The sequence below is a fragment of the Gordonia sp. YY1 genome, from assembly GCF_009872315.1.
GTDB lineage: Bacteria > Actinomycetota > Actinomycetes > Mycobacteriales > Mycobacteriaceae > Gordonia > Gordonia amicalis.
Map to the genome: position 1 here is coordinate 571,345 of NZ_WXYI01000001.1, position 56,778 is coordinate 628,122.

53 protein-coding genes and 1 pseudogene (1 of these 54 only partly in view) are annotated in these 56,778 nt (G+C 66.2%); 25 read left to right on the top strand and 29 right to left on the bottom strand.

Annotated elements, in window-relative coordinates; translation table 11 throughout:
- Positions 1–18 precede the first annotated feature (18 nt).
- On the top strand, positions 19–1,320 hold the full coding sequence (locus tag BPODLACK_RS02595) for a TrpB-like pyridoxal phosphate-dependent enzyme (protein WP_159404653.1): 1,302 nt from the start codon (positions 19–21) through the stop codon (positions 1,318–1,320).
- Between the two features lie 2 nt (positions 1,321–1,322).
- Positions 1,323–2,072, top strand: a complete 750-nt coding sequence (locus tag BPODLACK_RS02600) for a DUF429 domain-containing protein (RefSeq protein WP_035760549.1) — start codon at positions 1,323–1,325, stop codon at positions 2,070–2,072.
- A gap of 701 nt (positions 2,073–2,773) precedes the next feature.
- Here BPODLACK_RS02600 and BPODLACK_RS02605 read toward each other — a convergent pair.
- Both BPODLACK_RS02605 and BPODLACK_RS02610 read right to left on the bottom strand, forming a co-directional pair.
- The gene (locus tag BPODLACK_RS02605; protein ID WP_024499079.1) at positions 2,774–3,358 is read right to left on the bottom strand and encodes a GNAT family N-acetyltransferase; all 585 of its coding nucleotides are present in this window, start codon (positions 3,356–3,358) and stop codon (positions 2,774–2,776) included.
- Between the two features lie 57 nt (positions 3,359–3,415).
- On the bottom strand, positions 3,416–4,030 hold the full coding sequence (locus BPODLACK_RS02610) for a TetR/AcrR family transcriptional regulator (protein ID WP_024499080.1): 615 nt from the start codon (positions 4,028–4,030) through the stop codon (positions 3,416–3,418).
- A 208-nt stretch (positions 4,031–4,238) separates the two neighbouring features.
- Between BPODLACK_RS02610 and BPODLACK_RS02615 the strand changes: the two genes are divergently transcribed.
- Positions 4,239–5,348, top strand: a complete 1,110-nt coding sequence (locus BPODLACK_RS02615; RefSeq protein WP_024499081.1) for a homogentisate 1,2-dioxygenase — start codon at positions 4,239–4,241, stop codon at positions 5,346–5,348.
- On the top strand, positions 5,345–6,532 hold the full coding sequence (locus BPODLACK_RS02620) for an alpha/beta fold hydrolase (RefSeq protein ID WP_024499082.1): 1,188 nt from the start codon (positions 5,345–5,347) through the stop codon (positions 6,530–6,532). Before BPODLACK_RS02615 ends, BPODLACK_RS02620 begins: the two co-directional genes overlap by 4 nt.
- Before the next feature lie 115 nt (positions 6,533–6,647).
- On the opposite strand, the gene BPODLACK_RS02625 is transcribed toward BPODLACK_RS02620, so the two are convergent.
- From BPODLACK_RS02625 to BPODLACK_RS02645, 5 genes are all read right to left on the bottom strand, one after another.
- The gene (locus BPODLACK_RS02625; protein ID WP_159404654.1) at positions 6,648–7,502 is read right to left on the bottom strand and encodes a type IV toxin-antitoxin system AbiEi family antitoxin domain-containing protein; all 855 of its coding nucleotides are present in this window, start codon (positions 7,500–7,502) and stop codon (positions 6,648–6,650) included.
- A gap of 203 nt (positions 7,503–7,705) precedes the next feature.
- Positions 7,706–9,097 (bottom strand): acyl-CoA synthetase, encoded by a 1,392-nt coding sequence (locus tag BPODLACK_RS02630; protein WP_159404655.1) that lies wholly within the window; start codon positions 9,095–9,097, stop codon positions 7,706–7,708.
- A 56-nt stretch (positions 9,098–9,153) separates the two neighbouring features.
- Positions 9,154–9,777 (bottom strand): SRPBCC family protein, encoded by a 624-nt coding sequence (locus BPODLACK_RS02635; protein WP_159404656.1) that lies wholly within the window; start codon positions 9,775–9,777, stop codon positions 9,154–9,156.
- On the bottom strand, positions 9,774–10,292 hold the full coding sequence (locus BPODLACK_RS02640; protein WP_328720272.1) for a hypothetical protein: 519 nt from the start codon (positions 10,290–10,292) through the stop codon (positions 9,774–9,776). Before BPODLACK_RS02640 ends, BPODLACK_RS02635 begins: the two co-directional genes overlap by 4 nt.
- Positions 10,293–10,357: 65 nt before the next feature.
- Positions 10,358–11,041: a helix-turn-helix transcriptional regulator gene (locus BPODLACK_RS02645; protein ID WP_024499087.1), complete on the bottom strand. Its 684-nt coding sequence runs from the start codon at positions 11,039–11,041 to the stop codon at positions 10,358–10,360.
- Between the two features lie 272 nt (positions 11,042–11,313).
- Here BPODLACK_RS02645 and BPODLACK_RS02650 point away from each other — a divergent pair, with 272 nt between their 5' ends.
- Positions 11,314–12,057: a response regulator gene (locus tag BPODLACK_RS02650; protein ID WP_024499088.1), complete on the top strand. Its 744-nt coding sequence runs from the start codon at positions 11,314–11,316 to the stop codon at positions 12,055–12,057.
- Here the strand turns inward: BPODLACK_RS02650 and BPODLACK_RS02655 are convergent.
- Genes BPODLACK_RS02655 through BPODLACK_RS02675 form a run of 5 tightly spaced genes read right to left on the bottom strand, consistent with a single transcriptional unit; the run spans position 12,002 to position 17,658 of the window.
- Complete coding sequence (locus BPODLACK_RS02655; protein ID WP_024499089.1) at positions 12,002–12,874, bottom strand: hypothetical protein; 873 nt, start codon at positions 12,872–12,874, stop codon at positions 12,002–12,004. The genes BPODLACK_RS02650 and BPODLACK_RS02655 overlap by 56 nt on opposite strands.
- Positions 12,871–14,001, bottom strand: a complete 1,131-nt coding sequence (locus tag BPODLACK_RS02660) for a cysteine protease StiP family protein (protein ID WP_159404657.1) — start codon at positions 13,999–14,001, stop codon at positions 12,871–12,873. Before BPODLACK_RS02660 ends, BPODLACK_RS02655 begins: the two co-directional genes overlap by 4 nt.
- The gene (locus BPODLACK_RS02665; protein WP_159404658.1) at positions 13,998–15,302 is read right to left on the bottom strand and encodes a phosphoribosyltransferase family protein; all 1,305 of its coding nucleotides are present in this window, start codon (positions 15,300–15,302) and stop codon (positions 13,998–14,000) included. Before BPODLACK_RS02665 ends, BPODLACK_RS02660 begins: the two co-directional genes overlap by 4 nt.
- Positions 15,299–16,549: an HpcH/HpaI aldolase/citrate lyase family protein gene (locus BPODLACK_RS02670; protein WP_159404659.1), complete on the bottom strand. Its 1,251-nt coding sequence runs from the start codon at positions 16,547–16,549 to the stop codon at positions 15,299–15,301. Before BPODLACK_RS02670 ends, BPODLACK_RS02665 begins: the two co-directional genes overlap by 4 nt.
- Positions 16,546–17,658 (bottom strand): hypothetical protein, encoded by a 1,113-nt coding sequence (locus BPODLACK_RS02675; RefSeq protein ID WP_024499093.1) that lies wholly within the window; start codon positions 17,656–17,658, stop codon positions 16,546–16,548. Before BPODLACK_RS02675 ends, BPODLACK_RS02670 begins: the two co-directional genes overlap by 4 nt.
- A 268-nt stretch (positions 17,659–17,926) precedes the next feature.
- On the opposite strand from BPODLACK_RS02675, the gene BPODLACK_RS02680 reads away from it, so the two are divergent.
- From BPODLACK_RS02680 to BPODLACK_RS02690, 3 genes are read left to right on the top strand one after another with little or no spacing between them, the layout of a single operon-like run.
- A complete protein-coding gene (locus BPODLACK_RS02680; protein WP_006438591.1) occupies positions 17,927–18,547 on the top strand; it encodes an AIM24 family protein in 621 nt (206 codons plus the stop codon).
- A gap of 14 nt (positions 18,548–18,561) precedes the next feature.
- A complete protein-coding gene (locus tag BPODLACK_RS02685; protein WP_159404660.1) occupies positions 18,562–19,284 on the top strand; it encodes an AIM24 family protein in 723 nt (240 codons plus the stop codon).
- Positions 19,281–20,045: an AIM24 family protein gene (locus BPODLACK_RS02690; RefSeq protein ID WP_024499095.1), complete on the top strand. Its 765-nt coding sequence runs from the start codon at positions 19,281–19,283 to the stop codon at positions 20,043–20,045. The genes BPODLACK_RS02685 and BPODLACK_RS02690 overlap by 4 nt, the downstream gene beginning before the upstream one ends.
- 233 nt (positions 20,046–20,278) lie before the next feature.
- On the opposite strand, the gene BPODLACK_RS02695 is transcribed toward BPODLACK_RS02690, so the two are convergent.
- Positions 20,279–21,427, bottom strand: a complete 1,149-nt coding sequence (locus BPODLACK_RS02695) for a DUF475 domain-containing protein (RefSeq protein ID WP_024499096.1) — start codon at positions 21,425–21,427, stop codon at positions 20,279–20,281.
- A gap of 144 nt (positions 21,428–21,571) precedes the next feature.
- A complete protein-coding gene (locus BPODLACK_RS02700) occupies positions 21,572–22,147 on the bottom strand; it encodes a TerD family protein (protein ID WP_024499097.1) in 576 nt (191 codons plus the stop codon).
- A gap of 337 nt (positions 22,148–22,484) precedes the next feature.
- Between BPODLACK_RS02700 and BPODLACK_RS02705 the strand changes: the two genes are divergently transcribed.
- Positions 22,485–24,494 (top strand): aconitate hydratase, encoded by a 2,010-nt coding sequence (locus BPODLACK_RS02705; protein WP_159404661.1) that lies wholly within the window; start codon positions 22,485–22,487, stop codon positions 24,492–24,494.
- 3 nt (positions 24,495–24,497) lie between these two features.
- On the opposite strand, the gene BPODLACK_RS02710 is transcribed toward BPODLACK_RS02705, so the two are convergent.
- The 3 genes from BPODLACK_RS02710 to BPODLACK_RS02720 form a co-directional block, all read right to left on the bottom strand.
- Positions 24,498–24,923, bottom strand: coding sequence for a hypothetical protein (locus BPODLACK_RS02710; RefSeq protein WP_024499099.1), 426 nt, complete (start codon positions 24,921–24,923; stop codon positions 24,498–24,500).
- A gap of 188 nt (positions 24,924–25,111) precedes the next feature.
- Positions 25,112–26,203 carry an inositol-3-phosphate synthase gene (locus tag BPODLACK_RS02715; protein WP_006438598.1) on the bottom strand — a complete coding sequence of 364 codons (1,092 nt, stop codon included), beginning with the start codon at positions 26,201–26,203 and terminating at the stop codon, positions 25,112–25,114.
- A gap of 57 nt (positions 26,204–26,260) precedes the next feature.
- Positions 26,261–26,995: a PadR family transcriptional regulator gene (locus BPODLACK_RS02720; protein WP_006438599.1), complete on the bottom strand. Its 735-nt coding sequence runs from the start codon at positions 26,993–26,995 to the stop codon at positions 26,261–26,263.
- A gap of 219 nt (positions 26,996–27,214) precedes the next feature.
- On the opposite strand from BPODLACK_RS02720, the gene BPODLACK_RS02725 reads away from it, so the two are divergent.
- From BPODLACK_RS02725 to BPODLACK_RS02745, 5 genes are all read left to right on the top strand, one after another.
- The gene (locus BPODLACK_RS02725; protein ID WP_006438600.1) at positions 27,215–27,607 is read left to right on the top strand and encodes a DUF5318 family protein; all 393 of its coding nucleotides are present in this window, start codon (positions 27,215–27,217) and stop codon (positions 27,605–27,607) included.
- Between the two features lie 127 nt (positions 27,608–27,734).
- Positions 27,735–30,077: a transglycosylase domain-containing protein gene (locus BPODLACK_RS02730; RefSeq protein WP_024499100.1), complete on the top strand. Its 2,343-nt coding sequence runs from the start codon at positions 27,735–27,737 to the stop codon at positions 30,075–30,077.
- A 61-nt stretch (positions 30,078–30,138) separates the two neighbouring features.
- Complete coding sequence (locus tag BPODLACK_RS02735) at positions 30,139–31,698, top strand: glycosyltransferase family 87 protein (protein WP_159404662.1); 1,560 nt, start codon at positions 30,139–30,141, stop codon at positions 31,696–31,698.
- 72 nt (positions 31,699–31,770) lie between these two features.
- Positions 31,771–32,712, top strand: a complete 942-nt coding sequence (locus BPODLACK_RS02740) for an 8-oxoguanine DNA glycosylase OGG fold protein (protein WP_159404663.1) — start codon at positions 31,771–31,773, stop codon at positions 32,710–32,712.
- A 36-nt stretch (positions 32,713–32,748) separates the two neighbouring features.
- On the top strand, positions 32,749–33,156 hold the full coding sequence (locus tag BPODLACK_RS02745; RefSeq protein WP_159404664.1) for a hypothetical protein: 408 nt from the start codon (positions 32,749–32,751) through the stop codon (positions 33,154–33,156).
- 11 nt (positions 33,157–33,167) lie between these two features.
- Here BPODLACK_RS02745 and BPODLACK_RS02750 read toward each other — a convergent pair whose 3' ends face one another.
- Positions 33,168–33,746, bottom strand: a complete 579-nt coding sequence (locus BPODLACK_RS02750) for a GNAT family N-acetyltransferase (protein ID WP_159404665.1) — start codon at positions 33,744–33,746, stop codon at positions 33,168–33,170.
- 1 nt (position 33,747) lies between these two features.
- The gene (locus BPODLACK_RS02755) at positions 33,748–35,202 is read right to left on the bottom strand and encodes a hypothetical protein (RefSeq protein WP_159404666.1); all 1,455 of its coding nucleotides are present in this window, start codon (positions 35,200–35,202) and stop codon (positions 33,748–33,750) included.
- A gap of 207 nt (positions 35,203–35,409) precedes the next feature.
- Between BPODLACK_RS02755 and rpsF the strand changes: the two genes are divergently transcribed.
- The 4 genes from rpsF (at position 35,410) to rplI (ending at position 37,122) form a co-directional block, all read left to right on the top strand.
- The gene (gene rpsF, locus BPODLACK_RS02760; protein ID WP_004020660.1) at positions 35,410–35,691 is read left to right on the top strand and encodes a 30S ribosomal protein S6; all 282 of its coding nucleotides are present in this window, start codon (positions 35,410–35,412) and stop codon (positions 35,689–35,691) included.
- A gap of 116 nt (positions 35,692–35,807) precedes the next feature.
- Positions 35,808–36,329, top strand: a complete 522-nt coding sequence (locus tag BPODLACK_RS02765; RefSeq protein WP_006868586.1) for a single-stranded DNA-binding protein — start codon at positions 35,808–35,810, stop codon at positions 36,327–36,329.
- A 60-nt stretch (positions 36,330–36,389) separates the two neighbouring features.
- Positions 36,390–36,647 (top strand): 30S ribosomal protein S18, encoded by a 258-nt coding sequence (gene rpsR / locus BPODLACK_RS02770; protein WP_004020662.1) that lies wholly within the window; start codon positions 36,390–36,392, stop codon positions 36,645–36,647.
- 19 nt (positions 36,648–36,666) lie between these two features.
- Entirely contained in the window at positions 36,667–37,122 is a 456-nt protein-coding gene (rplI, locus tag BPODLACK_RS02775) for a 50S ribosomal protein L9 (protein ID WP_006438608.1), read from the top strand.
- Positions 37,123–37,333: 211 nt separating this feature from the next.
- Here rplI and BPODLACK_RS02780 read toward each other — a convergent pair whose 3' ends face one another.
- Complete coding sequence (locus BPODLACK_RS02780) at positions 37,334–37,999, bottom strand: hypothetical protein (protein WP_035760553.1); 666 nt, start codon at positions 37,997–37,999, stop codon at positions 37,334–37,336.
- A gap of 579 nt (positions 38,000–38,578) precedes the next feature.
- Between BPODLACK_RS02780 and dnaB the strand changes: the two genes are divergently transcribed.
- The 5 genes from dnaB to BPODLACK_RS02805 all read left to right on the top strand — a co-directional run bounded on the left by dnaB (position 38,579) and on the right by BPODLACK_RS02805 (position 45,550).
- Positions 38,579–40,822 (top strand): replicative DNA helicase, encoded by a 2,244-nt coding sequence (dnaB, locus tag BPODLACK_RS02785; protein WP_024499107.1) that lies wholly within the window; start codon positions 38,579–38,581, stop codon positions 40,820–40,822.
- A 231-nt stretch (positions 40,823–41,053) separates the two neighbouring features.
- Complete coding sequence (locus BPODLACK_RS02790; protein ID WP_024499108.1) at positions 41,054–42,439, top strand: AAA family ATPase; 1,386 nt, start codon at positions 41,054–41,056, stop codon at positions 42,437–42,439.
- Entirely contained in the window at positions 42,436–42,945 is a 510-nt protein-coding gene (locus BPODLACK_RS02795) for a hypothetical protein (RefSeq protein WP_024499109.1), read from the top strand. Before BPODLACK_RS02790 ends, BPODLACK_RS02795 begins: the two co-directional genes overlap by 4 nt.
- Before the next feature lie 56 nt (positions 42,946–43,001).
- Complete coding sequence (locus BPODLACK_RS02800) at positions 43,002–43,616, top strand: RNA ligase family protein (protein ID WP_198362481.1); 615 nt, start codon at positions 43,002–43,004, stop codon at positions 43,614–43,616.
- A gap of 623 nt (positions 43,617–44,239) precedes the next feature.
- Positions 44,240–45,550 carry an MFS transporter gene (locus BPODLACK_RS02805; protein WP_159404667.1) on the top strand — a complete coding sequence of 437 codons (1,311 nt, stop codon included), beginning with the start codon at positions 44,240–44,242 and terminating at the stop codon, positions 45,548–45,550.
- Positions 45,551–45,825: 275 nt separating this feature from the next.
- On the opposite strand, the gene BPODLACK_RS02810 is transcribed toward BPODLACK_RS02805, so the two are convergent.
- The 4 genes and pseudogenes from BPODLACK_RS02810 to BPODLACK_RS02825 all read right to left on the bottom strand — a co-directional run bounded on the left by BPODLACK_RS02810 (position 45,826) and on the right by BPODLACK_RS02825 (position 48,145).
- The gene (locus tag BPODLACK_RS02810; RefSeq protein ID WP_159404668.1) at positions 45,826–46,014 is read right to left on the bottom strand and encodes a hypothetical protein; all 189 of its coding nucleotides are present in this window, start codon (positions 46,012–46,014) and stop codon (positions 45,826–45,828) included.
- Positions 46,015–46,123: 109 nt separating this feature from the next.
- Positions 46,124–46,326: pseudogene (locus BPODLACK_RS02815) on the bottom strand (wax ester/triacylglycerol synthase domain-containing protein); the annotation flags it as partial.
- Between the two features lie 81 nt (positions 46,327–46,407).
- Entirely contained in the window at positions 46,408–47,373 is a 966-nt protein-coding gene (locus tag BPODLACK_RS02820) for a spirocyclase AveC family protein (RefSeq protein ID WP_159404669.1), read from the bottom strand.
- Between the two features lie 214 nt (positions 47,374–47,587).
- Positions 47,588–48,145: a TetR/AcrR family transcriptional regulator gene (locus BPODLACK_RS02825; RefSeq protein WP_159404670.1), complete on the bottom strand. Its 558-nt coding sequence runs from the start codon at positions 48,143–48,145 to the stop codon at positions 47,588–47,590.
- Between the two features lie 157 nt (positions 48,146–48,302).
- Here BPODLACK_RS02825 and BPODLACK_RS02830 point away from each other — a divergent pair, with 157 nt between their 5' ends.
- A complete protein-coding gene (locus tag BPODLACK_RS02830; protein WP_159404671.1) occupies positions 48,303–49,631 on the top strand; it encodes a DoxX family protein in 1,329 nt (442 codons plus the stop codon).
- Between the two features lie 9 nt (positions 49,632–49,640).
- Here BPODLACK_RS02830 and BPODLACK_RS02835 read toward each other — a convergent pair whose 3' ends face one another.
- From BPODLACK_RS02835 to BPODLACK_RS02850, 4 genes are all read right to left on the bottom strand, one after another.
- Entirely contained in the window at positions 49,641–49,841 is a 201-nt protein-coding gene (locus BPODLACK_RS02835; RefSeq protein WP_159404709.1) for a hypothetical protein, read from the bottom strand.
- A gap of 97 nt (positions 49,842–49,938) precedes the next feature.
- On the bottom strand, positions 49,939–51,393 hold the full coding sequence (locus BPODLACK_RS02840) for a wax ester/triacylglycerol synthase domain-containing protein (RefSeq protein WP_159404672.1): 1,455 nt from the start codon (positions 51,391–51,393) through the stop codon (positions 49,939–49,941).
- Positions 51,390–52,880, bottom strand: coding sequence for an HAD-IB family hydrolase (locus tag BPODLACK_RS02845; RefSeq protein ID WP_024499118.1), 1,491 nt, complete (start codon positions 52,878–52,880; stop codon positions 51,390–51,392). The genes BPODLACK_RS02840 and BPODLACK_RS02845 overlap by 4 nt, the downstream gene beginning before the upstream one ends.
- Positions 52,880–55,180 carry a glycerol-3-phosphate 1-O-acyltransferase gene (locus BPODLACK_RS02850; protein ID WP_159404710.1) on the bottom strand — a complete coding sequence of 767 codons (2,301 nt, stop codon included), beginning with the start codon at positions 55,178–55,180 and terminating at the stop codon, positions 52,880–52,882. The genes BPODLACK_RS02845 and BPODLACK_RS02850 overlap by 1 nt, the downstream gene beginning before the upstream one ends.
- A gap of 243 nt (positions 55,181–55,423) precedes the next feature.
- On the opposite strand from BPODLACK_RS02850, the gene BPODLACK_RS02855 reads away from it, so the two are divergent.
- Complete coding sequence (locus tag BPODLACK_RS02855; RefSeq protein WP_024499120.1) at positions 55,424–56,065, top strand: trypsin-like serine protease; 642 nt, start codon at positions 55,424–55,426, stop codon at positions 56,063–56,065.
- Positions 56,066–56,090: 25 nt separating this feature from the next.
- Here the strand turns inward: BPODLACK_RS02855 and BPODLACK_RS02860 are convergent, their stop codons facing one another.
- Positions 56,091–56,778, bottom strand: the 3' portion of a protein-coding gene (locus BPODLACK_RS02860) for an oxygenase MpaB family protein (protein ID WP_024499121.1). 80 nt of this gene lie beyond the right edge of the window; the window shows 688 of its 768 coding nt (coding positions 81–768); its start codon lies beyond the right edge, outside the window; its stop codon occupies positions 56,091–56,093.

Sequence of the window (56,778 nt, forward strand, 5' to 3'; positions counted from 1 at the left end):
GCACTAGAGTGGACGACCATGACCACGCAAGTAGACGCCACCAATCCCGACCTGGTGACGGTCGGTGTGCCGACGCACTGGTACAACCTCGCCGCCGAGCTCGAGACACCGATTCCCCCGCATCTGCATCCCGGCACCAAGGAGCCGGTGGGTCCCGAGGATCTCGCCGCGTTGTTCCCCAGCGGACTCATCGCGCAGGAGGTCTCCTCTGAGGCCTACATCGAGATCCCCGAACCGGTCCGCGAGATCTACCAGATGTGGCGCCCGTCGCCGCTGATCCGCGCACGTCGCTTCGAGCAGGCGCTCAACACCAAGGCGCGCATCTACGTCAAGTACGAGGGCGTCAGCCCGGTCGGCAGCCACAAAACCAATTCCGCTGTCGCGCAGGCCTATTACAACAGCCTCGACGGCGTCACCAAGCTGACGACCGAGACCGGTGCCGGGCAGTGGGGTAGCGCGCTCGCCTTCGCGGGTGCGCAGTTCGGCATCGACGTCGAGGTCTGGCAGGTGCGCGCCTCGTACAGCTCGAAGCCGTATCGTGGCTTCCTGATCCGCACCTACGGCGGCACGATCCACCCGAGCCCCTCGGACCTGACCGAGTCGGGACGGGCGATGCTCGCCAAGGACCCGAACACCACGGGCAGCCTCGGCATGGCGGTCAGTGAGGCGGTCGAGGTCGCCGCTTCCGATCCGGACACCCGCTACGCACTCGGCAGCGTGCTCAACCACGTCGTGCTGCACCAGAGCGTCATCGGCGTGGAGGCCGTCGATCAGCTCAACGCCGTCGAACCCGGCGGAGCGGACATCGTCTTCGGTTGTGCCGGTGGCGGTTCCAATCTCGCGGGACTCTCCTTCCCGTTCCTGCGGGAGAAGCTGCACGGACGGTCGAACCCGCGCGTGGTCGCGGCCGAGCCGGCCGCCTGCCCGTCCATCACCCAGGGTGAGTACCGCTACGACCACGGCGATGTCGCCGGTCTCACGCCGCTGCTCAAGATGCACACGCTCGGAATGGATTTCGTTCCGGATCCGATCCATGCTGGTGGTCTGCGCTACCACGGTATGGCACCGGCGCTGAGCCACACGGTCGAGCTCGGACTCGTTCAGGGCGTTGCGATCACCCAGCACGATGCGTTCAGCGCGGGCGTGCAGTTCGCGCGGACGCAGGGTATCGTCCCGGCCCCGGAGTCGACGCATGCCATCGCCGCGTGTGCCGCCCACGTCGCCGACAGTGACAAGGAAGAGGTCGTGGTCATCGGCCTGTCGGGCCACGGCCAGCTCGATCTTCCCGCCTACGCGGAATTCCTCGACGGCAAATTCTGAGCATGCCCCCGGCGATGCGGACGGTCGGTGTCGACCTGTCCGCATCGCCGGCCAAGACCGCGGTCGCGGTCCTCGACTGGTTCGACGACCGGGCCGAACTGACCGAGCTGGTCGTCGGAGCCGACGACGCCGAGATCCGACGCCTCGTCGACGGTGCGACCCGCATCGGAATCGATTCACCCTTCGGCTGGCCGGATGACTTCGTGGAATTCGTTGTCGCACATCATCACCAAGAGTCGAAACCGGGCCGTCGGCTCGACGATATCGCGAATCGACGTCCGCTGGCGCTGCGTCGTACCGACCTCTGGATCGCCGAGTCGGGGCTGGGTCGACCCCTCAGCGTGTCCGCCGACCAGATCGCCCATGTCGCCTTCCGCTGTGCGGGCCTCCTCGCCGATCTCGGTGTCCGGGACCGCGTCGACGGCTGGGCGGTCGAGGCCTACCCGGCCGGAGCACTCAAACGCTGGGGACTCATCTCACGGGGTTACAAACGCGCCGCCAACCGGACCGTGTTGACCGAGCTCGTCGATGCGCTACGGACGGCGGCGCCGTGGCTGGAACCGGGCGCTCACACAGACCTCATGGTTCGTGACGACGACGCCTTCGACGCCGTCATCACCGCGCTGATCGCCCGCGCCGCAGCGTTGGGGCGGACATCGCTGCCATCAGCGGAAGACCGTGCGGTTGCGTCGCGGGAGGGCTGGATTCATGTCCCGAACGGCGATCTGGGCGGACTCATCCCCGCTGGTTGAGTAGGCGAGGAGCCTGCGACGAGCCGTGCCCCGCTGGTTGAGTAGGCGACGAGCCGTGCCCCGCCGGTTGAGCCGACACCGAGCGCAGCGAGGCGTCGCGTCGAAACCCATCCGCCACCACACCTCACCAAGCAACTCCACGCCGGTTGAGCCGACACCGAGCGAAGCGAGGCGTCGCGTCGATACCCCGCCCGCCACCACACTTCACCAGGCAACTCCACGCCGGTTGAGCCGACACCGAGCGCAGCGAGGCGTCGCGTCGAAACCCCGCCCGCCACGACACTTCACCAGGCAACTCCACGCCGGTTGAGCCGACACCGAGCGCAGCGAGGAGTCGCGTCGAAACCCGCCCGCCACGACACCTCACCAAGCAACTCCACGCCGGTTGAGCCGACACCGAGCGCAGCGAGGCGTCGCGTCGAAACCCGCCCGCCACACCCCACCCGGCCAGCTCAACCAGCAGGACCGCGAGGTTTCGACGCGGTGGCTCGCTGCGCTCGCTACCGGCTCAACCAGCAAGACCGCGAGGTTTCGACGCGGTGGCTCGCTGCGCTCGCTACCGGCTCAACCAGCAAGACCGCGAGGTTTCGACGCGGTGGCTCGCTGCGCTCGCTACCGGCTCAACCTGCAGGGACGCGAGGTTTCGACGCGGTGGCTCGCTGCGCTCGCTACCGGCTCAACCACCAGTATCGAAACCACCCTCACCGCAACGACTTCCGCATCACCACCCGCGGAAACCCGTCCAGCACAGAGGTGGTGTCGGCCGCCCACTCGAACCCGGCTTTCTCGAACAACCCGCGGGTGCCGACGTAAGCCATCGTGAGATCCACCTTCTTACCGCGATTGTCGAGCGGGTACCCCTCGATGGCCGGCGCCCCGTTCGACCGGGCGAACTCGACAGCGCCCTGGAGGAGCGCGCGCGAGATCCCCTTCTTGCGGTGGCCGGGTCGGACGCGGAGGCACCACGCGGACCACACGGGGAGGTCGTCGACGTGCGGGATCTTACGGTTGCGGGCGAAGGTCGTGTCGGCACGCGGTGAGACCGCCGCCCAACCCACCACTTCTTCGGTGTCGTCGATCGTCTCGTACGCCAGGACTCCGAGTGGAATCCCGCTGTCGCACAACTCCTTCACGAACTCACCGCGCTGTTCGCGGAGCAGGGCCCGATTCTCCGTGCTGGGGATGCGGTAACTCAGGCACCAGCACACGTTGGAGGTCGGTTTCTTGGGCCCGACCATCGTCGCGATGTCGGCGAAGGTCGTTGCGGGCCGGACGTCGATCGTCATGCGTCCCAGCATCACAACCGGCGACGATGTGCCGCAAGAGCCAGATCCTGTACGGATTCAGCGCTGGATGTGTGGAACCGACCGGTACACCGTCCGGTACCAGATGGTGGTGAGGATGTCGATGGCCGTGTCGTCGTCGGGGATGGACCCGACCACACCTCCGCGGACGGCGAGCCAAGACCAGCACGAGGATTCGAGCGTGTTCACGAGCGCCGACGCGAGCGGTTCGAGGGGCAGGCCGATGTGGTACCCGGCCCGTTCCGCGCTGTGCAGTCCCGCCAGCACCTGCTTGATGCCCGACGCACGGTTGGCGTGCCAGCGATCCCGGAACTCGTCGTCGAGCATGGACATCTGGAACAGTCCGATGATCTCGGGCAGGTACTTCTTGTATGTCGTCCAGTAGGCGGTGACGGCCGCACGCACCCCCGCTTCGGGATCCGAGTGTCTCGTGGCGAGAGAACCCTCGACGACTTCGCTGCTGAACTGGTCCAGCAGCGCCTCGAGGAGCTGATCCTTGTTGTCGTAATAGTTGTAGAACGAGCCGGTGGAGCGGCCCGCGGCGGCCGCGATGTCGGAGATCTTGGTGTTCAGGTAGCCCTTGTCGGCGAAACAACGACGCGCTGCGTCGAGAAACGCGGCCTCGGTCTGGCGTCCCTTGTTCGTCGGCGGCACCGAACACTCCTTCCGAGGACTGATTCGTTCATCGAAGCATGTATTTCGCTCCGGTCGGGCAAGGTCGGGATGAACGATGTGGTCCTTGTCATATTCTGAACCTGAATCTAGCATCAGAAAAGTCTGCGCGGGAACCACCGGGAGTTGCTCCCCGGCCAGGCCGCGCCCCGTCTGTCCGCTCTCGATCGCTCACACCAGGAGTCAGCCAGTGGAATCGTTCATCCAGCACCGGAAGGGTCGCACGCCGCGACAGGTCCACCGTGACCTCGAGGACCTCAAAGACGACGAGCTCGGCCGCTACGGATTCACCGGCCGGACGGCGCATCTCTACCGGCGCAACGATCCGACGCAGTTCCGCGCGGTCGGTACCCACACCGGCGTCGACCGCTTCGTCACCGAACTCACCCCGACCGATCAGATCGACCCGTCGGGTGAGCCGCTGCTGATGTTCTACAACGACGACTGCCGGATCTCGCTCAGCCGCCGCAGCCAGGCCGCGCCATTCTGGTTCCGCCCGGTCGACGGCGACGAACTGATCTTCGTCCACGAGGGCACCGGCCACTTCGAGACGGAGTTCGGCCGGCTGTCCTACCGGCCGGGCGACTACGTCTACATCCCCAAGGGATGCACGTACCGGCAAATCCCCGACGACCAGTCGCTGCTGCTCATCATCGAGGCTGTCGACGAATACCGGGTCCCGGAGCCGGGCGTGCTCGGACGGTTTTTCCCCTTCGATTCGTCGCTGGTCGCCGTCCCCGAGGCCGAGGTCTTCGAGGGCGACGGGCGCGAGGAGTACGAGGTTCGGTTCCGCCAGCGCGAGGGGCAGACGACGCTGTTCTATCCGTTCCATCCGCTCGACGTCGAGGGGTGGCGCGGCGATCTGTTCCCGTTCACCTTCAACCTCGAGGACTACGACGTCATCACCTCGGAGTCGGTGCACCTCCCGCCGACCGTGCATCTGTTCATGCAGGCTACGGGCGTGTACGTGATGAACTTCCTGCCGCGTCCCGCCGAGGCCCGCAAGGGCGCCGAACGGCTGCCCTGGTTCCACCGCAACACCGACTTTGACGAGATCGCGTTCTTCCACGGCGGCAGCATGTTCGGCATCGGCATGCCTCCCGGCCTGATCTCGCATGCGCCGCAGGGTATTCACCACGGCATCCCGGAGAAGGCCCGCGAACGGTCGCGCCGGAAGTTCGACGAGTTCGACCGTGTCGAGTGGAAGGTCATCGCGATCGACACGCGTCGTCGTCTCATCGCGACCCCGGTCATGACCGGGTCGGCATCGGCCGAGGTCCAGGAGGAGGCACAGGTATGAGTTCGGCGAACACGTTGCCGCGCCACGAGTACGAGCGCATTCCCTACCTCGTCGTCTTCGACGACACGTCGGCCTACCAGGACACCTACGGCGGCGTCACCGAGAGCGTCGTCCTGGAGAGCTACCTCCTGAAACCGGTGGGCGTGCCGTCGAAGAACGTCATCGTCTTCATGCACCCGATCGGTGGCGGCGCCTATCTGCCGATGACCAATGCGCTGGCCCGCGCGGGTCATCACGTCATCTACTGCAACAGCCGGTATCGCGGCGTCGACAGCGCCCTGATCATGGAGAAGGTCGTCCAGGACCTCGGGGCCTGCGTGAAGGACGCCAAGGAACGGCTCGGCTACGAGAAGGTGATCCTGGCCGGTTGGAGTGGTGGAGGTGCGCTGTCGCTGTACTACCAGCAGCAGGCCCAGCATGCGACGGTCACGGAGACTCCCGCCGGAGAGCCGCCGGATCTCACCCGGCTCGATCTGCCTGCGGCCGACGGCATGATGCTCCTGGCCGCACACGTGTCCCGCCACGGAACGCTGACGGAGTGGATGGATCCGTCGATCCTCGACGAAAACGATCCGGAGAAGCGTGATCCCGAGCTGGATCTCTACAACCCGGCGAACCCGAACCAGCCGCCCTACACCGCGGAGTTCCTGGAGCGGTACCGGGCCGCGCAGATCGATCGCAACCGCCGGATCACCGCGTGGGTCAAGGAGCAACTCGCCGACCTCCGCGGCCGCGGTGAGCCGTTGATGGAACGCGGGTTCATCGTCCACGGCACCATGGCCGACCCGCGGTGGCTCGACCTGTCCGTCGACCCGAGCGACCGTGAACTCGGCTGCTACCTGGGGGATCCACGCATCGTGAACATGGGACCGGTCGGCCTGGCACGGTTCACGACGCTGCGAAGTTGGTTGTCGCAGTGGAGTTATGACGACGCACACGGCGACGGTCCGCGCTGTGCCGCGGATCTCGAGGTCCCGACGCTGGTCATCGGTAACTCGGCCGACAACGCGTGCACACCCAGCCACACCCACCGGCTTTTCGACGCCGTCGGCCACCCCGACAAGACTCTGCACACGATAACCGGTGCGACACACTACTATTCGGGCCGCGATCAGATCCCGCACCTCAAAGAGGCGGTCGGTATCATCACGGGTTGGATGGGTGAGCGGGGCTGGGCCAACTGAGCGCCGGGCACTAAAACCGCCCCCGAAAAGCGCCCCTGATACCGGCCCTCGAAATGCGCCCTCGGGAGCGGCGTCGGCGACACAGTGTCGTCGGGCCTCCTCTGGAGGGCGGGTCTCAGGGGCGGTTCTCGTATTCGGCGGCCCGGCTGCGGTGATAGCCCTTCCGGACCGTGGCCACGATGTCGGCGTAGGTGGTCTCCCAGTCACCGAACACCTGCGCGTAGGTGAGCCGCATCGGTAGGTAGCCCAGCGGGATGAGCTTGCGGGACCTGATCCGGTCGCGTTCGTAGTCCTCTTCACCGGTGTGGTGCGTCCGGCTGTCGAGTTCGATGGCCAGCCGGTTGCCGACGAGGAGATCGATCCAGCCGACTGTGGGCACCTCATGCTGCACCTTGACCTCGAGGCCGGCGCTGATCAGCCGCAGACGAGCGGCGGTTTCCGTTCCGGACGCGGCGAGTCGATTGCACTTCTCGACGGCCTTCCGGAGGTAGAACGGCGCGAGCCGGAATTCGGCGCGGAGGTCGTCGACACTCAGCTTGCCGTGGTGAAGTGCGGAGTCGCACAGAATGATGAAGCCCTCCTCGTCGAAGCAGCGCGCGGCGTACTGCAGAGCGGTTGCCACGTCGTCGACGGCGGCACCAGCCGGTGTCGGGCGGCCGTGGCGTCGGCAACGGTCGGGGGCTCGGCGACGCTCGTACCGCGTCACGCGGGTGTGCGATGCGATCGGATGCTCGGGGATCCACAGCCCGTGACGTCGAAGCGCGCTCGCGCACGACACCACGGTGTTGTCGGCGACTGCGGCAACGATTTCGGGGTCGGCGTCGGGTACCTGATACCACCCGTGCCGGACCCGCTGGATCGCACCGCATTCGACGGCGCGTCGGATCTGCTCGGCGGTCTCTCCGGTTCCCAGCAGCTGATTCGTCGAGAAGACACCTCCGAAGCGCGCGACGAGTTGCTCGTAGTCCATGAGGGACAGTGTCGGGTGACCTGGCGTGGTCGGGCCGCCGCAGACAGGTCTTGTGGATAACTGCGTCGAGAACCGCCCCTGAAATCAACCCTCCAGAGGCCGCACGACGACGATATGTCGCCGAACTCCCTGCTGAGGGCGCTTTTCGGGGGCAGATCCCAGGGGCGCTTTTCCGGGGCGGATTTCGGGGCCAGCGATCAGGCTCAGCCGAGCAGCTTCTTCTGCACCTTGCCCATCGCGTTGCGGGGTAGGGAGTCGACGAAGCGGACCTCGCGCGGCCGTTTGTGATTGGAGAGCTCACCGGCGACGAACTCGATGAGTTCGGTGTCGGCGACCTCGTCGGCCACCACATACGCGACGATGCGCTGGCCCAGATAGTCGTCGGGTACGCCGATCACCGCGACTTCGCGCACGGCCGGATGAGCCAGCAGGACGGTTTCGATCTCGCCGGCGCCGATGCGGAAGCCGCCGGACTTGATGAGGTCGGTGGCCCGGCGGCCGACGATGCGATGCATGCCGTCCGGATCGATGACGGCGACATCCCCGGTGGCGAAGAACCCGTCCTCGAGCCACGATTCGGCCGTCGCCTCGGGGCGGTTGAGGTAGCCCGACGACATCATCGGTCCGCGTACGTGGAGATCGCCGACCGATTCGCCGTCATGGGCCACCTCGGCGTCGCCCTCCCGGAGACGGGTCTCGACCCCGGCCAGGGGCAGCCCCACCCAGCCCGGGCGACGTTCGCCGTCGACTCGGGTGCTGAGGGTGATCATGGTCTCGGTCATGCCGTAGCGTTCGACGATCTCGTGGCCGGTGAGCTCGCGGACCCGGTCGAAGACGGGAACAGGTAGCGGTGCACTGCCCGACACGAGAATACGTGCACCGGAGAGGGTACGGGCCGCCTCGGGCTCCGCACCGACGCGACTCCACACGGTCGGGACCCCGAAGAACATGTTCGCGCCGGCTTCGGCGGCCTGCGCGTAACCCGCGGCCGTCGGCTTCTCGGTGTGGATCAGACGGCCACCTCGACGAAGCGGCCCGAGGACACCGAGGATCAGTCCGTGCACGTGGAAAAGCGGAAGACCGTGGGCGAGAGTGTCATCGGCGGTCCACAGCCAGGCGTCGGCGAGTGCGTCGAGTCCCTCGGCGATCGCCTGCCGGGTGATCGGTACGCCCTTGGGTAGCCCGGTGGTGCCGGAGGTGTAGAGGATCAGCGCCGTCGAATCGGCGTGCGGTTCGGGATGACGGTGCCACGACTTCGCGTAGCGCCGGACCGGGACCACGGGCAACGCCGTGTCGGCGGGTGCCTGCCCCAGCCAGGCCTGGGCGCCCGAATCGGCCAGGATGTGCGCGAACTCGCGCGGACCCGAGTCGGGCGGTACCGGAACCACCGGCACTCCGGCGATCAGGCCGCCGACCAATGCGAGGACGGTTTCGACCGTCGGCTGCGCCAGCACCGCGACGGTGCGTGCGCCGGCGATCCGCTCCGCCACGGCAGTGGCCGCTCCGACGAGATCCTCACGTGAGAGCCGATCCTCGCCGATCCGGATCACGTCGGGATCGTCCGGGGCAGTGGGGGTCAACGTCGGCAGCAGCACCCTCCCACTGTGCCACGACGATCATGCCGTCCCGTGGACCCCCGCGACCTGCGAGGTCACCCGGCGTGCGCGAGAGCCTCGGCCCGCTCCTTGATCCCGCGGAGCATCTTGCGCTCCATGATCAGCGACCCGGGTTCCATCGGGATCATCGCCAGCTTCTTGCCCACACCGGGCAGCCGGAAACGGTTCCGGCTGATCAGCCGCGTCGACTCCCCGGCGGGGACCAGCGTGAACGACCACACCCAGTCGCCGTCGGCAGTACGGGTGACGAACGCCCGGCCGGGATCGGCGATCTCGACGCGGGATGCCTCGGGCCCGACGCCGATCGTGTCGCCCACCGCGGGGTGCTGGAACTCCTCGAGCACCTGATCGGTGCTGTGCATGTCGAGTCCCAGCAGATTCTCGATCCAGTCGTACGTGTAGGCGCCACCGCGAGGCGAGGGACCCATCTGAGCGAGCCATGGGTAGATCGCCTCCGGCGGTGCGTCGATGGTGATCGCGCGGGTGGCCACGCCGTCGGCGGCCGGCAGCAACTCGTCGCCCGGGAGTTCTGCTGCCACTTCGTCGTCGGTCGCGCCCCAGGTCATCACCCATGGTCGGATCCGCGTGCAGTAGGTGATGGTCGCCGCGCCCATGGCCGCGGCGAGCCCGATGCCGACGAGGAACGGACGTGTCGTCATTTCGCCCCGCGCTCGGCAGCGGCGGACAGCGGACGAGTGGGATATGAGTCTGCGGGTGCCGGTCTACCGCGGTGGGCGAGCGTGCGACCCCAGACAACAGCCAGGCCGAGCTCGATCACCCCGATGACCGCGATCACCGGTTGCAGGAAGAAGAAGATCTGCAGCACCGCGATCTGGACGACGATCCAGGTGACCAGCGATACGCCGGCCAGCACGCCACCGAGTATCCCGAGTCGGGGATCGACGGGCAGGAAGACGATCGCGATCGCGGCAAGGGCATGGGGCACGCCGATCGCCGCGACGAGCACCAACCCCGGGCCGGTCCAGGTGTCGAAAGGCGTGTTGTGCAACCACTCCCGGGGCAGCTGCCACCGGTCGTCGGCGAGTGCGAGTCCACCGTCGACGGCTTGATATGCGACGAGGATCTCGATGAGCGCAAGAATCCCGGCGGCCCAGGTACGTCGATATCCGGCCGCGACGGTGAACGGGCGTCGGAGGCCCCGCATAGACCTCATGACCCCAGTCTGCGCCGCTGACCGCGTTCCCGTCGTGGGCACTAGGTCACCTTCGACGGTGCCGATCAGGGTCGGACCCAGCCGTCGGCCATGAACTCGAGGAGCAGCTGGGCCTTGTTACCGATGGGACGCCCGGCCTCTTCATAACGACGCACGACGCGACGGTAGTGCTCACGCACCGTGCTCTCGGCGATCTGGTGCGTCTGTGATGTCTCGCGGAGAGTGGAACCGAGGGTGTAGGTCTGCAGGATCTCGCGTTCCCGTTCGGTCACGCGCACCCGGTTCTGGGCTGCCGGCGGAGTAGACGGTCCGGGTGGGCCCATGGTCGCGGTGAGCGCCTGGCGGAGTGCGGACTCGGCACCGGGTGAGCGGGGCGCGATGCGGATGTGGTCGCGGCCCGCGACCCCGTCCCCGAGGAAGACGACGCGCACGTTGCGCAGCATCGGCGCCCGCCGGACCAGCGCCAGCATCCCGGTCGAACGCACGAGGAGGACGGCTGGGTTGCGGAGGGCGCGGATCTGCGCGGGCTCGACGAGTGTTGCGCCGTAGCCGGCGCCTTCGACGAGGGCCACGAGTGCGGCGTCGAACAGATCGCCTTCGGCGATGACAACGGCGAGGCGTCTGTGGTGAGGGTGAGGATGAGGGGCGGTGGCCTGCGAAACGGTTCGGCCGACGGAGGCCATCCGGGACACGTTGGGCTGGGGGGTGGCTTCCTGCGGGCGGCGGAGCTCGTCCAGAGTGGCTGACATCGGTACCGTCCTTCTGTCGACAGAATCACTACCGGCTCCCGACATCGCCGAGGTCGACGGACCGGCGTCCCCGGAAGCCGTGATCGACCTTGCTTGCGATCGGTTGGGCGAAGAGATGAACTGCTCTCAACGTCTACTTTTCTAGAGTCACGAACTTGCACCGGTAAGTCACTGCCTGGGTGGCCTGATTGACAACGATTCGGGCCATAATGCGCTCGAATGAGTCCAATTAATGCGTGATCGCGCATGCGTCACAGGTATCGGGCAAAATTATGCACGTGCCGAACCGTTTGCGTGTGCTGGTCGCGTCACCGCTCGGTCACGTGGTGGCCGGGCCTCTGCAGAGTTTCCTCGAGCAGGCTGTCGTCACCGTGGCCACCACCGAGGACGAGTTCACCCGCTCTGTTGCCGGCCATGTCCGCTTCGACGTCGTGGTCGCCGATCTCATCTGGAACCGTCCGGATCTGGAATGGCGTTTCGACGGTCTCGACGCCATCGATGCCCTGGACAAACACGCGCGGCAGGCACCGGTCATCCTCGCGACCCATGGGCACGGACTCGAAGACGACCACGTCGACGAGGCCCGGTTGCGGAACGAGGTTGCCGCTGTCATCGAGAAGTCCGAGGGTTTCGCGACGCTGATGAGCGCTGTGCGCGCGGTCGCGGTGGGTCAGGGAGTGGCCGAGCAGCCGGGACCTCCGCGTCGAACCCCGCTGTATGAGTTGTTCGCCGGGCAGCGCGGTCACACCGCGGGCCGGCTGGCAGGCGCGATCGCCTCGGGTAACGCGTCCGATGGCGCGAGCCTGGCACGCGCGGCCAAGGTCTCACCCAACACCGCGAACAAGGTGACGAGCCACTACCTCGGCCCGATCATCGAGGAGCGGGGTGAGCAGCCGGTATCGTCTCCCCTGACGCAAGCCGCGGTGTACCGCTGGTGCGGCCTTCATGCGCGATATCTGATCAGCTGGTGCCGACGGCACGGGCATTCGGACGTCCTGGGTCCGATGCCGTCCTGACCGAACACCGGTCGAGGAACCATTCGAGGATCTCGACGCCGGCGAGGGCTCCCGTCCCCGTGGTGACGGTGAGCCCCGGTGCCGACCAGCCGAGCAACTCGAGTTCGCCGTGGCGGGGTCGGATCGCGTGGTCGGCGGCCGACAGGAGATCGGTGTCCAGCCATCCGTCGCCGGCGGCGCACAGCTCGGCGTCGGTCGTGATCGTCCCGTCGTCGACGAGCCGGCGACGGACTTCGGCGATCGCCGCGGACTTGGTGACCGACCCGGGAGTCGCGTAGATCTTGCGGCCCTGCTGCGAGGCGGTCCACCCGCGCGCCGCGCACCAGTCCTGCCAGGCCGGCAAGAACTCATCTGGCTGGCCCGCCGGGTCGACGACGAGGTAGCAGAACAGGTCGTCGGCGATCCGCAGCGACCGCACCCAGGACTCGTCGATGCGGCTGCGGAGTTCGGTGAGCACCTCGTCGAGCCCCGCGCCGGATTCGGACACCGCACGTTCGACCGCACGGCGCCAGTCCGGGTCGTCGGCTCCGTCGACCAGGATGCGCCCACCATTGCTCGCCACGGCGTATCGGAACGGATTGCCGGGCAGTGCGATTCGCTCGTACTGGGCCGGCGTCCGAGTCGTGGTCGGGATCACCGGTACCTCGGCGGCGAGGCGCGCGAGAAGTTCGACGGCGGTGGTCGTCATGTACGACAGGGGGGCGTCGCGGTAGATCTCGACGCAGACGGCGTCGACGGTGGCGAACTGTGCCTCGCCCATGGCGGCCTGCGAATAGATCATCGTCCGGTCGAGGTCGGTGGCGACCAGCACGTTCACGCGTCCTCCTTGATCAGCCCGACACACGAGTAGGCGAGATCGGATGAGACCTCCACCGGCACTCCGCGTTCGGCGGCCAGTAGCCGGATGTGGCGGTGTTCGGGCAGGTCGTCGTCGCGGACCAGGACGCGCCACGGCACCCGCCGCAGCAGCACGCGTGTCGTCTCACCGACGCCGGGCTTGACCAGGTTGATCGACGACAGTCCGTAGTCGAGCTGGATCCGTTCGACGGAGCGCCAGCCCGACCACGTCGGTGTCCGCTCCTGCGGTGTCATGGCGGCCAGGGTGGCGCCGACCCGTTCGGTGACAGCGGGGAACTCGGCGCTCACCGCGTCGAGCAGTTCGCCGGAGACGTCGAACTCCGCCAGATTCCGGTAGAACTTGGCGCCGTGGAACTCTCCCGGACCGATGTGGTCGGCGTTGAGGACCGTGCGCGACACGAGACCCGACACGGTCGAATTCAGACATGCCGAGGCGATGAGGAAATCATCCCGGGTGCCGTACAGCGTGGTGCAGGAGCCGGGGTCGGCGAGCACGGCCAGCTCGTCGTGCAGGTGCGGACGGCCGGGAAGCTGCGCGTATTCGGACAGGGCCGCGGTGAGTTCGCGCTGGATCGCGCCCTTCCCGGTCCACCCGTCGACGAAGACGACCGACTCGGCGGGGTGGCGCCGCGCGATGTGATCCAGTGCGACCGTGTCGATCCCGCGGTCGCGCACGATCGAGATGGTGTAGTGCTGCGGCTCGATCCCGTGGACCGTCTGCATCCATCGGCGGATCAGGATGCCGACGGGCGTGCCGGCGCGCGCGAGCGACACCAGCGTCGGAGACGAATGGCGTTCGGCGAGAATCAGTTCGGCAACCACACCGACAGCTTCGGCGAGTCGTTGCGCCGATGACCGCAAGGTCGACCGGAAGAGATCCTGGTACTCGCGACCGGGCTGGTACTCGATCGGCAGGGACTCGGCGTAATGCGCCTTACCCGACTGGATACGACGCTCCCGCTCGTGCAGGTCACCTTCGAGCGCGACATCGGAGAGATCCTTGAGCAACCACGTCACCTCGTCCGGCGCGTAGGAACCGAAGTGCGGACCGCGCAAGGGGGGAGTCGACGTCACAGGTTCGGTCATCGGCGCGCCTCCTCCCGGGATGCCCCGAGCTGTGCCTGCCCGGTCGCCGGGAGCACCGCCAGCGTCACCGGATGGCCGGCGGCGGTGAGGACGTCGAGCAGGCCACCCGGGGCGCGGAGCTCGGGAGTGTCGGCCGGGGTGTCGACCACGACCACGACCTGGGGATCGGCAAATGCGTTCGACGAGACGTTGTAGACGTAGCGCGGCGTGTCCGGATCGGATTCTGGTGCGACGAAACGGAATCCGCGACGCAGCGGGTAACCGGACACGTCATGGACCTGTGCGGGCGACCGCGTGGTGGTCTGATAGCCGGTCACGAAGCCGCGCAGCTCGAGGCACTCGGCGATGCACAGCGGTGCGTACATCAGCTCCTCATGACCGATCACGACGACGGGCCGTTGTGGGTCGAGGTGGTGTGCGATCCTCTCCGCGGCCGCCTCGGTCGCCTGATGGAACGGGTCCGAATCCGATCGCTCGAAACCGTGACGGCCACCGTCCGGTGTTCCCGCCGGCCATTCGAGCGTGAGCGTGGCGGCGTCGGCGCGTTCCGGTGCCACGGGATTCAGATCGTCCGACGTCAGCTCCCACACGTCGTCGAGCAGCGTGGGCGGTAACGTGACCGAGCCGTGCGCCAGGGCGACGTAGGAGACCTCCACACCGAGATCTGCAGCGGCCTTGGCGCATTCGGCGCGCTGATCGGGTGTGCGCATGTCCACGAGCGAGGCCACGACGAACCGCGTGCGTGGACGGGTTGCGACGATCGTCTCGATCGCGCCCAGGGCCGTGGTGCCGGTGGAGATCTCGTCGTCGACGAGGATGAGTGTCTCCTCGGGCGTCGCAGCGTCGAGAAATGCCGGATCGCTCGGCTGCAGCAGGTGGGTGGTGGCGTGCGAATGCCCTTCCTCGAAGGTCCCCGACACGACCACACCGGCAAGATGCCGGCGCGTCGAATGTAGGTAGCGAGAGGCGGAGATCCGCTGGGCGACACAGTGTCCCAGTCCCGTGGCGGTCTCGGCGAAGCCGAAGACCACGGAATCCCGTGCGGCATCGGCGCCGATCTGGCCGGTGATCGCCGCACCGAGGGCGTCGGCCGCGCCGCGCACGACACTGGGGGGTGTGGGGATGTGCTTGCCGAGCACGGTCGAGACCAGCAGATGTGCGCGCCTGCGGTTGTGGCGCAGACCGAGGACGACCAGGTCGCGCAGTTCGTGTCCCGCACACCCGGTGCCGTCGGCCGCCACCTGGACGCCGAAACGGGTGGTGACCCAATCGGGTTCACGGTCGATCCGGTGGCTGCTCACTGCGTCGCCGTTCGTCGGCCGGCCGGTCCCGGGTCGGCGAGCGCGGTGAGTAGATCGACGAAGCTCACACCCTGACGGGTCACGCCGAACGCGGCCGCCCGGTCGATCACGCGCAGAGCCCAATTCCGGTGGGGCTTCAGTTCGTTCATCTTGTTCCGATAGGAGGACGCCCGCACACCGCCGGTATCACCGGCGAGGATGTCGAGGGCGTCGTGGTACTCCTCGTGGGTCACCGCGGACAGGGCGTGCACGGCGGCGACGTGGGCGGGATGGATCACCGTCTTGCCGTGGAGCCCGTTGGCGCGGTCGAGCGTGATCTCGCGCAGCAGTCCGTCCATGTCCCGACTGACCAGTTGTTGCCGGAAGTACACCGCGTCACTCTCGCGAAAAGGTGTGTGGCGCAACGTCGGCTGGAACATGCGTTCGTGGTCGGCGAAGTACTCCCACACCGGTCCGGTCACGATGAAACCGGATTCGTCGCTGCGGCCGAGGTGGTTGACGATGCCGGCGATCACGTCGGCGGCGACCCGGACGTCGTAGATCGTGAGGTCACGGTCGCGCCGGATGCCGAAATAGCCGCAGATGTCGGTGGCACCGATGCGGACGGCGAGCACGTTGGCGCGGTGTTCGCTCAGGTTGGCGGTCAGGGCGGTCAACTCGTCGTCGCGCGTCTCGCGGTGCACGACCGCCGCGGACTCGAGGACAGGCATCACCCACAGGTGCCGGCCCAGGAGTTCGCTCGCCCGGGCAACCTCACCCAGCGCCTCATCGGCGTTGGCCGAGTTGAACTTCGGGATCACGAAGCCGGTCAGCGCCGGAGGAGTGTTCGGGGCCGACGGAGTGTCGAGCGCGGCAGCGATCCGCGGGATGCGGTCGGCCGACCGCGGACGGACGAACAGGAGCATCGGATCGCCGGGCTTTTCGGCGATGTCGCGGAGAGCGGCGACCGTGTGCTCGATGGCGTCGTCTTCTTCGTGGTCGGCGATCGCGTCCTCGAGGTCGATGACCATCGAGATCACGCCCTCCGCCCGCCGCTTGCGGATCACGTCGGCGAGATCCGGGCGGGTGGCGGGCACGTAGAGCGTGGCGCCGAGAGCGATCGCCAGTCGCTGTGCGGGCCAGGTGTCATCGATCGGCTCCGGTTGCCGGAAGAAGAGCTGTTCGCGCAGCGCGAAGCCCAGATGATCGAAGTGCCGGATCGTTCCGGGCTCGAGCCCGGTGTCGTCGTGGCGTGCCGTGGTGGTCATCGCGCGGCCACCTGTCCTCTCATCCGGGAAACTATCTCGCTGATCCGGTCGTCCACAGCCCGCAACTGGGTCAGATATCCCCAATAGTCAGGGTGGACGCGATCGAGCTCCCCCCTCGCACGCTCGATCCGGTCGGCCTGAGCATCGAGTACCGAGCCCCATTCGTCAACCAGAGAGTGATTCACCGCGAAGAGCTGAGCGTCGCGGAGTCGGAATCGGACGCGCCGCTCGGCTCCCTGCGGATCGGCACGCACTTCGCGCAGCAGACGCAGCCGATCCAGGACGGCGTCCACGGCGGCCTCGGCGACGGACAGGTCGTCTCGGGCGGCATCGGCCTGATCGATTGCCTGGTCGGGCGCGTCGGCCAGCATCGTGCGCGCCGCCGAGATCGCCGTATCCGCATGGGCCAGACGCTCGTCGACGACGACCTCGGTGCGCTGCAGGTCGGTCGAACAGTCCGCGCTGAATTCGCGGCGCAAGGCAGACAGGGTGTCGGGAACCTGCGCTCTGCGGGTGGCGATGGCGCTGCGACGGGTTTCCACCGATCGGATGACCTGGCGCGCGCGGTCGGCGAACGCGGGCGCCTCGCGGAGAAGGTTCTCCAGCCGCTGTGCCGATGTGATGATCGTCGCAGCGGCTGACTGGCGTTCACGCAGGCCCGAAGCCTGCTCGAAAACTCTCAAGGCACGGTCGAGTTCGTCGGTGGCCTTGGTGACCGACTGCAGCCGGCCGACCGCGGGACCGGCGTTCTCGAGAGCCGTCATCGCCCGGTGCGAGGCGACGCGTGCCCCATGGTCCTGGGCTTCTGCTGCCTGCATGGTGGCCCGGGCTCGCTGCAGTGCACCTGAGTTCGCCTCCGCGAAGCCGCGCATCGTCGCCGTGACCGTGCGAAGCGCCTCGGTGGTCCGCTCGAGGTCCTGGCGGGCCACGCGTGTGCCCGCGGGCGGGGAGACCAACCGGAGGTAGTCGGCGGTCACCTGAGCGTGCCGTTCGCGGAGCGCAGACCATTCGCCGCGCAGCTGTGAACGCGGGTCGGTGGCGGCCACCACACCGACGGCCGGATCGATCTCGGCGAGGACGGTTTCGGACTCGAGGAAGGCCGCTGTCATTTGTTCCGATGATGCAGGTGAGGCGGAATTCGTGCGTGAATCGTTGCCGAACCAACGACGTACGAAGTTTCCGGGCACCACACGATGCTATCGGCTATTTTCAACTCGGTATGTGGCCGGAGCGACCGACCCGCGACGGAGTCGAATCGGCCGCCTCGCGGCGCCGGATGTCGATCGCGGGCCGGTGCCGGGAAGCGGAGATGGCGTCGGGGAACACACGAGGGCGGTCGAGCGGCGACCTCCCGGCGGCTCGAGAGAGGCACGTCGAATGCAGTTGGTACAACGCTCCAAACGCGTGGTCGAGGCCAGGCTGAACAACACCGCGGTCCGCGCGATCAGCGGATCGATGGTGGCTTATGAGGGCCAGGTCGCGTTCAAATCGGCCGGCTTCGGTGGTGGCGACGGCGTCCTGGCCGGCCTCAAACAGCGGGCTACCGGTGAAGCCCTGTCCCTCATGGAGGCCTCGGGAAACGGCATCGTCTACTTCGCCCACAACGCGGCCGAGACGACGATCATCGAACTCAACAACGAGACACTGCAGGTCGAGTCCCAGCAGCTCATGGTGCTGAACGGGAACCTGCAGACCAACGTGGCGTTCGCAGGTGTGCGCGGCGCCTCGTCGGGCCAGGGACTGTTCACGACGACAGTCAGTGGGTACGGCCAGATAGCTCTGCTGTCCAATGGTGGTCCGCTGATCCATCTGGAGGTGTCGCCGCAGTATCCGCTGGTCGTCGATCCGGATGCATTCGTCTGTGCGCGTGGGCAATTGAACCAGTCGTTCGTCACCGACGTCTCGTGGCGCTCCGTCATGGGGCAGGGCGGCGGCGAAGCCTTCTCCCTACGGTGGGACGGCAGCGGCGTCGTATCGATCCAGCCGGCCGAGCGGTGAGGGTGGGGTAGCGAATGTTCACCAAGGTCAACAGCAAGATCGTCTCCGTCGACATCGGTCGAAGCGGGCCCGTCGTCGCCCGCAAGGGCGCGATGATCTTCTACAAGGGCAACGTCTTCTTCCAGCCGCATCAGATCGCGGGCGCCGGAATGGGCGGCGGCATGCCGGGATTGGGTGCGATGGGCGGCATGGCCGGCCGCATGCTCGCCGGCGAGCACGAGTCGACGATGATCGCGCAGGGGCAGGGCGAGGTGCACTACGGATTCCTCGGCATCGAGGTGCACGTCGTCGATCTGGGCGCGGTCGGCGGAACCATCCGCATCGAGGCCTCCCGACTGCTCGCCTACGGCGCGAACCTGCAGGCGTCGGTGGTCTCGGTGGCCTCCCAGGGCGGGAGTGGCGGAGGCGGGGGAGGAGGTGGTGGCCTCTTCGGTGCCCTGCGATCCGCGGCGGCCGGCGCCGTCACCGGTCAGGGCATGTTCACGACGCAGCTCTCCGGCCCGGGGTCCGCGGTGATCCTCGGCCACGGCGGGGTCTTCGAACTCGAGGTGACGCCGAACAAGCCGCCGGTGACCGTCGACCCGCAGGCCTTCGTCGGCTCCACGGGACAGGTCAACACCAACCTCCGCTCGACCGTCAGCTGGCGCAACGTCGGCCGTACCGGTGGCGAGGCAATGCAATTGGAGTGTTCCGGACAGGGCATCGTCTACGTGCAGGCATCGGAGGAGAAGCTGTGAGCCAACTCAACACCGTGTGGAGTCCGATGAACCTGCCATCGGACGACAACGTTCCGGACAACAACTATTCGTTCTGCATCGACCTGAACCAGCCCTGGTTCATGTCCAAGGGCGCGATGATCGCCTACTACGGTCAGATGCAGTTCACCTCCCTCCAGCAGGGCCTGCAGGGCCAGCTGCTGCAGATGGTGGCGCAACAGTTCTCGGCGCCGCTCTACCTCGGTGACTATGTGGTGGCCGAAGGCCAGGGCAAGCTGATCATCGGCGACCGCGGGTACGACATCAACGCCTACGACCTCGAAGACGGCAATCTCACGATCCGTGCCTCGAATCTGCTGGCCTTCCAGCCGAATCTGTCACTGAACCAGTCGATCGTGCCCGGCTTCCTCACCCTGATCGGCACCGGTAAGTTCCTCGCATCGTCGAACGGGCCGGTGATGTTCGTGGAACCGCCGGTGCGCGTCGACCCGGAAGCGCTTGTCGGATGGTCGGATTGCCCGTCACCGAGCCACCACTACGACCAGGCGTGGGTCAACAGCTTCATCGCGGCCGCCGGACAGCGGTTCGGCATCAACTCCGGCGAAGAGCGGCAGTTCGACTTCACCGGTGCCGGAACGGTTCTGGTGCAGTCCAGCGAGAAGGTGCGCGACGATTCGTCGGTCCTGCGCACCATCCAGGGCCAGCTTCCCGGCCTCTCGGTGCCGGGCCTGCAGCAGATCAACCAGCAGATCAGTCAGCAGCTCACGCAGCATCAGGGCTGAGACAGACGGATACGACAACTGCGCCGCAGATCCGAATGGATCTGCGGCGCAGTCGTTTGCATACTGAGTGTGTGGAGCGACCAGCCACCGCTGCCTGATTCGAAAGAAGCGACACGACCCCTCGCTCCCTGAGGTGCGAGGAGCGATAGCGACGAGCCTCGAAGGGCCTGGTGAGCCGACGTCGCCACGGCCTTCGAGGCTCGCTTCGCTCGCACCTCAGGCGGCGGGAGAGGCTACACCTCGACCTTCTCCTCCTCGCCTCTCGCCGCGAGGCGATTTCGGCGAATGATGCTGGAGACCAGCGCTGCGATGATCAGCGCGACACCGATCAGGCCGGTGATGATCTCCGGCACGTGGGTGCCGATCGAGTACAGCAGGATGAACGCCAGTGCGCCGATGGCCCAGTGCGCGCCGTGCTCGAGGTAGACGTACTCGGAGAGCGTGCCCTTGCGGACCAGGTACACGGTGAGCGAACGGACGAACATCGCGCCGATGAGGCCGAGGCCCAGGGCGATGATGATCGGGTCGGCGGTGATGGCGAACGCGCCGATGACGCCGTCGAAGGAGAACGACGCGTCGAGCACCTCGAGGTAGAGGAACAGGAAGAAGCCGGCCTTGCCGGTCGCCTTGGCCAGGTCGCTGGGACCCGATCGGCCATTGGACTTCTCGGCGGTCGACTCCGATCCGGCTGCCTTGTCGTGCTCTTCCTCTTCTTCCTCGACCTCGACGTTGAAGTACTCGCCGAGACCGTTGACCAGGATGTAGGTGATCATGCCGAGTGCGCCGGCGATCATCACCGTCGATCGTTCGTCTGCCGGGGCGATGTACGTGGCGGTGAGCACGAGGAGAGTGATCGCGATGACGACCTCGAGCATCTCCAGCTTGCCGATCTTCTCGAGCGGCCGTTCGATCCACGTCAGCCAGGTGAGTTCCTTCTGCTCGAAGACGAAGCCCAGGAACAGCATCAGCAGGAACATGCCGCCGAACGCCGCGATCTGCGGGTGGGCGTCGGTGATGATCGTCTCGTAGCTCGGGTCACCGTTGGCGAAGTATGCCGCGTCGTTCGGTGGCGGGTTGAGTGCGAGGTCGAGCGCTTCGACCGGGTTCAGACCCGATGCGAGCCACACGATGACCAGCGGGAACACCAGGCGCATACCGAAGACGGCGATCAGGATGCCGACGGTGAGGAAGATCTTCTGCCAGAACTCGCTCATCCGGCGGAGGATCGTGGCGTTGATGACGGCGTTGTCGAAAGAGAGCGAGATCTCGAAGACGCCCAGGATGGCCGTCAGGATCAGCGCTTCGACGCCGCCGTAGAGGAAGGCGATGATCAGTGACACGATCGTCACGACCACCGACAGGCCGAAAATTCTTACTACCACTGGTTGGTGGCCTTTCTGAGGTGTTCAAGGGACCGCTGCCGACGGCGACGTCGGAGGGTGGAGACACGAGGATGCCGCACCCACTCTAGGAGAGGTGCGGCATCCACGGGAATCCGCTGCGGGAACAGCCGGCGAAAACCGGGGTCAGACGTTCACGCCGAAGTCGCGAGCGATGCCCGCGAGCCCCGACGCGTAGCCCTGACCGACCGCGCGGAACTTCCACTCCGCGCCGTTGCGGTACAGCTCACCGAAGACCATCGCGGTCTCGGTGGAGGCGTCCTCGCTGAGGTCGTAACGTGCGATCTCGGTGCCACCGGCCTGGTTGACGACGCGGATGAACGCGTTGCGGACCTGTCCGAACGACTGCGAACGTGCGTCGGCGTCGTAGATCGAGACCGGGAAGACGATGGAGTCGACCTCCGGCGGAACACCGGCGAGGTCGACCTTGATGACCTCGTCGTCGCCTTCGCCCTCGCCGGTCAGGTTGTCACCGGTGTGCTCGATCGAGCCGTCGGGCGAACGCAGGTTGTTGAAGAAGATGAAGTGCTGATCGGACAGCACCTTCTTGTTCGCGCCGAGCGCGATGGCGCTGGCGTCCAGGTCGAAGTCGGTGCCGGTGGTGGTGCGGATGTCCCAGCCGAGGCCGACGGACACTGCGGTCAGTCCCGGGGCCTCCTTGGTCAGCGAGACATTTCCACCCTTGCTCAGGCTCACGCCCATGAGATTGTGCCTTTCTGTTGGTACGTGGTCTGGTGATGTCCGATTCGTCCGGGGTTCAGACTCTCGGAGCAACCGACAACACTCTATGTGAAGGGTGGGGGTCGGTCACTGAGTTGGTTGGATGACCTGCGGATTCCTGGTTCGCGACCCCACCCGTCTCGACACGTTGGGCTGAGCGGGTAGTGCCCCTGGTGTGTGGGGTCCATCACTGCGACCATGGAGACCAGTCCGAGCGTGAGCGCCAGGCGTGTCGCGGTGTCGACCTCGGCGGACAGGTTCTGGCGCGGTTCAGTCCCGAGCCGATGTGGCTCGGGCGTGAGTCGATCAGGAGTGTGCGATGCCCGCCCAGAACGTTGCCCGGAAGCTCATCGGATCCCATCTGGAGGCCGGGGACATGACCCCGGGCGAAGAGATCGCGATCCACATCGACCAGACCCTCACCCAGGACGCGACCGGGACGCTGGTGATGCAGGAACTGGAGTCGCTGGGTCTCGACCGTGCCCGCACCGAGGTGAGCGTTCAGTACGTCGACCACAATCTCCTGCAGACCGACGAGAAGAACGCCGAGGACCACGAATATCTGCGTACGGCGTGTGAACGGTTCGGATTGTGGTTCTCGAAGCCCGGCAACGGGGTCTCCCATCCCACCCACATGCAGCGGTTCGGCATTCCCGGGAAGACGATGGTCGGGTCCGACTCGCACACACCGGCGGCGGGATCGCTCGGCATGCTCGCGATCGGCGTCGGCGGGCTCGAGGTGGCGCTGGCCATCACAGGTCGCCCGTTGAACATCCGGATGCCGGAGATCTGGGGTGTCCGGCTGGAAGGTGAGCTGCCACCGTGGTGTTCGGCCAAGGACGTGATCCTCGAGATGCTCCGGCGCCACGACGTCAAGGGCGCGGTGAACAGGATCATCGAGTACCACGGCCCCGGCCTCGCGAGTCTGACGGCGATGGACCGCCACGTGATCGCGAACATGGGCGCGGAACTGGGTGCGACGACGACGGTGTTCCCCAGCGACGACGCGGTGCGCGAGTTCCTCCGTGCCGAGGGCCGCGAAGACGACTGGATCGAGCTCGTCGCCGACGACGGCGCGACCTACGACGCCGAGGAGACCATCGATCTCACCGAGATCGTCCCGCTGATCGCAAAACCCTCCTCTCCCGGGGACGTCGTGCCTGTCAGCGAGGTCGCCGGGGAGGAGATCTCGCAGGTGGTGATCGGGTCGAGCGCCAACCCCGGCCTCCGCGACTTCGCGATCGCCGCAGCGATGGTGGAGGGGAGGCAGACGTCGGCCGGCGTCAGCTTCGACATCAACCCGACCTCGCGAGAGATCCTCACCGACCTCACCAAGATGGGCGCCACGACCAGCCTCGTCATCGGTGGCGCCCGCATCCACCAGGCCGGATGTATGGGGTGCATCGGCATGGGACAGGCACCCGCGACCGGGCAGAACTCACTCCGAACGATGCCGCGCAACTTCCCCGGACGGTCGGGGACCAAGGACGACAAGGTGTGGCTGTGCTCGCCGGAGACCGCAGCGGCCTCGGCACTCACCGGTGTGATCACCGACCCCCGCGACTGGGCGGCTGACAACGAGGTCGCGTACCCCGAGCTCGACCTTCCCCGCGAACATTCGGTCAACACCGCGATGCTCGTGCCGCCGCTGCCGCCGGACGAAGCAGCGGAGATCCAGCCGGTGAAGGGCCCCAACATCTCCGACCTGCCGGACCTGGATCCGCTGCCGGATGTCGTCGAGGCCCCGGTGTTGCTGAAGGTCGGCGACAACATCTCCACCGATGACATCTCGCCCGCCGGCGCACGAGCTCTGCCCTACCGGTCGAACATCCCGAAGCTCGCCGAGTTCTGCTTCACGCGGATCGACGACAGTTACACGGAACGTGCACGTTCCGCGGACACCGGCCACATCATCATCGGCGGTGACAACTATGGACAGGGCTCGTCACGCGAACATGCGGCCATCGCGCCGCGCCATCTCGGCCTGCGGGTGGTGATCGCCAAGTCGTTCGCGCGCATCCACTGGCAGAACCTCGCGAACTTCGGTGTGCTGGCAGTGGAATTCGTCGACCCCGCCGACTACGACGCCGTCGAGCAGGGCGATACCCTGCGGCTGGAGAAGCTGCGGGATGCCCTGGGTGACGGGGACGTCCTCACCGTTCGCAACGTGACCCAGGACCGCGAATTCGAAGTCCGGCACCGGCTCTCGAAGCGTCAGGTGTCCGACGTCCTCGCCGGCGGTCTCATCCCACGCCTCGCCGCCGAGGAACACCCGGACGAACATCGGGCCGAGGAGACCGTCTTGCAGGACAGCGGCGAGATCAGCTGAGCGTCAGCGCACGTGCCCGGTCAACTGGTAGGTCTCCGGCGGGCCCGCGATCGACGAGTACAGCGAGACCTGAGTGAACGCGCCATTCTTCGGCGCGAACAGCCAGATGCCGACCGGATACTTCGCGATGCTCCCGGACGCACAGTCCGGCTTGCACAGCTTGCGGTTCTCGGTCCCGAAGCCGGCGGCGAAGCCATCGGTCCACGCGAGCCAGGTGATGTCCGAGACGATGACCCCCACGTCGGCGCAGAAGATCGACGAGAGTGTCCGTGGCTGAACAAGTTTCGCGCCGTCACAGCCACCGACGACGGTCACGGCCGGGGTGGGAGACGGTGCGGCAACCGCAGTCCCGGTGCCCGCGACACCGAACAGTCCCAACGTGGCCGCGATCGCCGCGGTCACACACACCCGGATGATTCTCGAACCCATCGTGGTCTCCTCCTCGTGACCTGCCGCGGCAGTCGGCGGTATGAGGAATCATTGTCGACCACAGCGCGAGTGACCACGCGTGGATTCACCGAACCCGTGTCGCCGAAAACGACGACGTCCCCGCCGGAACCGTGAGGGTGTGCCTCACGAATCCCGAACGGGGACGTCGACAGTCGTTACGGCGAGGATCAGGCCTCGACGATGAACGCCTCGAGCTGCGCACGCGCGACGTCGTCGGCGAGCTGCTTCGGCGGGGACTTCATCAGGTAGGCCGAGGCCGGGAGGATCGGTCCGCCGATGCCACGGTCCTTGGCGATCTTGGCGGCGCGCACGGCGTCGATGATGATGCCGGCCGAGTTGGGGGAGTCCCAGACCTCGAGCTTGTACTCGAGGTTCAGCGGCACGTCACCGAAGGCGCGGCCTTCGAGGCGGACGTAGGCCCACTTGCGGTCGTCGAGCCATGCGACGTGGTCCGACGGGCCGATGTGGACGTTCTTGTCCTCGACCTTGCCGGCGAGCGAGCCGGTCAGGTTGGAGGTCACGGCCTGGGTCTTCGAGACCTTCTTGGACTCCAGACGCTCACGCTCGAGCATGTTCTTGAAGTCCATGTTGCCGCCGACGTTCAGCTGGTAGGTGCGGTCGAGGGTGACGCCGCGATCCTCGAACAGCTTCGCCATCACGCGGTGGGTGATGGTGGCGCCGACCTGGCTCTTGATGTCGTCGCCGACGATCGGGACACCGGCGTCGGTGAACTTCTTGGCCCACTCGGGGTCCGAGGCGATGAAGACCGGGAGTGCGTTGACGAACGCCACATTGGCGTCGATGCAGCACTGTGCGTAGAACTTGTCGGCCTGCTCCGAGCCGACCGGCAGGTAGCTGACGAGGACGTCGACCTCGGCGTCCTTGAGGGCCTGGACGATGTCGACACCCGAACCGTCTGCCTCGGTGATGGTCTCGAGATAGTACTTGCCGAGGCCGTCGAGGGTGTGGCCACGCTGAACGGTGACACCGGTCGGCGGCACGTCGGCGATCTTGATGGTGTTGTTCTCGCTCGCGAAGATCGCGTCGGACAGGTCGAAGCCGACCTTCTTGGCGTCCACGTCGAACGCGGCGACGAACTCGACGTCGCGGACGTGGTACGGGCCGAACTTCACATGCATCAGACCCGGCACGCTGGCGTTCTCGTCGGCGTCCTTGTAGTACTGCACGCCTTGCACCAAGGATGAAGCGCAGTTTCCTACGCCCACAATGGCAACGCGCACCTTATTGGGCTCACCCATGGTCGGGCTCTCCTTCTTGTTGCGGCGTCGCAGACGTTCGCTGCGCCACCGGTGTTTTCACTTGCTCGGGTGCCCGAGCTGTTCGTCCCGGCTCGGCGTCGAGTCCGGTTCTTCGATATTCGCCATCGGTTCGTCCCGGTCCCGGTTGCCCGGCCCCGGATCGACAGGTGACTGTTCGGTTCCGGCGGTGTCCCGAACGGCGTCGTCGGGATCGAATGCGTCGGTGTCGAACGGATTTGGTGGGTCGAACGGACTGGGAGTCCCGTCTTGCTGCTGGGAGCTCTCGGCGGCGATCAGCTCGTTGAGCCAGCGGACCTCCCGTTCACTGGACTCGAGGCTGAGCTGATGCAGCTGACGGGTGTAGCGATCGACCGCCCGGTTGGACCGTCCGACGATCTCCCGCAACCCTTCTCGGCGTTCCTCGACCTGCCGGCGACGTCCCTCGAGGATGCGCATGCGCGCCACCGCGGGAGTCCGGCTGAAGAACGCCAGATGAACACCGAAACCGTCGTCGGTGTAGTTCTGCGGACCGGTGTCGGCCACGAGCTCGGCGAACCGAGCACGACCTGCATCGGTGAGTTGGTACACCCGACGACCACGACGAACCTTCACACCCATGGGCGCGTCGGCTTCGTCGATGAATCCGTCGGCCTGCATCCGGCGCAGGGTCGGATACAGCGAACCGTAGGAGAAAGCACGGAAGGCGCCGAGAAGCCCGGTCAGCCGCTTGCGCAGCTCGTAGCCGTGCATGGGGGATTCGAGGAGCAAGCCGAGAATCGCCAATTCGAGCACTTCGTCACCCCCTCCTTCCTCGATGTGTCGGAGCGTGCTGACAGCGCAACACCTCGCTCCGATGTGTTTGTCAATGTATCGCACCGATATAACTGTGTCCACGATGAGGTCGATCGAGGAAGCTACCCCGCGTGTCGTGGGTTGGCGACCGAACCCGCCCCGTCGGCGGCCGGACCCGTCGCGCCGACGGTGGAGGTGTGACCACGTACGCTTGGAACCGTGCAACGCCAGATCGTCGACTACGCCCTGCAGCGGCGCGCTCGGCTGTCCTCGGTCCACGCGGGCCGGACCGCCGTGGCCGATGTGTGCGATGCGAGTCCATATCTTCTGCGCGCGGCGAAGTTCCACGGTCGGCCCAGTGACACGATGTGCCCGATCTGCCGAAAAGAGCAGGTCACGCTGGTTTCCTGGGTGTTCGGCGAACGCCTTGGCCAAGTGAGTGGCTCAGCGCGGAGCACTGAGGAGATCGCCCGGCTGGCGACCACCGACGAGGAGTTCTCGGTGCATGTCGTCGAGGTGTGCCGGACGTGTAGCTGGAACCATTTGGTGCAGTCCTACGTTGCCGGGCTGCCCCCGCGGACCACGCGTCGCACCCGACGCGTGGCCAAGTAGCGCGCTGGCCTGCGGTTTTTTGCCGAGGCCCCGCACGTGCTGTCAAAGTGGAGTGGCACGAGGCTCGAGAAAGTGACCGAGGTCAGCGGTGTGTGACGCGCCGCACGCCCGGTAGGAAAGGTGGACGATGAGCGAGGCGTACGGTTCTTCGCCCACACCGCGCGGTACCGGAACCCGTCCCGGTCGCAACGGTGGCAGTGGCAACCGGCGAAACAGCAGGCAGGCAGCGGAGGAACGGCACAAGCGGTTCGCGTGGGCGCTCGGCGCAGTGGGCGCCGTCGTCCCGGCCATCGTGCTGGTGCTGATCTTCGCGTTCGCCTTCACCTACTTCACCGCGGAGATCCCGGAACCAGAGGTCAGTCAGAAGGCGACCATCGTCGACACCTCCGGCCGCACCCTCGCCGACATCACCCAGCCCGACGGCAACCGCACGGTGGTGCCGCTCGACGAGATCCCCGACACGATGATCCAGGCGATCGTCGCCGCCGAGGACCGCGAGTTCTGGACCAACAACGGCTTCTCGCCGCGCGGCCTGTCCCGCGCGATGATCGGTCAGATCACCGGCAACCAGTCCGCCGGCGGTGGATCGACGATCACCCAGCAGTACGTCAAGAATGCGATCGTCGGTGACGAACGCAGCTTCGACCGCAAGTTCAAGGAACTCGCGATCGCCGCGAAGATGAACGAACGGCACGGCTGGTCCAAGGAGAAGATCCTCGAGGCCTACCTCAACACCATTTACTTCGGCCGAGGCGCCTACGGCGTCGCCGTCGCCACCCAGAAGTACTTCAACAAGTCGATCACCGACAAGGCGCGGGCCGCGAAGAACCCGTTGACCTTCGAGGAAGCGGCACTGCTGGCCGGGGTCATTCGCGCGCCGTCGTACTACGACCCGGAGAACAACCGGGAGGCGACCGAGGCCCGCTGGCGCTACGTGCTGAGCGGCATGGTCGCCACCGGCGCCATCACCAAGCAGCAGGCCGACAACGCGGTCTTCCCGAAGACCATCAAGCCGCGGGTCAGCGGTACCGACGAGACACCGGGCCCCAATGGCCTGATCAAACGTCGGGTGCTGGAAGAACTCAACAGCGTCGGCATCACCGAGAAGCAGCTGCAGACCGGTGGTCTCAAGATCAGCACCACCATCGATCCACAGGTGCAGAACGGCGTCGTCCAGGCGGCCTGCCGCAAGAACAAGATCTACAAATGCCCGGACGGCCAGCTCAACGGCGAACCCGACGACCTCCTGGCATCGGCGGTGTCCATCGACCCGCAGACCGGCGCCGTCCGCGGTTACTACGGCGGTGACAACGCCGGCGGGTGGGACCTCGCACAGGCGGGCCTGCAGACCGGATCGTCGTTCAAGGTGTTCGCGCTCGTCGCGGCGCTCGAACAGGACATCCCGCTGTCGAAGGTCTACAGCTCCGCACCCTTCGAGGCCAGCGGTGGACTCACGGTCGAGAACTCCGAGGGTCAGAGCTGCGGCTCGTGCAACCTCGCAACAGCGATGAAGATGTCGCTGAACACCGTCTACTACCGACTCATGATGGACCTCAAGCGAGGCGCCGAGGACGTCGCCGACGCAGCGCATCGAGCCGGCGTGGCCGAATCCTTCGGCAACATCGACAAGACCCTCCAGGAGGCGAACGGCTCCCCGGAGGGCGGCGTCGTCCTGGGTCAGTACCAGTCCCGCGTCATCGACATGGCCTCGGCATATGCCACCCTCGCGGCGTCCGGTGTCTACCACGAGCCGTACTTCGTGCAGAAGGTCGTCGACTCCGAGGGACAGGTGCTCTTCGAACGCAAGTCCGAGGGCAAGCGGGTGTTCCCCGCCAAAGTCGCCGACAACGTGACCGCGGCGCTGGAGCCGATCGCGGCATACTCCAACGGCAACTCGCTCTACGACTCGTCGCTCGGCTCGCGTCCGTCGGCCGCCAAGACCGGCACGGTGCAGCTCGGCGACACCGGAAAGAACAAGGATGCGTGGATGGTCGGGTACACCCCGCAGCTGTCCACCGCGGTCTGGGTCGGTACGAACGACGGTACGGCGCTGACCAACTACAGCGGCGCGTCGATCTACGGCAGTGGTCTGCCCGCGCAGATCTGGAAGGCGGCGATGAACGCCGCGCTCGAGGGCAAGGAGATCAAGGAGTTCCCCGAGCCCGAGGCGATCGGCGGCGTGGCCGGCATCCCCTACGAGGCCCCGGCGACCACCTACGCTCCGTCCACACGCTCGCGGGGACCATCCCTTCCGACCTTCGACATCCCCGACCAGGGCGGCGACGGCAACCTGACACTCGCACCCGGCGTCACCATCCCACTCCCGGGCGCTCCCCGAGGCGGGGGCGACTCCGGTGGCGGCAACTCGCCCGGCGGTGGGGACTCCGGTGGCGGGAACACGCCGGACGGCGGAGGCAACGTGCCCGGCGGTGCGGACGGCGGAGGAGTCCCTGAACCGCCGGTCGGCTGACCAGGACGTATCGGCTGACTCCGACGATGTAGCCGACCCTGCCTGGGACAGCCCTGCGCCGATGGCGCGAGACGGTCGCGTCGACACCGAACGCGTCCTCCCGACGCGCACCGACAACTCGGTCCGCGAAGCGAGTTCACTCATCGGCGGACCGGCGGGCGCGCATGCCGTCATCGGCCGAAGCCGCCACCTGACCCCGCTACGCGTGCTGTTCGCGCTCGCGCTGTGCGGATTGGCCATCGGCTGGTTCGGCAAGGCGGGCTGCCTGCAACAGGCCCCGGCCGACGGCGGTTCGTCCGGACGCCCCGGCGCCGAGATGCGACTCGACTGGGACGACCAGCGACAGTTCACCAACCTCTGCTACAGCGACGTCATCAGCCTGTACGGCGCGGAACGACTCAACATCGGGGCGCTGCCGTACCGCGACTTCTGGTTCCAGGAGGACTCCCAGGGCCAGACCATCAAGCGGTACATGGAGTATCCCGTGCTCACCGGGATGTTCATGTACGGTGCCGCGCAGTTGACGCGCGGCTGGGTGTGGGCCGAGGAGAACTGGGGTGTCCCCGGCGCGCTCGACGTGGTGCTGTTCTTCACCATCGTCGCGTTGGGCCTGGCACTGTTCTGGCTGGTCACCATCTGGGCGACGGCTCTCACTGCGCGGACCCGGATGTGGACGGTGTGGCTGGCGGCGCTGTCGCCGCTGGTGTTCGTCCATGCCTTCACCAACTTCGACACCATCGCGACCGCGGCCGTCGCGGTCGCGCTGCTCGCGTGGTCGCGGGACCGGCCGTGGATTGCGGGCGTGGCGATCGGCGTCGGCGCCGCGGCGAAACTCTATCCGGCGTTGTTGCTGGTGGTACTGGGAGCGCTGTGTCTGCGGACCGGCCGAGTCCGCGAGTTCGGGGCCGCGGCCGCCGCAGCCCTCGCCGCGTGGCTGCTGGTCAACCTCCCGATCCTGATCCCGTATCCGACCGGGTGGTGGGAGTTCTTCCGGTTCAACGCAGACCGGTCCGCCGACGCCGACACCATCTACCGCATCCTCGCCGACACGCTTGGTTTCACATGGAACATCGACCATCTGAACGCGCTGTCGGTCGGGCTGACGGTCCTCGTCATGGTGGCTGTCGCCCTCATCGGCCTGAGTGCGCCGTTCCGACCCCGTGTCGCGCAGCTGGCGTTCCTCGCGGTCGCCGGCTTCCTGCTCGTCAACAAGGTGTGGAGCCCGCAGTACTCGCTGTGGCTGGTGCCGCTGGCAGTGCTCGCGATCCCACACACCAGGCTGCTGCTGACGTGGATGACGATCGACGCGCTGATCTGGATTCCGCGGATGAGCCTCTTCCTGGATGCGGAACGCCGTTGGCTGCCCGACCAGTGGTTCACGGCCGCGGTGGTGCTCCGGGGAGTGATGGTCATCGTGCTGTGTGCGGTCGTGATCTGGCAGATCTGGCATCCGCAGGAGGACCTCGTCCGGCGCGGGAACGACGGTCGCTGGTACGACGATCCGGCCGGTGGTGTGCTCGACGGCGCACCGGACCGCATCCGGTTACGCCTCCCGTCGCGGCTCGTGCGGCGGCGCGCCGAAGTCGAAGTGGCCGAGCCCGTTTCGGCCGGGAGTACGTGAGCTGACCGCGCCGGCCGAGCTGGCGTATCGGAAGGAGGGAACCGAACTCCGCGTCGGCGCGTCCAATCCAGCATGAATCCCTCACAACTCGCTGTTCCCGACGACCTCATCGACTGGCTCGCCGACGGCGATCGCGCGACCGAACTCCTGACCGATTCCGTCCTGGTCGACCAGCAGTGGTGGATCGACCATCTCGCCGAGTTCGACATGCCGAACACGCTGCACGGCAGCAAGATCAGTAGAGGAGACCTGTTCGCCCTCGGCGCCGTCGCCGGCGAGTCCGCGGAAGATGCAATCGCGCTGTTGTGGAACGTCGTCGCATTCTGCCTGGGCCGTCAGAACGCAGACGGGAAGAAGCGGATCGCCGCCGTGGCCGCAGACCGCAAACGTCTCGGCCGACTCCTCCAGGAGGCCGCCCTGGCTAGTCGCGACGACCCCGGCGCGGCGTACGCGATGCTGCGACCGGACAAGGGCGGCAACACCATCGAGAAGCTCGGCCCGGCCGGGTTCACGTGGTACCTGTACTTCGCGGGTGCCGGCGATCCGAAACATCCGAGCCCGGTGCTCGAGGCCAAGGTCGGCCGATCATTGCGGCGTGCCGGTTGGAAGGGCCTGCGCGACGGCGTCTGGACCGCCGCCGACTACTTGACCTATTCCCGGATCGTCGACCGCTGGCGCACGGAGACCGGGATCGATCGCAACGACGTCATCGTGCGCGGACTCTTCGCGATCTCGCCGCCGAGCGGATGGGACCATCCGTGGCAGGCGTGGGAACGCCAGACCTGGGAAAAGGCGAATTGGGTACGCGGCCCCTTGTCCACCGACGATCTGCGCATCATCCACCGCTGGTTGTGCACTCTCTCCGCCCTGGCGCCGAGATCCGCTGAGGCGCAACTTGAATTCAGGCAGTTGGGTCACAAGATCAGCCAGGCGCTCAATGGTGAGGTCAGTGAGATCTACGACGGATTCGACGAGGATCGCGTCTACGGCAGCTACATCGGTCGGCGAATTTGAAGGTTGACGCACCCTCGGCGTGGGTATTGTCGGGACATGGCTGAGCGTGGCGAACAGGTCCCGGATACGACCGCCGAGGCGGTCGGAAAAGTGGGTGAGGCGCTCGAGTACGTCGAACGCGCCCGCGGTCACCTCTACAGCTTCCACCAGCTCATCGGGCATGCGGATCTTCTGCTCGGGGAGGCCGTGGACGCGCTACGTAAAGACGGACACGCCGACATTGCGGACATCCTCGCAACAGAGATGGTCGGACGCAATGTCATCAACGGCCGCTGGACATTTCAGGTCGTCGAGGAATTCGACGACACGTACTGGCACCCGTTCCGGGCCCATACGGAACGGGTGCGCAACGAGTTGACCGACGGGGAACGGCATCTGTACGAGGCGCGGATGAAAGAAGAGCGCCGGACGCATGGTCATCCGGACCACTCGAAGGAGCCATGATGCCCGGCGTGTCAGCTAATCCGTTGTAGCAGTGCGGCTTTCGCGTCCGGCCACTCGTCGTAGGTCATCGAGTAGAGCGCGGTGGTCCGCCATCCGTCGCCGAATCGTCGGTGTTTGCGAAGCAGTCCTTCGAATCGGGCGCCGAGTTTCGCGATCGCGGCCCGGGACTGCGTGTTGTGCTCGTGGGTGTGCCACGTGATCCGTACGGCGCCGCAGTCCTCGAAAGCGCGCCGCAGCAGCAGATACTTCGCGGTCGGATTGACCGTCGTTCCCTGCACGCGTTCGGCGTAGAAGGTGTAGCCGATACAGACGCTGCGGTTTGCCTCGTCGATCTCGTAGAAACTCGTCGATCCGACGACGGTGCCGTCGATGTTGTCGACGACGGCGAACGCCACGCGTGCGCCGGGGTCGGCGGTGGCGGCCTCGATGAGACGACGGGCGGAGTCGAGATCGACGGGCACACCCGGAGACCAGCGGAACCTGTCCGGGTCACCGACCACCCGAGCGAGGGCCGGCGCGTCGTCGATCGTCAACGGCCGCAGAGTGACCCGATCGCCGACGAGCGGTCCGGTACCCAGCCACGAACTCATGTCAGGCCCTGTCCGTCGCCGGTACGGGGCGAGAGGTCTGTTCGTCGGGCCGATCGACGCGCGCGTCGTCGCGGATCGTCATCGACCCGAGTGGTTCACGCAGCGGGGTGCGGACCAGCGTGCCGATCAGGTACACGAGCAGGAATGCGTGAACCCAGACCGAGCCCGCGACACCGGTGAGCACCCACCAGGGCAGTGGGTCGCCGGCGTCGCGGATCGGGAACAGGCGGAAGATCGTCAGGTCCAGAGCGATGTCGGTGAGCAGATACACCGCGATGACCTGCCACCGCACTCGCATCAGCACGAAGAACGGGAGAATCCACAGGGTGTACTGCGGCGAGTGCACTTTGTGGAACAGCATGAACCCGGCGAGCATCGCCCCGCTGACACCTATCCAGGGAAACACGCCGATCCGGCGGTAATGCCGCCACCCGAGGTACATGGCGACCGCGAAGGTGACAAGGATCAACAGCGGCGAGGCGACCCCGACGAGCGAGTGATAGGTGTCGGTCGTGCCGGTGAGGTAGCGCAGACCCCAGTACCAGATGGAGTTGGTGTCGACGTCGGCCCGCCGACGCCCCTGGAACGTCAGTGCCGCCTTCCAGCCGTCGAATCCGAGGACCATGAACGGCAACTGGATGGCGACGACGGTGACCACTGCGGCGCCCGCAACCCACGCGGCACCCACCCAGTCGAGGCCGCGGCGCCCGACGCGCCTCAGTCCACCGGCACCGCCGGTCAGGACATAGGCGGCCAGCGGCAGCACGAAGATCCCGGGATACAGCTTGAGACAAAAACTGATCGCGAGCAGGACCGAGGCCACGATCGCCGCGGTGCGGAGGGGGAGTCTTCGTCGGCCCGTGCCCCGATCGATCGAGCCACCCCACGTCATCACCGCGATCGCGGCGACGGCGGTCGCGACCACCGGCAGCTCCCAGTTGTGGAAGGAGTACAGGACCAGCGGGGGAGTGGCCGCCCACAGCAGCGCCCACCAGCGGACCATCAGCGCCAGCATGACAGTGATCGCAAAACCGAAGGGGGCCAACAACAATGCGGTCTGGTTGAAGAACTCTGTGTCGGTGTGGGCGCCGATTGCCCCGACGTACATCATCAGCCCGGACAGCACGGGGTACTCGACGACGCCGCCGAAGAGCGTGCCGTCGCCACCGATCCCGCCGTGGATGTAGGGAAACACGTGGTTGTTGATGTCCCGGCCGAGCCACAGGTACATCAGGTCCGAGTAGCAGGGGATGATGCCGCCGGGATTGCCGGAGGGCCAGTTGGCGCTGCGTCCGTCGGCATCGAACGGCGCCCCACCGCAGCGGACCTTGACCTGGTAGCTCCAGAACATCGTCGCCGCGGTCGCCAGCAACGACACCAGCACGATGACCGCGGTCTCACCGCGTCCGGACAACCACGTGATCCGTCGAGGCGTACTGGTCCGCGGCTCCGACATGGCCAACAGAGTAGGTCGTCGTGCCCGACCCTTGCTCCCTGAGGTGCGAGGAGCGTGAGCGACGAGCCACGACGGGGCGGTGCCGGTGACCTCGGATTTCCGGGAGAACGTCCTGGTCATGTATCTTGGACCGGTTGCCGACGCAGGCGACCCTCCTGCCACGGACAGTCCGTGGCCGACCTAGCCCATAGGAGGTGATGTGGTCTTATGCGTCACTACGAATTGATGGTCATCCTCGATCCGAATCTGGACGAGCGCACCGTCGCACCCTCACTCGATACTTTCCTCAATGTTGTCCGCAAGGATGGCGGTTCGGTGGATGGTGTCGACATCTGGGGCAAGCGCCGCCTTGCTTACGAGATCCTGAAGCACAATGAAGGCATCTACGCCGTCATCGATCTCAATGCCGAGCCCGCCACGGTTACCGAGCTCGACCGTCAGCTGAAGCTGAACGAGTCGGTTCTGCGCACCAAGGTCCTGCGGAAGTAATCCACAGGGTTTCTTGAACGTCTGAAGACGTCGGTACCGGGTTCTAGGGTTGACCCAGAAACTCCCGGTGCATGTCGATCAGCGAGTGCCCACCAACGACCCGAGGGGAAACACACATGGCAGGCGACACGGTCATCACCGTCATCGGCAACCTCACCGCCGACCCGGAATTGCGGTTCACGCCGTCGGGAGCAGCGGTTGCCAACTTCACGGTGGCTTCCACCCCGCGCACGTTCGACCGTCAGACCAATGAGTGGAAGGACGGCGAAGCGCTGTTCCTCCGCTGCAACATCTGGCGCGACGCCGCGGAGAACGTGACCGAAAGCCTGACCAAGGGATCCCGGGTCATCGTGCAGGGACGGCTCAAGCAGCGGTCCTACGAAACCAAAGAAGGCGAACGACGCACGGTCGTGGAACTCGAGGTCGACGAGATCGGCCCCTCGCTGCGTTACGCCACCGCCAAGGTCAATCGCGCCTCGCGCGGCGGTGGCGGTGGCGGCGGTGGATTCGGATCCGGTGGCGGCGGCGGTAGCCGCGGCGGCGGATCGAACCAGCAGGTCGCCGACGATCCCTGGGGCAGCGCGCCTGCCAGCAGCGGCGGATCGTTCGGTGGCGGGGACGACGAACCACCATTCTGATAACTCCCGGGTCCCGCCCGTCGGCGGCCACCCGGATTGCATGACTGGAGCAATACACACATGGCAAAGGCAAAGCCCAGCCGGAAGCCTCGCGTCGAGAAGGTCACCAAGACCAAGGCGTGCAGCTTCTGCAAGGACAAAAAGGCCGTCATCGACTACAAGGACACCGCGCTTCTGCGTCGTTTCCTGTCCGACCGCGGCAAGATCCGCTCGCGTCGCGTGACCGGTAACTGCGTGCAGCACCAGCGCGACGTCGCCGTGGCCGTCAAGAACTCGCGTGAGGTGGCCCTGCTGCCCTTCACCTCGACCAGCCGATAAGCGGAAAGGATCAGTTGACATGAAGCTCATCCTCACCGCCGCCGTGGAGAATCTCGGCGAAGCCGGCGACATCGTCGTGGTCAAGGACGGCTACGGCCGCAACTACCTGCTGCCCCGCGGCCTGGCCATCAAGGCCACCCGCGGCGCCGAGAAGCAGGTCGAGGGCATCCGCCGTGCGCAGGAGGCCCGCGAGGTTCGCGGTCTCGAGCACGCCAACGAGCTGAAGCAGGCCCTCGAGGGCCTCGCGGCGGTCTCGCTGGACGTCAAGACCCACGACTCGGGCAAGCTGTTCGGTTCGGTCACCGCGGCAGACGTCGCCGGTGCCATCAAGACCGCCGGCGGACCGGTTGTCGACAAGCGCAACGTCGTGCTGCCCAAGGGTCACATCAAGGCCACCGGTAGCTACCCGGTCACCGTCACCCTGCACCCGCAGGTCTCGGCGACCGTGCAGCTCGCGGTCGTCGCCGCCGGCTGACCGCAGCGTCGAACTCACAAGGCCGGGTGGAAGAGATTCCACCCGGCCTTGTCGTGTCTGCCCCGGCCGGCCGAGTAGCGACGCGAGCGGGGCGAGGAGGCCCCCCGACCGCCGGCCGAGTAGCGACGACCGAGCGGAGCGAGGATGCGCCCCGACCGCCGGCCGAGTAGCGACGACCGAGCGGAGCGAGGACGCCGCGTATCGAGGTCCCCTACTTCGGCGCAGGCGGGTTGGCGGGCAGCTGATTCCAGTACTGGAGGCCGGGCGGGAGGTATCGCGGTGCCGGGTTCGCGCTGTGTGCGACGGCGTTGTTGCCCGGTCCGAGCGTGTCCCAGGACGGGAAGAAGAACTTGTGCCACGCGGGCGTGAAGATCAGCGCCCGCTCGCCGGTGCGGCAGGCGACGACGTCGCGGCGGGGCACGGTGCAGGTGACACCGGCGATCGTGACGCGCTTGCCGACCCCGAGGAGCGGCGGCCGGAAACCGGTCGTGGATCCGAACCGATAGGTCTGTTCCCGGTTGACCCACCACGGTCCCTGTTGGTCGCCGGCGATGGCGGCGCCCGTCGCGGTGGGCGGGGCGGTCGCGGGACGACCCTGGCAGCCCACGTAGCGGTACGCCTGGCCGATCTGGCACATCCAGCGGCCCGTGGTGAAGAACGATCGGCCGTTGTCACCGTAGGCGAGTGACCGGAACGTCGTCGGGTCGACGGGCTGGTAGCGCGACAGATCGAATTCGACGGGCATCGTGGGACCCGGTGCTGCGTTCACCGCCGGTGCTCCCACCGCGATCCCGGCCGCGACGGTCAGCGCCGCAAGCGCACCGACTGTTCGACGGATGATCCCGGTTCCCAACCCCAATGGCGACACGATCGACATTGCATCACACGCGTTCGTGTCCTCGTCGACTAACTGTGGATAAGTCGGGCGACTGATCGGAGGTATGCGGACCTGTTACGCAGATCACCCGGGAAATTCACCGAATTGTTTGCCACACGTAGTTGAACAGTGGGTCGCAACACGCCCGCACGACGACGCGCCGAAGAGTACCGAAGGATTTTCAGTTTCGTGATTGTGGAAACTAATCAGGCCGCTGACCTGGTCAAACAGGGTTGTTCACACCCTAATTCCTCAGGTTGTCCACAACGGTTGCACAATCGCTCCCCCGATCACTCACACCTCGTCCACAAGTCCTCCCCAGATTTGCTAACAGTCCGGTTTGAGTCGGCGGCGTCGAGGTCTTAATGTCTCGGCTCAGGTCTCAGTCCCGTCTCGCGCGCACGACAGCACTCTTTGTCGGAGCGAGCCGATAGGAATGGAGACGGACAGAGCATCAAGTGACAGGGCATGACGTCGACACCGGGGACTCGCGAGGTGGCCTACCGGGGCCGACACCACAGAGGTCGTACCCATCCGCCCCGGGCGAATGGATCGAGCGTTGCGAGAGGTTAGACACGCGTGGCTGTTGTGGATGACCGCGGGCGCGGTCCCGCCGCCGGAGACCGCGACCAGGACAGGGGTCGGGGTGATGACGCTCTCCCCACCGAGGATTTCGGTCGCCAACCCCCGCAGGACCTCGCCGCCGAGCAGTCGGTACTCGGCGGCATGTTGCTGTCCAAGGACGCAGTCGCCGACGTCGTCGAGAAGATCCGCACGGCCGACTTCTACCGGCCGGCGCATCAAGCCGTGTTCGAGGCGATCCTCAGCCTCTACAGCAAGGGTGAACCGGCTGACGCGGTCACCGTTGCCGCCGAACTGGAGCGGTCGGGCGAACTCAAGCGCATCGGCGGCGCCCCGTATCTGCACACCCTGATCTCGACGGTGCCCACCGCGGCCAATGCCGGCTACTACGCCGAGATCGTGGCCGAGAAGGCCATCCTGCGTCGTCTGGTGACGGCCGGTACCCGCATCGTGCAGTACGGCTACGCGGGCAACGACGGCCAGGACGTGGCCGAGGTCGTCGACCGCGCACAGGCCGAGGTGTACGAGGTCACCGAACGCCGCCAGGCCGAGGATTACCTCCCGCTCGAAGAGCTCCTGCAGCCGACGATGGACGAGATCGACTCGATCGCCTCGCGCGGCGGTATCTCGCTGGGTGTCCCGACCGGCTTCGCGGACTTCGACAAGCTCACCAACGGTCTGCATCCGGGCCAGATGATCATCGTCGCCGCACGACCGGGCGTCGGCAAGGCGCTCGCCCTCGACACCCCGCTGCCCACGCCCACCGGCTGGACGACGATGGGCAAGGTCGGGGTCGGCGACCAGCTACTCGACGCCCACGGCCGGCCGACGACGGTGGTCGCGGCGACCGACGTCATGACCGAGCGTCCCTGCTACGAGGTCGAATTCAACGACGGTGCCGTGCTGGTCGCCGACGAGCAGCATCAGTGGGCGGCCGAGATCGACGGCGAGCGTCAGGTCGTCACCACGGCGGGTCTGCGCGCCCACGTCGGATGTGCCGTCATCCGCAACACCGCGCCACTCGAGTTGCCGCGCAAGCGTTTTGCCTATGGGCCGTACACCGTCGCCGCGCTCGCGGGAATGGCGTTCGACGATCCCGAGATCAGCATGCGTATCGACGCGGAAGGTCCCGTCGACGTCATGACGTTGATGGCCGACCTGGGTGGTCGCATCCCCTACGAGTACCTGCGCGGGTCGATCGCTCAGCGTCGCGCGCTGTTGGCCGGCCTCCTCGACGCGCGTGCCACCGTCGACGATGACGGGTGGATCACCGTGCCCGCCGCGACCCGGCACATGACCGGGGTCGTGGCCGATCTCGTTGCCGGTCTGGGCTTCAACTACAAGCGTTCGGCGACGGGTTGGTTGCGCGTCGACGCCGATGAGGATGTCTTCACCGTCCACCACAAGGCATTGCGCCACAAGGAACTTCGTCGTAATGCCGGTGTTCGACGCGTCGTCGCGGTGCGGCCGGTCGACTCGGTGCCGGTGCGCTGCGTCGAGGTCGACAACGACGAACACCTCTACCTCGCCGGCGAGGCGATGGTCCCCACACACAACTCCACGCTGGCCATGGACTTCCTGCGGTCCGCGGCGATCGGACACGGCCTCACCGCAGCCATGTTCTCGCTGGAAATGAGTAAAACCGAGATCGTCATGCGTCTGCTGTCGGCGGAGGCGAAGGTCAAGCTGGCCGACATGCGTGCCGGCACCATGAGCGACGACGACTGGACCCGGTTGGCTCGTCGTATGGGCGAGATCTCGGATGCGCCGTTCTTCATCGACGACTCGCCGAACCTGACGATGATGGAGATCCGCGCCAAGGCGCGTCGTCTCAAGCAGCGTCACGACCTCAAAGTCGTTGCGGTGGACTACATGCAGCTGATGACCTCGGGTAAGAAGGTCGAGTCGCGTCAGCAAGAGGTCTCGGAGTTCTCCCGTCAACTCAAGCTACTGGCGAAGGAACTCGAGGTTCCGGTGATCGCGATCAGTCAGCTGAACCGTGGTCCCGAGCAACGTACCGACAAGAAGCCGCAGGTGTCGGACCTTCGTGAGTCCGGCTCGCTGGAGCAGGACGCCGACATGGTCATCCTGCTGCACCGCCCCGACTCGATCGAGCGCGACGACCCGCGCGCCGGTGAGGCCGACATCATCGTCGGTAAGCACCGTAACGGCCCGACCGCCACGATCACCGTCGCGCACCAGCTGCATCTCAGCCGGTTCGTGGACATGGCGCGGGGTTGACGCGGCGACTGCCGAAGTAGAGCGAAGCGAAGGCGACGCGGGTTCGGCCACACCCGCAGCCAGAGAAAAGCCGCTGCCTGGACGAACAAGGCGTCCAGAATTGGTACTCTGCTCACCGCAACTCGGAGGTTCACCGACTCTCTCGAGAGCTGGCCGGCACTCTCCACGGCGATGGGCGGCCGCGGAGGTGACTGCGCTGAACGCAGAGTGCTCGCGAAGGAAGGGAATGGCGTGTTCACCCGATTACGGCTGAAGAACTTCAAGGCATGGGAGGACACGGGCGACATCGAGCTGGCCCCGTTGACCGTGCTGTTCGGAGCCAACTCGTCGGGGAAGTCGAGCCTGCACCAGTTCCTGCTCATGCTTCAGCAGACAGTCGAATCGCCGGACCGCCGACGGGTCCTCCACACCGGGGACGACCGGACACCCGTCGATCTCGGCGCGTACGCGAGTGTGCTGCGCAACGGAAACATCGAGGCGCCCTTGGCCTTTGAGTTCGATTGGCGGCGTGATCGTCCGCTGACCGTGGATCACGAACACAGTCGAACCAGATTCCATGGCACCGACATGGGATTTCGTGCGGCGATCAGTGCAACTTCTGAGACACCACCGCGCTTGCACGTCGACAGCTACGAGTATCGCCTCACCTCGAGCGACTCCGGCGACACGTTGTCGCTGGGAAGTGCGCGTGACGCCGGCAGTGGAGACTACTCCGTTCATGCCGAAGGCATCGAACTGGTCAGGACGCTCGGACGACAGTGGCCGGTGTCGGCTCCCTCCCACTTCCATGCGTTCCCCGATGACCTACCGACTCGTTATCAGTTCCTCGACTTCGCCGCAGATCTCACGCTGGCGCTCGAGGAGCAGTTGTTGGCGGTCAACTACCTCGGGCCGTTGCGGAAACAACCCCGTCGGACGTATCGATGGTCCGGAGAAGAGGTCAGCCACGTTGGCTGGAGCGGTGAGTACACGGTCGATGCATTGTTGGCCGGCCAGTCCCGGCGGTACAACTTCGACCCCGAGCAGGAGACGAAGCACCTTCAAGTACTGGTCGCCGAGTGGCTGAGAACGCTGGGGGTGATCGAGAGCTTCGCGGTGACTCCGATCGGAGCCGGTCGTGACGAGTACGAGGTTCGAGTGACGACGCCGGGCAGTAGTCGGGAAGTTCTGCTCACCGATGTCGGGTTCGGCGTCTCGCAGGTGCTTCCGGTGCTCGTGGAGGCGTTCTACTCCGCCCCCGGTTCGACGGTTGTCGTGGAGCAACCGGAGATCCACCTTCACCCATCCGTGCAGGCCGGGCTCGCGGACCTGTTCCTCGCTGCGACATCGGCTCGTGAGAACGGGAAGCCGCGCAGCACGCAGTTCATCGTCGAATCCCACTCCGAACACCTGTTGCGGCGTCTCCTCCGTCGGATCGCCGAGGGAGAAGTCGACGCTGCCGATGTGCGGTGCTACACCGTGAACTTCGACGAACGGGGGTCGACCATCGAGGCGCTCGACGTCGACGAGTACGGGAACGTGCGGAACTGGCCCGCGAACTTCTTCGGCGACCCCGCGGCAGATCTGGTCGCCCAGTCACGAAGTGCTCGACGTCGACGCCAAGGCCGGTCCACATGAGCAAAGTGATCGACACCAACGTGCCGCTCGTCGTCAAGTTTCCCGACGACCGGCCGATCGCACTCGTCGAGGCGTGCGAGGAGATTCTCGAGGAGATCATCGAGAACGGGCTTCCTGTTGTCACCGATGAACTCGGCGAAATCATCGAAGAGTACTTCCACCAGCTCAGTCGCGGTGGACAACCCACCTTGGGTGATGCTTTCGCCAAGTACGTCTACGACAATCGCCACAGCTGGGACGAAGCGGTGCGACCAGACATCGAACCCGATACGACCACGCCGAACAGCTACGCGGTGCTCGGTGGTGACGATGCCGAGATCGACCCGTCGGACCGCAAGTTGGTCGCGGCGGCGAAAGTCGCCGGTGTCCCCGTCCTGCAGGCCACTGACACCAAATGGCTCAACTGGGGCGAGGTGCTGAGTCGCCACGGTGTGCGTGTCGAGTACGTCCACGAACCGTCGATCCGCGCCGCCTACCGTGCGAAGTTCGGGTGCGACGCGCCGTGACCGACTTCGTGCGATTCCCGTCGACCCCGTACCTCGTCCGGCCGCGGGGTGTCGACGTGCGCGACGACAAGGTGCTGGACGAAGCAGAGCGGGACGAGTTTCTGTCCGGTCCGTTGCACGTCGAAGAGAAGATCGACGGACAGAATCTCGGTATCTCGGGCGGCGAAGACGGTTTGCTGTTTCAGGCGCGCGGCAGCTATGTCCAGCCCGGCGGCCGCCACTTCCGCGGACTGTCCACCTGGATCGAGCCTCGTCGACGACGACTCGCCAGCGCGCTCGGCACCGAACTCGTCCTCTTCGGCGAGTGGTGCGCGATCACGCACAGCGTCAGCTATGACCAACTGCCCGACTGGTTTCTGATATTCGACGTCTACGAGAAGACGGCCGGACGATTCTGGGACCCAGAGATGCGCGATGCCTTTGCCGACGAGGTCGGCCTGTTCACCGTCCCGTTCCTCGCTGTCGGAGACTTCACCTTGGACACATTGACGGGGTTGATACAGCGGAGCCGGGTGGGGCATGAGCAGATGGAGGGTGTTGTCGCTCGCTCTGCGGCCTCCACCGGGCCGCAGCGGCGTGCGAAGCTCGTCCGTCCGGACTTCGTACAGCAGATCGATCGGCACTGGATGACCGAGCAGCACACAATGAACCGCCTTCGGTCCTCGGGGTAGGTCTCCGACGATGGCAGCACCATCGCGCTCGACTTACGCAATGGCCATCTGGTGCTGCAGTGCTCGTCGCTGACAGTGCGCGACGAACGCCGTCGCGCACCAGTTGCATCCCAACCGGTTCGTGGACATGGCGCGGGGGTAGTGCGCCGATGGACGGGGCGGATCTCCAACTTGTCGAGGTACATGCCGTGACCACGAGCCACATGCACGAGACGACCACCGTGACGCCCGAGCAGTTTCTTGCAGGACTCACCGACTTCGGACCAGGTCGGGAAGAACCTCAAGGGCCGGCTCCTCGCGGGCGTGCTCGGAGCCGTGGGCTCCCGCGTCCTGGGTAAGCAGTTCAGGAACTCTGTCGCCGCCATCGAAGTCGTGACAACGGAACGAGTGGATCGGGCACGTAGGCGGCGGTCATCCGACGCGTGACTGCTCGACGTCATCTCGGTCGCGCGACTTCGATTGAGGTCGCGGCGTCGAAACGATGTCTTCCGGTCGACGCCCGATCAGTGTGCGTCGAAACCGGACGCGCGTAGGTCTCTGGACGGCGCTGTGGGCCTACCCCCGACAATGGGTTAGGTGAACGAAGGATTCTTGTCCGCCCGATCGGTCTCCGGCCCCCGACGATGACCGCACCCTCGCGCTCGACCCAGGCGATGGCCATTTGGCTGGTGGGTCTCACGGTCTACTTCGTCGCGGTCCTGCAGCGGTCCTCGCTCGCTGTGGCCGGTTTGCTGGCGGCGGAACGCTTCGACATCACCGCGTCGCAGCTGTCGACCTTCGTCGTGTTGCAGCTGCTGGTCTATGCCCTGATGCAGGTTCCGGTGGGACTTCTGGTCGATCGGTTCGGGCCGCGTCGTGTATTGCTTACCGGCACACTGATTCTCACGGTAGCGCAGTTCAGCTTCGCCTTCGCCGACACCTATCCGTGGGCTCTGTCGTCCCGGTTCTTCGTCGGGATCGGCGACGCGATGACCTTCGTGTGTGTCCTGCGATTGGTCACCACCTGGTTCCCGGTCCGTCGAATACCGTTGATGACGCAGCTCACCGGGGTGCTCGGTCAGCTGGGCGCTGTGGCGGCAGCGATCCCGATGACGTGGGCGTTGTCCGGCTGGGGATGGACCCGCGCGTATATCGCCACCGCGGGGCTCGGCGTGGTGTTGCTGCTGGCCACCCTGCTGGTGGTCCGAGATTCTGCGGAGGCCCGCTCGGTGTCGGGACCGATGCTCGGATTGGCGGGTATCCGGCAGAGCCTGGGTGAGTCGTGGTCTCATCCCGGCACTCGTCTGGGCTTCTGGATGCATTTCTCCACTCCGTTCAGCACCAACGTCCTCGGTCTCCTGTGGGGCTATCCCTTCTTCGTGGAGGGCCAGGACCTGAGCGCCGGCGCGGCCGGGCTCCTGCTCACGATCATGGTGTTGGCCATCATGGGCTTCGGGCCGGTGTTCGCGTGGCTGATCACCCGCTCGCCGTGGCACCGGTCGACGTTGGTTCTGCTGGTGATCGCGAGCATCGCGACCGCCTGGGCAGTGGTGCTGGCGTGGCCGGGTCAGGCACCCTTCTGGGTCCTCGTCGTCTTGGTGGTGGTCTGCGGGATGGGCGGTCCCGCGTCGATGGTCGGCTTCGATCTCGGCCGCACATCCAACCCGGCTTCGCGCACCAGTACCGCCACCGGGATCATCAATCAGGCCGGCTTTGTGGCCACCCTCGTCACCGCGGGTCTGATCGGTCTCATCCTCGACTGGCGCACCCCGGATGGCGTCGAAGGTTATCCCGCCGAAGCCTTCACCTGGGCGATGGCCGCCCAGTTCCTGCTCTGGGGACTCGGCGCGGCACAGATCTGGCGCTACCGCCGTAAAGGACGTGCACGCTTGTTGCGCGACGACCCCGAGCAGTGGTCACGCCAGTCCGGCCGCCCGGTTCCGGGACGCCGGTGAGGCGGATTGGGCATGATGCCCGGGCGCGAACATCGTCGTCACGGTCGCCGGCGAGTGTCGATGACGGGGACCGTCGTTCCGCTCCGGATGGTGTCATCGCCGGTGGCGATGGTCAGCCCGCGGCGGGTGGCTTGGGCGACGATCATGCGGTCGAACGGGTCGGATGGTCCCAGGCGAGCTGGTATCGGTTTCCCCAGGCGTCGAGCTCGTCGTCGGGGAGTGGACGGTCGAAATCGTCGGACCAGTCGAACTAGTCCGAATGGCCTGTACCCACTTCAACTCAGCAGTACCCACACGAACCGCAGCACGACGGCACTGATCCCGAAGATCGCGACGCCGACCATCCACCGGCGGGCACCACGAGCGGCTGCCGACGGATCGCGTCCTCGGCGCGGGTAGGTGTAGGCAGCCATGAGTGCGCACACCGACGCGATCACTCCGGTCGCGAGGACCAGCGTCAACATCACCGCATTCACGAGCTCGGCCCATCGTCGTCACACACCCAGACGTCGCTTCGACGATGCGACCTCGATCGAAGTCGCATCGTCGAAATGAGGTGTACCGGTTGGCGCCTCACACCACTCGCTTCAACTCCCCGGGGGTCTGGTCGTATCGGCGGCCAGTGCCGGCACCTCACGGAAGCCGGCGACCAGGCAGTCGGCGAACAACTCCTGATTTGTCACCGCGGCACCGTCGGAATTGATTCCGAGGCAGGCGGTTCCGTTGTGCGTGATCATCGTGGCCATCATCGCGCAGCCGGGGAGCGGGCCGAACGGAACAGCCGGATAGTCGACTGTCAGACGCGGCCATGTGCAGCTGAACGTGAGAACCTACGCTGACGCGCCGTACCCGGCGCCTCAGCGCGATGGCTCGGCCGGCGTCGTGGTCGACCAGAACGGGACGCACTTGGGGTTGTCGCCGAGCCCGCACATGTCGTTCTCGATGTAACTCGGCACGGTGGGCTGGGTGGTGTCGGCGTGCTGGTTGACCACGTTGTACCCGAGGAAGAAGACCAGCATCGCGATGTTGAACACGGCGCCGAGCGAGAGCACGCGGAGGAATGTGCGTCCCCTGCGAATCTTGAGTCGATCGAGGCCGCGGTCGGTGATCATGCGTCCGCGCGAGTCTCGGAAGCAGTAGATCAACGCGCTCAATCCGACCATGCCGCAACCCCATACGAGTCCCTCGTACAGCGGGAACTGGTAATCGGTACCCGGGAAGAGTGAGATGCTGCCGCCGACCCACACGTAGCGGTCCACGCCTTGCAGGAGTGTGATCAGCTCGCCGATGACGTCCTGGGCGAACATCAGCACCATCACGAAGGCGATCAGTCCGGCCCGATTGATCCGGGGCACATGCCTGCGCACCCATTTCAGGTACGCGTCGACTCCCATCATGTTCAGCGGCACGAAGAACAGATAGATCCCGACCCACCAGAAGATGGGCTGGGGATTCACGCCGCCGTTGTCGACCCAACCCGGGATGAACTCAGCCCAGGTGCCGAAGTTGGGGAAGTGCGAGTTGTAGGAGTAGACCGGACGAAGAGCGTTGACCAGCGGGTCCTGCCAGGCAGTGAGCATCCACGCCATCGCCACGATCGCCACCGGCGGAAGCTCGCCGTCGCGGATGCGTTTTCGCACGATCCACGTGACGAACACGATGCTGCCGACGATGCTCAGCCCGTCCCAGAGGTAGATCCACACCATGTTGGTGCCGTCGTCGGTACCGGGCATGACGCGTTGGAAGCTGTCCGACGTCACCCACCGGCCGAAGATGTAGAGCTCCAGAACGAGGAAGACCGCGCCGAGCCTGGCGAGCCACACGACAGCAGGCGAGTCTGGGCCCACACGGCCGAGCCGACCGCCGAACGGCAGTTCTGTCCGGTCTTCAACGGTATCGGGGGAATCCTTCGTAGTCATGGATCGGCCGGTCCCTCCTGGCGGCTGCCGCTCACGGAGCGAGCGGAACATACACACCTGTATGTTGGGAGCGACGGTACATTCAGTTAGCTCTTTGCGTCAATGCCCCAACCGGCTTTTAGGAGGGGCCGCCTTGGCGGAGTGCTCGTGCGAGCTCTGAATACATTGCGCGCATCTCGCTCTGATCGAGCGGCTGCCGGGTTACCTGGATCCCCGCCAGGGCGGCGATCGCGATGGCGGCGAACGCCGCGGCCTGTGTCTCCGGTATGCCGTGGCGTTGCAGCGACGCTGCCAGTCCCTGTCGGCGCAGTTCATCCACTCGACGCTGCGCTGTCGCCACCCGTGGCTCCACGGTGGCCCAGGCGCGCAACGCCGCCTCGGCCGCATGTGGCAACCCGATCGCCAGGTTGGCCTGCTCGTCGATCTGTGACCACAGATCGGGCGCTTCGGGCCGCGCGATCAGGTCGCGGCTGTAGCGCTCTTCCCAGTAGTCCAAGAACTTGGCCACGAAGTCGTCGAAGTTCTTGAAGTGGTGGTAGAAAGAGCCGCGGGTGGCGCCGAGACGCTCACACAATCCGGCGGCGGTCAGTGTGGGGAAGCCGGAGTCCTCCAGCACCCGCATCGCCTCATCGAAATAATCGCCGGCCGACAGTCGACGGGATGCGGAGTCGGTCACGGGTGCCCTCGGTTTGCCATGGGCGCCATGCTATCCGTCATATCCGAGGTCGTGGTCAACCCCGAGTCACCCCGGAGGTGAGGCCGCCCGAAAGCAGGGGGCGGACTCGGTCTCTTCACTGATGTGCGCGACACCCTCGTCCCCTTAGCGTCGCGGTATGACTGTGATCGACACGGCCCCGAGCGCGAAGGACTCCACCAACGAACCCCCGATCCCGTCCGGCGACTGGAGTCCGGCGAAGAAGGTGCTGTTCCGGTTCACCTTCACTTACACGGCGCTGTTCTGCCTGACGTTCGCACAGATCACCTTCGTGTTCCTCGGCCCGGCGGGGAGCCTCCTGCCGGACAGCGCGATCCTGTGGCAACTGAAAGCGCTCGCGCCCGCCCTGGAGTGGCTGGGCCGCAACGTCTTCGGTGTCGACGCGATCCTCGATGTGCATTCCGGGAGCGGAGACCAGATGGCGATCTGGATCTACTTGTTCCTCATGGTGGTGGTCGCCCTTGTCGTCGCCGCGCTGTGGTCGATTCTGGATCGTCGACGTCCCGGCTACGCACGGCTGTGGACCTGGACGGCGCTGTTCCTGCGGCTCGCACTCGGGGGGCAGATGCTGTTCTACGGTTTCGCCAAGCTCATCCCGTCGCAGATGGGTCCGCCTCCGCTCGCGGCACTGCTCGAACCGTTCGGAGACTTCAGCCCGGCGTCGGTGCTGTGGCTACAGGTCGGGAGTTCGCCGGTCTACGAGATGCTGCTCGGCAGTGTCGAGGTACTCGGTGGCCTCCTGTTGTTCTGGACCCGGACGGCCACACTCGGGGCGATCATCAGTCTCATCGCAATGGTCCAGGTGTTCATCCTCAACATGACCTTCGACGTCCCGGTCAAGATCCTGTCCTTCCACCTGGTGGTCTTCTCGCTCATCCTGTTGGCGCCGAATGTGCGGAACCTGCTGGAGCTGTTCGTATTCGGACAAGCAACGAAGCCGCTGACTCCGACTGCACTGTTCAGGCGCACCAGTTTCAACAGGTGGGCCGTGGGAATGCAGGTGGTGCTGGGCGTCTGGGTTGCGATCGGCGCAGCTCAGATCAGTTGGACCGGGTACCAGGAATACGGTGCCGGGGCACCGAAACCGGAACTGTACGGCATCTGGTCGGTCCAGGACTTCCGCGTGGACGGAACTCTGCGTCCCCCGCTCACGACCGACGAGAAGCGCTGGCAACGAATCATTTTCGACATTGGCGGAGCGACGACCTTGCAGATGATGGACGGTGCGCTGGTGCCGGTGCCGGCCGACATCGCCGACGAGACACTGCAGATGCAACAGCCGCTCGCCTCGCTGGTCATCGAGCGCCCCGACGACGACACCCTGGTGCTGTCCGGCGAGGTCGACGCAACTCCGACCTCGATCGTCGCGCACCGTATGGACCACGACGCGTTGACGCTACGGAGTCGTGGGTTCAACTGGGTGCAAGAGGCGCCGTTCTTCCGGTGAGGTTCACATTCAGAGCATCAACAACCACACGAACCGCAGCACGATGGCGCTGATCCCGAAGATCGCGGTGGCGACCAGCCATCGGCGGGCACCGCGATCGGCGGTCAGCGGATCGCGCCCTCGGCGCAGGTAGATGAAGGCCGCCATGATCGCGCACGCCGATGCGATCACCCCGGTGGCGAGGACGAGGATCAGCATCACCGTGTTCATCAGCGCGCCCCATCGTCGCCACACTGCCAGAGCTCATTTCGACGTTGCGACCTCGATCGAAGTCGCAGCGTCGAAATGAGGTCTGTGAGTTGGAGTCTCACACCACGCGCTTCAGTTCCCCGGGCACCGCGTCGTCGTCCGCCGCCAGTGCGAGCACCTCGCCGAATCCGGCGACCAGGCAGTCGGCGAAGAGTTCCTGATCCGTCACCGCGGCACCGTCGGAGTTGATTCCGAGGCAGGCGATTCCGTTGTGGGTGATCATGGTGGCCATCATGGCGCAGCCCGGGAGCGGGCCGAACGGGAACATGCGCTCGACCTTCGCACCGGCGACGTAGGTGTCCCAGGGGATTCCGGGGACGTTGCTGGCCTGCAGGTCGTTCTGGCTCGTCGTGCCACTGAAGCGCATGAGAACCGTGCCGGGTAGCCACGCCATCACCGATCCGAGGGTGTTGAAGATGTCGACCGCCGGTTCATGACGGGCCTGACGCACCTGCTCGCGGATGGTGAGCACGCGCTCGAAGGGGTCGGCGATACCGACCGGCGCGGCCAGGCGGCCCACCGCGATCCGGTTTCCGCCCGCGGGATCTTCGGGACGCCGCACCGAGATGGGAATCGCCACCGGCATCGTGTCCACAGGTGAACCCATCTTCTCGTGGTAGAGCCGGAACCCGCCGATGAGCCCGGCGAGGTAGACGTCGTTGACCGACGAGCGGGCAGCCGTCGCGGCCGCCTTCAAGTCCGGAAACGGCACCTCGAAGGCGCTGAACCGCCACGACAGACTGCGGTGAGCCAACAGCGGTGATCCGGGCGGGCTCACCAGACCGGCGACCCTCGGGACCGAACGGCCATAGCGCAGAGCGGTGCTCAGCGCCTGACGCGGATTCGCCAGCGCGCGTACGCCGCGGAAGGTGGTGTCGATGCGATGCGGGACCCGTCGGACCTCCTCGGCGATCTGCCGTTGGAGCAGATCGAGCGGCGTGATGTTCACCGGGTCGGGACTCGGGGGCTGCGGTTTCTTCGGATTGTGTTCACGCGTCGGCGAATGCAGTTGCGCCAGGCCGATGATCGCGCCCAGACCGTCGGTGAGTGCATGGTGTGCCTTCAGGAAGTACGCGGCCCTGCCGTCGGGCAACCCCTCGATCAGCGTGCCCTCCCACGGCGGACGGGCGGCGTCGAGTGCGGTCATCGCGAGCTGTTCGCAGGTGGTCAGCAGTTCCCGCATGCTGCCGTCGCCGCCCAGCCGGATTCGACGCAGGTGGTAGTGCAGGTCGAAGTCGGGATCGACCGCCCAACTGGGTGTTCCGGTGCCGAAGGGGGAGTCGACGACCCGCTGACGGAAGCGCGGAGCCATCCGACTCGCCCACTCGTGGGCGGCGACCAGGCGATCCCAGTCCGGGTCGCAGTCGTAGATCTCCAGCATGCAGATCGTGCCGCGCATACGACGGTCGGTGTCACCGCGCCACATGATGGTGTCCACCGAACTCATGTGGGGGTCGCTTGCCCAGTCGAGGGGCCGGTCCAGGCCCTCTGCCAGATCGGGGTCGTCGCTCATCGGTCTTCCTCCGGTTGTCTGCGCAGCGACTCCACCGAGTCGTCGACGAACGACTCCAGCGGCCAGTCGGCGAGCGCCGTGATATACATCTGCCGCACCTCCTCGGCGCGGGTACCGATCTCGTCGGCGGTCCACTCGCTGGTGTCGACGGGTGGCAGGACCATCACCTCGACGGTCCCCGGTCTGATGAGTTGCGCACCGCGCCACATCAATTCACCGGTGTTGCGCAACACCACCGGGACGATCGGCACGCCGGCCTGCATGGCGATGTGGAACGGGCCCTTCTTGAATCTCCCGATCCGCGGGGTCGGTGACCGGGTGCCCTCCGGCGCGACGATCAGCGACATGCCGTCATCGCGCAGTGCCTTCACGGCCGGTGCCAGTTGTTCGATGGCCTTGCCCCGGTTGGTGCGGTCGATGAAGACCAGTCCCGCCTGGCGCAGGATCTCGCCGAGGACCGGTACCCGCTGCACCTCCTTCTTGGCCACGCCGGTCGCATCCGACCGGACCAGGTTGATCATGACCGGGAGGTCCAGCTTCGACTGGTGATTGAACAGGAAGACGCACGGCCGGTCCGAGAACAGGTATTCGCCACCGTCGAGCACCTGGACATGAACGCCGGCCAAGGATAATCCGACGTCGTTACCGGTGGGGAGCGCTTTGACGAGGGCGTGCGGATCGCGGCGTACCACCCCCGCGGCCGCGCCCACGGCGGCCGCGCCGACGAACGACGCGTAGAACGCACCGGTCCGGGCCAGCATCCCCAAGCGGTTGTACGTGGGGTTCTTCAGATCGATGATCGGCCAACCGCGGGACTCCGCCTCGGCGCGCAGGATTCGGCGCGGCGATACGGCCGCCGGATTTCCCACGGACTCGAGGTAGGGGATGTCTTCGTTGCCGTCGCTGTAGGCAAAGGACGCGTCGAGATCGATGCCGTTCGCGCGCGCCAACTCTCGGACAGCCGCCGCCTTGCCCGGTCCCCACAGCGGACGTCCCTTGACGTTTCCGGTGACCACGCCGTCGACGACCTCCACGTCGGTGGCGAGTGCGAAGTCCGCCCCGATCTCGCGGGCGATCGGCTCGATCTGGAATCGCGTGGCCGACGACGCGATCACGATGGTGTGCCCCATCTCCCGATGGGCACGCAAGATCTGCCACATCTGGGGACGTAGCTTGGCCGCGGTCTCGTACTTGAAGAGGTGCTCGCCGAAGGCGATCAGCTCCGCATATGTCTTACCCGCGAACGTCGGCCTCGTGGCCGCGAGAACCTCGGCGTAGTCCTGCTCCGACACGACGCCGCGCAGACCGATCAACAGGAAGTCGGCGAGTTCCCCGAACCCGAACTCCATACTGCGCAACCGCGCCCGCATGATCGCGGCAGCGGAGAAACCCTCGATCAGCGTGCCGTCGTAGTCGAAGAGCGCGGCGACCTTCTTCCCCGTCGGCGCGGAACGGATCGCCCGCATGCGATCGGTGAAGGCGCTCATCACTCCTCCTCCCGCACGCCGACCGGCTGTAGGTCCTCGATCGCCGCGATACGTGCCAGGCGATCCCGCATCAGTTCGACCTCGTCGAGCCAGTCCTGGCGGGCGGCCCGCAGATCCACGACCTCCTCGCCGTGGATCAGACCGCGGTTGTCGGCGAGGCGGTAGGCCCCGTCGTAGAGATCCTTGGACACCGAGTCCTTGCTACGAAGAACGGCCTGCAGTGCCAGTTGCCGTCCGAGGCCCAGGCAGTCGGCGATCAGGACATCCTTCTCCTCGGCGGTGTTGCCCAGCTCCACCAGCTTGGTCGCGACCACCAGCTGGGCGTCGAAGAACGGTTGCAGCGTGCGCCGCGCGAGAAGTGCTCCGGTGTGACCGTGCAGCACCTCGTAGGTCCATTCCTGGCTGGGGGTGACCGCACGCCAGCCGGGAGCCAGGAGATCGAGTTCGATACCGAGGCGATGGAGGAACTCGGTCTTGGGCGGGAAGAAGAACTCGAACTTGAGGAGATCCCGGATACGGAGGGCCTCGCGCTGGGCCGCGGTCAGAAGATTCTCATCCGGAGCCGGCGGGGAACCGACGTGGTTGCTCCGAATCGGCGTGCTCCCGGCCTTCACCTCGCCCTCGGCCAGTGCGAGCAACCCCATCTCGACGATCGCGCGGTCGACGAAATGGTGCAGCGCGCCGTTGCGGTAGTAGGCGGCGACGGCCCGATTCTCGGGAACCACCGACCAGACCTGTTCGGAACCACCGTCGTAACAGGTCACCACGCCGTTCCCGGCCAGCACTCGCAGAGTTCGCACGAGCCCGACGCCGCGGCACAGCGCGGGATCGGGGCCGGGCAGTCCGCGACGTTCGATGTAGTCGAGCAGGGGAGCGAGTACGGCCTCGATCTCGGGGAGGGTGTACGCGCGATCCCGTGCGCCGAGTGCTGCGAAGCCGACCAGGGAGGTCGCCGTGATCGGCGTGGCCGCGTTGATCTCGTCCATCACACGGAAGGCGACCTTCTCCAGACGTGCCGGCCCTTCACCCGCTTCGTCCAGCGCCTCCCGCAGCGAGATCGGTGTGCCGAAACGGACTCGCGCGTCGCCGAGGTAGCTGCGCTGCGCCTTGGCATAGCGCAGCAGCCAGCCGACGCCCTCGGGTTTCTTGACCCCGCCCGCGTCCTCCGCGGCAATCGCGCCGACCTCCTGCAGCTGGTCGTAGACGATCGACGTCGGCACGATCGACACATCGACGCCGTCGAGCTGCCCCACCGCGTCGACGACGTAGTTCAGGAGCCCGAGCATCGGCTTGCGCAGCTTTCCCGTTCGGCTGCGACCACCCTCGATGTACCACTCCAGGTTGAACCGCTTCTCGATGATGTAGGCCAGATAGGACCGCATCGCGAATTTGTAGACCGGGTCCGAACCGAACTTGCGGCGGATGAAGATCATCCCCGCGCGACGGGCGATCGGTCCCACCGGCCAGAACGACAAGTTGTTGCCCCCGAGTACGAGATTCGGTGGAAAGTCGTTGTTACGCAGAACCTTCGCCAGCACCAATGGGTCGACGTAGGAACGGTGAGAGGGCAGGAAGATCAGGCCGGTCGACTTGTTCAGCGTCCGTAGCGAATTCAGGGTGTCGACGTCGACCGTGACGTTCCACGCGCGTTCGTGGAGCCTGTTGAACGTCGCGGAGAAGATGTCGTCCATCAGCCTGCTCTGGGTGGCGACGAAACCCGAGAGCTTGTCGATCGCCTCGGAGACCACCGCATCGGTCGGTCGGCCCAGTTCGGCGGCGAGCTTGGCCGCCCCGCTCTGGAACCGCGCCGAGCTGCTGATCTGTTCGGCCACCAGCCGGGGGACCTTGTATCGGTCGCCGACGATCTGACGTTCCGCACGTTCGGCCGACACCGATGCCTGGAGTCGGACGAACTGGTCGAAAGGCTCACCCTCGGCCTGGTCGCGAGCTTGCCGTTCGCGGAGTTCGGCGATCGTGGCCGGTTCCCCCGCCACCACGCGCAGGGCGTCCGGACGGCGCCTGCGGATGATGGGCTGCATGAGTCCGAGGGGGCGCCGGGGATTCGACAGCACCAGCACGTCGCCGAGCGTGACCCGCCGCTCACCCTGGCGGACCGCAGGCAGCCAGACCGGCCGGACGGGTACGAGCAGCGTGCTGGGCGAGAGTGCATCGAAGTCGACGTCGGCACCTTGACGGATCTCGGCATCCGGGTAGGCCTTCGCCGCCCAATCGGTGACCGCTCGCATCTCGCACGACGTGCGGGCCTTCGTCAGGACCAGAACGGGATCGGACATCTGCATCACCCTCACGTCTCATCGTCGACACCGCGCCGGTTTGCTTCATGCCCCGGTGTCTCGCACGTCCCGTCGTCCCCACAGGGGGATAGCCGCCGGGCGAACCGGCCGCATACCTCATTGTGACGTGGCCTACATCGGGCGGTGCGGGTTTCGGCGACCGCGACAGGCGGCGGCAGCAGTCGCGACGGGGTCGCGCCGCCCGTCGCCGGCACGGTTAGGCTGTTCACGCTGCCTGGGGAGGGAAACATGAGGATTCGGTTGCGCGTGTTGCTGGCGTTGGGGGCATCGACGGCGCTGTTCGCAGCGCCCGCTGTCGTGGCGGATGCCGCGGTGCTCACCGTGAGGTCGGGGATGGCGGTCAGCATCGACGACACCTTGGTCACAGCGAACAGTTGCACTCTCGGCGCGGTGATCTCTCGAACGAAGGCGCTGACCGCGGGGCACTGCGGCGACGTCGGTAGGCCGGTGTACGACCAGAAGGGACACCGAATCGGGACGATCACCGCCAACCGCATCGCGCGACAACTCGACATCGCGGTGATCCGCCTGGCGCCGCGTGTGTCTGCCCGGATCGACACGGTGAACTGGGATGCGAAGTTCCACCGGGGTCAACTGGTCTGGAAGTCGGGGATCACCACGGGCTACGGAACGGGCAAGGTCACCGACCCAGCCGAGGTGCTGCGCACTTCGCACGGCGTCTCACTCACGCCGCCGTTCCTGACGAGCCACGACTCGTATTCGATTCAGACGAGTCTTCGGTCGGAGTCGGGAGACAGTGGTGCTGGTGTTCGGAACAGTCGTGGGCAGGTCGTCGGAATACTGTCGTCCGCAACCATCGAGGGAACCGTCGTCGTCCCCGTGTCACGGTTGCCGCGCGCGCTGCGGTAGGAGAAGACGCAGATCCCAGGTGCTCTCAGCGGGTCCGCCGCGCGGCGAGGACCTTCTCGCGGACCTCGACGGGCCAGATGTTCCGCGCTGGTGCGACGGCATCCACCGCTGAGAGGATCGTCGCGGTGCGCGCCAGCGACCGCCGATCGGCCGCCGATACGGTTATCCCGAGATGCGTTGCCGCCACTGGATGTTGGATCGCACGGACCGCCCCGGAGGGGAGGTTGCGAAACAGCCAGTAGTCCGGGCGGAGGAGCTGTGTGCGGTACCAGCCCATGCCGGGGTCGGGGTCCAGCTGAGTGGCGAGAGCGTCGTCGAAGTACTCGTCGAACTCGTGCAGCGTCGCCGGCATCGCGCGCGCCGAGATGCCGAGGCGCCCGTACCATTCGCAGGTCTCGGCATACAGCTTCTCGCGGTCGTCGGCTCCGAGTCCGCCGAAGAACACGTCCACACAGGTGAACAGGGCGTCGACATAGGTGGCATGCTCGAAGAAGAAGACGTCGGGGTTGAGTGCGTGATACCTCTGCCCATCAGGTCGGTGGCCGTGAAAGTGGTCGTGGCTGTAGCGGATCAGGCGTACGGCGTCGAAGTCGTCTTCGTAGGCGGACCTGACGATGCATGGCGCGGTCCGCTTCTTGTGGATGAACACGCGGTTGGAGACCATCGAGAACTCGTGGGTGGCGGATGCGATCGAGGGATGGAGCATCTGCAAC

Excerpts from the sequence above, each read along its gene's own strand:
- BPODLACK_RS02595 (WP_159404653.1), top strand. The coding sequence starts at position 19 with ATGACCACGCAAGTAGACGCCACCAATCCCGACCTGGTGACGGTCGGT.
- BPODLACK_RS02600 (WP_035760549.1), top strand. The coding sequence starts at position 1,323 with ATGCCCCCGGCGATGCGGACGGTCGGTGTCGACCTGTCCGCATCGCCG.
- BPODLACK_RS02605 (WP_024499079.1), bottom strand. The coding sequence starts at position 3,358 with ATGACGATCGACGTCCGGCCCGCAACGACCTTCGCCGACATCGCGACG.
- BPODLACK_RS02620 (WP_024499082.1), top strand. The coding sequence starts at position 5,345 with ATGAGTTCGGCGAACACGTTGCCGCGCCACGAGTACGAGCGCATTCCC.
- BPODLACK_RS02625 (WP_159404654.1), bottom strand. The coding sequence starts at position 7,502 with ATGGACTACGAGCAACTCGTCGCGCGCTTCGGAGGTGTCTTCTCGACG.
- BPODLACK_RS02635 (WP_159404656.1), bottom strand. The coding sequence starts at position 9,777 with ATGACGACACGTCCGTTCCTCGTCGGCATCGGGCTCGCCGCGGCCATG.
- BPODLACK_RS02640 (WP_328720272.1), bottom strand. The coding sequence starts at position 10,292 with ATGAGGTCTATGCGGGGCCTCCGACGCCCGTTCACCGTCGCGGCCGGA.
- BPODLACK_RS02645 (WP_024499087.1), bottom strand. The coding sequence starts at position 11,041 with ATGTCAGCCACTCTGGACGAGCTCCGCCGCCCGCAGGAAGCCACCCCC.
- BPODLACK_RS02650 (WP_024499088.1), top strand. The coding sequence starts at position 11,314 with ATGCACGTGCCGAACCGTTTGCGTGTGCTGGTCGCGTCACCGCTCGGT.
- BPODLACK_RS02660 (WP_159404657.1), bottom strand. The coding sequence starts at position 14,001 with ATGACCGAACCTGTGACGTCGACTCCCCCCTTGCGCGGTCCGCACTTC.
- BPODLACK_RS02670 (WP_159404659.1), bottom strand. The coding sequence starts at position 16,549 with ATGACCACCACGGCACGCCACGACGACACCGGGCTCGAGCCCGGAACG.
- BPODLACK_RS02675 (WP_024499093.1), bottom strand. The coding sequence starts at position 17,658 with ATGACAGCGGCCTTCCTCGAGTCCGAAACCGTCCTCGCCGAGATCGAT.
- BPODLACK_RS02680 (WP_006438591.1), top strand. The coding sequence starts at position 17,927 with ATGCAGTTGGTACAACGCTCCAAACGCGTGGTCGAGGCCAGGCTGAAC.
- BPODLACK_RS02685 (WP_159404660.1), top strand. The coding sequence starts at position 18,562 with ATGTTCACCAAGGTCAACAGCAAGATCGTCTCCGTCGACATCGGTCGA.
- BPODLACK_RS02700 (WP_024499097.1), bottom strand. The coding sequence starts at position 22,147 with ATGGGCGTGAGCCTGAGCAAGGGTGGAAATGTCTCGCTGACCAAGGAG.
- BPODLACK_RS02705 (WP_159404661.1), top strand. The coding sequence starts at position 22,485 with ATGCCCGCCCAGAACGTTGCCCGGAAGCTCATCGGATCCCATCTGGAG.
- BPODLACK_RS02710 (WP_024499099.1), bottom strand. The coding sequence starts at position 24,923 with ATGGGTTCGAGAATCATCCGGGTGTGTGTGACCGCGGCGATCGCGGCC.
- BPODLACK_RS02715 (WP_006438598.1), bottom strand. The coding sequence starts at position 26,203 with ATGGGTGAGCCCAATAAGGTGCGCGTTGCCATTGTGGGCGTAGGAAAC.
- BPODLACK_RS02730 (WP_024499100.1), top strand. The coding sequence starts at position 27,735 with ATGAGCGAGGCGTACGGTTCTTCGCCCACACCGCGCGGTACCGGAACC.
- BPODLACK_RS02735 (WP_159404662.1), top strand. The coding sequence starts at position 30,139 with ATGGCGCGAGACGGTCGCGTCGACACCGAACGCGTCCTCCCGACGCGC.
- BPODLACK_RS02740 (WP_159404663.1), top strand. The coding sequence starts at position 31,771 with ATGAATCCCTCACAACTCGCTGTTCCCGACGACCTCATCGACTGGCTC.
- BPODLACK_RS02745 (WP_159404664.1), top strand. The coding sequence starts at position 32,749 with ATGGCTGAGCGTGGCGAACAGGTCCCGGATACGACCGCCGAGGCGGTC.
- BPODLACK_RS02750 (WP_159404665.1), bottom strand. The coding sequence starts at position 33,746 with ATGAGTTCGTGGCTGGGTACCGGACCGCTCGTCGGCGATCGGGTCACT.
- BPODLACK_RS02755 (WP_159404666.1), bottom strand. The coding sequence starts at position 35,202 with ATGTCGGAGCCGCGGACCAGTACGCCTCGACGGATCACGTGGTTGTCC.
- rpsF (WP_004020660.1), top strand. The coding sequence starts at position 35,410 with ATGCGTCACTACGAATTGATGGTCATCCTCGATCCGAATCTGGACGAG.
- BPODLACK_RS02765 (WP_006868586.1), top strand. The coding sequence starts at position 35,808 with ATGGCAGGCGACACGGTCATCACCGTCATCGGCAACCTCACCGCCGAC.
- rpsR (WP_004020662.1), top strand. The coding sequence starts at position 36,390 with ATGGCAAAGGCAAAGCCCAGCCGGAAGCCTCGCGTCGAGAAGGTCACC.
- rplI (WP_006438608.1), top strand. The coding sequence starts at position 36,667 with ATGAAGCTCATCCTCACCGCCGCCGTGGAGAATCTCGGCGAAGCCGGC.
- BPODLACK_RS02780 (WP_035760553.1), bottom strand. The coding sequence starts at position 37,999 with ATGTCGATCGTGTCGCCATTGGGGTTGGGAACCGGGATCATCCGTCGA.
- BPODLACK_RS02795 (WP_024499109.1), top strand. The coding sequence starts at position 42,436 with ATGAGCAAAGTGATCGACACCAACGTGCCGCTCGTCGTCAAGTTTCCC.
- BPODLACK_RS02805 (WP_159404667.1), top strand. The coding sequence starts at position 44,240 with ATGACCGCACCCTCGCGCTCGACCCAGGCGATGGCCATTTGGCTGGTG.
- BPODLACK_RS02810 (WP_159404668.1), bottom strand. The coding sequence starts at position 46,014 with ATGTTGACGCTGGTCCTCGCGACCGGAGTGATCGCGTCGGTGTGCGCA.
- BPODLACK_RS02830 (WP_159404671.1), top strand. The coding sequence starts at position 48,303 with ATGACTGTGATCGACACGGCCCCGAGCGCGAAGGACTCCACCAACGAA.
- BPODLACK_RS02835 (WP_159404709.1), bottom strand. The coding sequence starts at position 49,841 with ATGAACACGGTGATGCTGATCCTCGTCCTCGCCACCGGGGTGATCGCA.
- BPODLACK_RS02840 (WP_159404672.1), bottom strand. The coding sequence starts at position 51,393 with ATGAGCGACGACCCCGATCTGGCAGAGGGCCTGGACCGGCCCCTCGAC.
- BPODLACK_RS02845 (WP_024499118.1), bottom strand. The coding sequence starts at position 52,880 with ATGAGCGCCTTCACCGATCGCATGCGGGCGATCCGTTCCGCGCCGACG.
- BPODLACK_RS02850 (WP_159404710.1), bottom strand. The coding sequence starts at position 55,180 with ATGCAGATGTCCGATCCCGTTCTGGTCCTGACGAAGGCCCGCACGTCG.
- BPODLACK_RS02855 (WP_024499120.1), top strand. The coding sequence starts at position 55,424 with ATGAGGATTCGGTTGCGCGTGTTGCTGGCGTTGGGGGCATCGACGGCG.